Annotated in this window: 48 protein-coding genes and 1 pseudogene (2 of these 49 cut by a window edge); 16 read left to right on the top strand and 33 right to left on the bottom strand. The window is 51.7% G+C overall.

Annotated elements, in window-relative coordinates; genetic code table 11:
* Together WMW72_RS16535 and WMW72_RS16530 are read right to left on the bottom strand one after the other, a co-directional pair.
* Positions 1-1,030 carry the start of an efflux RND transporter permease subunit gene (locus tag WMW72_RS16535; protein ID WP_341416622.1) on the bottom strand. Its footprint begins 2,162 nt before the window's first position, so 1,030 of the gene's 3,192 nt are visible here — the first part of the coding sequence; it begins with the start codon at positions 1,028-1,030; its stop codon lies off the left edge, out of view.
* Positions 1,027-1,623, bottom strand: coding sequence for a TetR/AcrR family transcriptional regulator (locus tag WMW72_RS16530; protein ID WP_423227558.1), 597 nt, complete (start codon positions 1,621-1,623; stop codon positions 1,027-1,029). The genes WMW72_RS16535 and WMW72_RS16530 overlap by 4 nt, the downstream gene beginning before the upstream one ends.
* 328 nt (positions 1,624-1,951) lie before the next feature.
* Between WMW72_RS16530 and WMW72_RS16525 the strand changes: the two genes are divergently transcribed.
* Positions 1,952-2,851 carry an alpha/beta hydrolase gene (locus WMW72_RS16525; protein ID WP_341416620.1) on the top strand — a complete coding sequence of 300 codons (900 nt, stop codon included), beginning with the start codon at positions 1,952-1,954 and terminating at the stop codon, positions 2,849-2,851.
* 150 nt (positions 2,852-3,001) lie between these two features.
* Here WMW72_RS16525 and WMW72_RS16520 read toward each other — a convergent pair whose 3' ends face one another.
* The 5 genes from WMW72_RS16520 to WMW72_RS16500 form a co-directional block, all read right to left on the bottom strand.
* A complete protein-coding gene (locus WMW72_RS16520; protein WP_341416619.1) occupies positions 3,002-4,165 on the bottom strand; it encodes an enolase C-terminal domain-like protein in 1,164 nt (387 codons plus the stop codon).
* A gap of 32 nt (positions 4,166-4,197) precedes the next feature.
* On the bottom strand, positions 4,198-6,417 hold the full coding sequence (locus tag WMW72_RS16515; protein WP_341416618.1) for a helix-turn-helix domain-containing protein: 2,220 nt from the start codon (positions 6,415-6,417) through the stop codon (positions 4,198-4,200).
* A gap of 173 nt (positions 6,418-6,590) precedes the next feature.
* Positions 6,591-8,111, bottom strand: a complete 1,521-nt coding sequence (locus WMW72_RS16510) for an extracellular solute-binding protein (protein WP_341416617.1) — start codon at positions 8,109-8,111, stop codon at positions 6,591-6,593.
* 49 nt (positions 8,112-8,160) lie between these two features.
* Complete coding sequence (locus tag WMW72_RS16505) at positions 8,161-9,039, bottom strand: carbohydrate ABC transporter permease (RefSeq protein WP_341416616.1); 879 nt, start codon at positions 9,037-9,039, stop codon at positions 8,161-8,163.
* 18 nt (positions 9,040-9,057) lie between these two features.
* The gene (locus WMW72_RS16500; RefSeq protein ID WP_341416615.1) at positions 9,058-10,023 is read right to left on the bottom strand and encodes an ABC transporter permease; all 966 of its coding nucleotides are present in this window, start codon (positions 10,021-10,023) and stop codon (positions 9,058-9,060) included.
* 172 nt (positions 10,024-10,195) lie between these two features.
* Here WMW72_RS16500 and WMW72_RS16495 point away from each other — a divergent pair, with 172 nt between their 5' ends.
* The 3 genes from WMW72_RS16495 to WMW72_RS16485 are packed head-to-tail and all read left to right on the top strand — an operon-like array spanning position 10,196 to position 13,609.
* Positions 10,196-11,497 carry a spore germination protein gene (locus WMW72_RS16495; protein WP_341416614.1) on the top strand — a complete coding sequence of 434 codons (1,302 nt, stop codon included), beginning with the start codon at positions 10,196-10,198 and terminating at the stop codon, positions 11,495-11,497.
* On the top strand, positions 11,490-12,554 hold the full coding sequence (locus WMW72_RS16490; RefSeq protein WP_341416613.1) for a GerAB/ArcD/ProY family transporter: 1,065 nt from the start codon (positions 11,490-11,492) through the stop codon (positions 12,552-12,554). Before WMW72_RS16495 ends, WMW72_RS16490 begins: the two co-directional genes overlap by 8 nt.
* Complete coding sequence (locus tag WMW72_RS16485; protein WP_341416612.1) at positions 12,551-13,609, top strand: Ger(x)C family spore germination protein; 1,059 nt, start codon at positions 12,551-12,553, stop codon at positions 13,607-13,609. Before WMW72_RS16490 ends, WMW72_RS16485 begins: the two co-directional genes overlap by 4 nt.
* A gap of 60 nt (positions 13,610-13,669) precedes the next feature.
* Here the strand turns inward: WMW72_RS16485 and WMW72_RS16480 are convergent, their stop codons facing one another.
* The 7 genes from WMW72_RS16480 to WMW72_RS16450 all read right to left on the bottom strand — a co-directional run bounded on the left by WMW72_RS16480 (position 13,670) and on the right by WMW72_RS16450 (position 21,398).
* The gene (locus WMW72_RS16480; RefSeq protein WP_341416611.1) at positions 13,670-14,269 is read right to left on the bottom strand and encodes a TetR/AcrR family transcriptional regulator; all 600 of its coding nucleotides are present in this window, start codon (positions 14,267-14,269) and stop codon (positions 13,670-13,672) included.
* Positions 14,270-14,285: 16 nt separating this feature from the next.
* Entirely contained in the window at positions 14,286-15,647 is a 1,362-nt protein-coding gene (locus WMW72_RS16475) for an MATE family efflux transporter (protein ID WP_341416610.1), read from the bottom strand.
* Positions 15,648-15,914: 267 nt separating this feature from the next.
* Complete coding sequence (gene melA / locus WMW72_RS16470; protein WP_341416609.1) at positions 15,915-17,213, bottom strand: alpha-glucosidase/alpha-galactosidase; 1,299 nt, start codon at positions 17,211-17,213, stop codon at positions 15,915-15,917.
* 25 nt (positions 17,214-17,238) lie between these two features.
* On the bottom strand, positions 17,239-18,228 hold the full coding sequence (locus tag WMW72_RS16465; protein ID WP_341416608.1) for a PdxA family dehydrogenase: 990 nt from the start codon (positions 18,226-18,228) through the stop codon (positions 17,239-17,241).
* 49 nt (positions 18,229-18,277) lie between these two features.
* The gene (locus WMW72_RS16460; protein WP_341416607.1) at positions 18,278-19,093 is read right to left on the bottom strand and encodes a carbohydrate ABC transporter permease; all 816 of its coding nucleotides are present in this window, start codon (positions 19,091-19,093) and stop codon (positions 18,278-18,280) included.
* A complete protein-coding gene (locus tag WMW72_RS16455) occupies positions 19,090-19,956 on the bottom strand; it encodes a carbohydrate ABC transporter permease (protein WP_341416763.1) in 867 nt (288 codons plus the stop codon). Before WMW72_RS16455 ends, WMW72_RS16460 begins: the two co-directional genes overlap by 4 nt.
* A gap of 143 nt (positions 19,957-20,099) precedes the next feature.
* The gene (locus WMW72_RS16450; protein WP_341416606.1) at positions 20,100-21,398 is read right to left on the bottom strand and encodes an ABC transporter substrate-binding protein; all 1,299 of its coding nucleotides are present in this window, start codon (positions 21,396-21,398) and stop codon (positions 20,100-20,102) included.
* A gap of 171 nt (positions 21,399-21,569) precedes the next feature.
* On the opposite strand from WMW72_RS16450, the gene WMW72_RS16445 reads away from it, so the two are divergent.
* Both WMW72_RS16445 and WMW72_RS16440 read left to right on the top strand, forming a co-directional pair.
* Entirely contained in the window at positions 21,570-23,300 is a 1,731-nt protein-coding gene (locus WMW72_RS16445) for a cache domain-containing sensor histidine kinase (RefSeq protein WP_341416605.1), read from the top strand.
* Complete coding sequence (locus WMW72_RS16440) at positions 23,300-24,820, top strand: response regulator transcription factor (RefSeq protein ID WP_341416604.1); 1,521 nt, start codon at positions 23,300-23,302, stop codon at positions 24,818-24,820. The genes WMW72_RS16445 and WMW72_RS16440 overlap by 1 nt, the downstream gene beginning before the upstream one ends.
* A 76-nt stretch (positions 24,821-24,896) precedes the next feature.
* Here the strand turns inward: WMW72_RS16440 and pdxA are convergent, their stop codons facing one another.
* From pdxA to WMW72_RS16425, 3 genes are read right to left on the bottom strand one after another with little or no spacing between them, the layout of a single operon-like run.
* The gene (gene pdxA / locus WMW72_RS16435; RefSeq protein ID WP_341416603.1) at positions 24,897-25,907 is read right to left on the bottom strand and encodes a 4-hydroxythreonine-4-phosphate dehydrogenase PdxA; all 1,011 of its coding nucleotides are present in this window, start codon (positions 25,905-25,907) and stop codon (positions 24,897-24,899) included.
* Positions 25,904-27,202 carry a four-carbon acid sugar kinase family protein gene (locus WMW72_RS16430; protein ID WP_341416602.1) on the bottom strand — a complete coding sequence of 433 codons (1,299 nt, stop codon included), beginning with the start codon at positions 27,200-27,202 and terminating at the stop codon, positions 25,904-25,906. Before WMW72_RS16430 ends, pdxA begins: the two co-directional genes overlap by 4 nt.
* 45 nt (positions 27,203-27,247) lie before the next feature.
* A complete protein-coding gene (locus tag WMW72_RS16425; RefSeq protein ID WP_341416601.1) occupies positions 27,248-28,507 on the bottom strand; it encodes a nickel pincer cofactor-dependent isomerase, group 22 in 1,260 nt (419 codons plus the stop codon).
* A gap of 247 nt (positions 28,508-28,754) precedes the next feature.
* Here WMW72_RS16425 and shc point away from each other — a divergent pair, with 247 nt between their 5' ends.
* Positions 28,755-30,659, top strand: coding sequence for a squalene--hopene cyclase (gene shc, locus WMW72_RS16420; RefSeq protein ID WP_341416600.1), 1,905 nt, complete (start codon positions 28,755-28,757; stop codon positions 30,657-30,659).
* A 229-nt stretch (positions 30,660-30,888) separates the two neighbouring features.
* On the opposite strand, the gene WMW72_RS16415 is transcribed toward shc, so the two are convergent.
* Together WMW72_RS16415 and WMW72_RS16410 are read right to left on the bottom strand one after the other, a co-directional pair.
* The gene (locus WMW72_RS16415) at positions 30,889-31,410 is read right to left on the bottom strand and encodes a hypothetical protein (RefSeq protein WP_341416599.1); all 522 of its coding nucleotides are present in this window, start codon (positions 31,408-31,410) and stop codon (positions 30,889-30,891) included.
* Positions 31,382-31,735, bottom strand: coding sequence for a helix-turn-helix domain-containing protein (locus tag WMW72_RS16410; RefSeq protein ID WP_341416598.1), 354 nt, complete (start codon positions 31,733-31,735; stop codon positions 31,382-31,384). Before WMW72_RS16410 ends, WMW72_RS16415 begins: the two co-directional genes overlap by 29 nt.
* Before the next feature lie 292 nt (positions 31,736-32,027).
* On the opposite strand from WMW72_RS16410, the gene WMW72_RS16405 reads away from it, so the two are divergent.
* The 6 genes and pseudogenes from WMW72_RS16405 to WMW72_RS16385 all read left to right on the top strand — a co-directional run bounded on the left by WMW72_RS16405 (position 32,028) and on the right by WMW72_RS16385 (position 37,055).
* A complete protein-coding gene (locus tag WMW72_RS16405) occupies positions 32,028-33,785 on the top strand; it encodes an S-layer homology domain-containing protein (protein ID WP_341416597.1) in 1,758 nt (585 codons plus the stop codon).
* Between the two features lie 765 nt (positions 33,786-34,550).
* Complete coding sequence (locus WMW72_RS16400; RefSeq protein ID WP_341416596.1) at positions 34,551-35,132, top strand: hypothetical protein; 582 nt, start codon at positions 34,551-34,553, stop codon at positions 35,130-35,132.
* Positions 35,093-35,308 (top strand): BsuBI/PstI family type II restriction endonuclease, encoded by a 216-nt coding sequence (locus WMW72_RS35610; protein WP_423227555.1) that lies wholly within the window; start codon positions 35,093-35,095, stop codon positions 35,306-35,308. Before WMW72_RS16400 ends, WMW72_RS35610 begins: the two co-directional genes overlap by 40 nt.
* A complete protein-coding gene (locus WMW72_RS16395) occupies positions 35,289-35,546 on the top strand; it encodes a BsuBI/PstI family type II restriction endonuclease (RefSeq protein WP_341416762.1) in 258 nt (85 codons plus the stop codon). Before WMW72_RS35610 ends, WMW72_RS16395 begins: the two co-directional genes overlap by 20 nt.
* A 127-nt stretch (positions 35,547-35,673) precedes the next feature.
* Positions 35,674-36,495 (top strand): annotated as a pseudogene (locus WMW72_RS16390) (DUF6731 family protein); the annotation flags it as partial.
* Positions 36,496-36,506: 11 nt separating this feature from the next.
* On the top strand, positions 36,507-37,055 hold the full coding sequence (locus WMW72_RS16385) for a hypothetical protein (protein ID WP_341416595.1): 549 nt from the start codon (positions 36,507-36,509) through the stop codon (positions 37,053-37,055).
* Positions 37,056-37,853: 798 nt separating this feature from the next.
* On the opposite strand, the gene WMW72_RS16380 is transcribed toward WMW72_RS16385, so the two are convergent.
* Both WMW72_RS16380 and WMW72_RS16375 read right to left on the bottom strand, forming a co-directional pair.
* Positions 37,854-39,071: an IS256 family transposase gene (locus tag WMW72_RS16380; protein WP_341416594.1), complete on the bottom strand. Its 1,218-nt coding sequence runs from the start codon at positions 39,069-39,071 to the stop codon at positions 37,854-37,856.
* A gap of 91 nt (positions 39,072-39,162) precedes the next feature.
* Entirely contained in the window at positions 39,163-39,807 is a 645-nt protein-coding gene (locus WMW72_RS16375) for a TetR/AcrR family transcriptional regulator (protein ID WP_341416593.1), read from the bottom strand.
* A gap of 154 nt (positions 39,808-39,961) precedes the next feature.
* On the opposite strand from WMW72_RS16375, the gene WMW72_RS16370 reads away from it, so the two are divergent.
* Complete coding sequence (locus WMW72_RS16370) at positions 39,962-40,486, top strand: MFS transporter (RefSeq protein WP_341416592.1); 525 nt, start codon at positions 39,962-39,964, stop codon at positions 40,484-40,486.
* Positions 40,487-40,588: 102 nt separating this feature from the next.
* On the opposite strand, the gene WMW72_RS16365 is transcribed toward WMW72_RS16370, so the two are convergent.
* Entirely contained in the window at positions 40,589-41,320 is a 732-nt protein-coding gene (locus WMW72_RS16365) for an aminoglycoside 3'-phosphotransferase (RefSeq protein WP_341416591.1), read from the bottom strand.
* A 376-nt stretch (positions 41,321-41,696) separates the two neighbouring features.
* Between WMW72_RS16365 and WMW72_RS16360 the strand changes: the two genes are divergently transcribed.
* Together WMW72_RS16360 and WMW72_RS16355 are read left to right on the top strand one after the other, a co-directional pair.
* A complete protein-coding gene (locus WMW72_RS16360; RefSeq protein ID WP_341416590.1) occupies positions 41,697-42,650 on the top strand; it encodes an aldo/keto reductase in 954 nt (317 codons plus the stop codon).
* Between the two features lie 169 nt (positions 42,651-42,819).
* Positions 42,820-43,662 (top strand): helix-turn-helix transcriptional regulator, encoded by an 843-nt coding sequence (locus WMW72_RS16355; protein WP_341416589.1) that lies wholly within the window; start codon positions 42,820-42,822, stop codon positions 43,660-43,662.
* A 213-nt stretch (positions 43,663-43,875) separates the two neighbouring features.
* Here the strand turns inward: WMW72_RS16355 and WMW72_RS16350 are convergent, their stop codons facing one another.
* The 11 genes from WMW72_RS16350 to WMW72_RS16300 form a co-directional block, all read right to left on the bottom strand.
* Positions 43,876-44,691, bottom strand: a complete 816-nt coding sequence (locus WMW72_RS16350) for a CPBP family intramembrane glutamic endopeptidase (RefSeq protein WP_341416588.1) — start codon at positions 44,689-44,691, stop codon at positions 43,876-43,878.
* Positions 44,692-44,911: 220 nt separating this feature from the next.
* Positions 44,912-46,171, bottom strand: a complete 1,260-nt coding sequence (locus WMW72_RS16345; protein ID WP_341416586.1) for a TraB/GumN family protein — start codon at positions 46,169-46,171, stop codon at positions 44,912-44,914.
* A gap of 146 nt (positions 46,172-46,317) precedes the next feature.
* Entirely contained in the window at positions 46,318-47,103 is a 786-nt protein-coding gene (locus tag WMW72_RS16340; protein WP_341416585.1) for a MerR family transcriptional regulator, read from the bottom strand.
* A gap of 178 nt (positions 47,104-47,281) precedes the next feature.
* Positions 47,282-48,430, bottom strand: a complete 1,149-nt coding sequence (locus WMW72_RS16335; protein WP_341416583.1) for a Gfo/Idh/MocA family protein — start codon at positions 48,428-48,430, stop codon at positions 47,282-47,284.
* 161 nt (positions 48,431-48,591) lie between these two features.
* The gene (locus WMW72_RS16330; protein WP_341416582.1) at positions 48,592-49,788 is read right to left on the bottom strand and encodes an ROK family transcriptional regulator; all 1,197 of its coding nucleotides are present in this window, start codon (positions 49,786-49,788) and stop codon (positions 48,592-48,594) included.
* A 117-nt stretch (positions 49,789-49,905) separates the two neighbouring features.
* Entirely contained in the window at positions 49,906-51,591 is a 1,686-nt protein-coding gene (locus tag WMW72_RS16325) for a response regulator (protein ID WP_341416581.1), read from the bottom strand.
* Positions 51,530-53,392 (bottom strand): sensor histidine kinase, encoded by a 1,863-nt coding sequence (locus WMW72_RS16320; RefSeq protein WP_341416579.1) that lies wholly within the window; start codon positions 53,390-53,392, stop codon positions 51,530-51,532. The genes WMW72_RS16325 and WMW72_RS16320 overlap by 62 nt, the downstream gene beginning before the upstream one ends.
* Positions 53,393-53,461: 69 nt before the next feature.
* Positions 53,462-54,307 carry a carbohydrate ABC transporter permease gene (locus WMW72_RS16315; RefSeq protein ID WP_341416578.1) on the bottom strand — a complete coding sequence of 282 codons (846 nt, stop codon included), beginning with the start codon at positions 54,305-54,307 and terminating at the stop codon, positions 53,462-53,464.
* A 16-nt stretch (positions 54,308-54,323) separates the two neighbouring features.
* The gene (locus WMW72_RS16310; protein ID WP_341416577.1) at positions 54,324-55,208 is read right to left on the bottom strand and encodes a carbohydrate ABC transporter permease; all 885 of its coding nucleotides are present in this window, start codon (positions 55,206-55,208) and stop codon (positions 54,324-54,326) included.
* Positions 55,209-55,289: 81 nt separating this feature from the next.
* A complete protein-coding gene (locus WMW72_RS16305; RefSeq protein ID WP_341416576.1) occupies positions 55,290-56,579 on the bottom strand; it encodes an extracellular solute-binding protein in 1,290 nt (429 codons plus the stop codon).
* Positions 56,580-56,786: 207 nt separating this feature from the next.
* A protein-coding gene (locus WMW72_RS16300) for an S-layer homology domain-containing protein (protein WP_341416575.1) crosses the window boundary here: on the bottom strand, positions 56,787-57,671 show its 3' portion. Its footprint extends 699 nt past the window's final position; 885 of the gene's 1,584 nt are visible here — the last part of the coding sequence; its start codon lies beyond the right edge, outside the window — the gene reads right to left on this strand; the stop codon is at positions 56,787-56,789.

Genomic DNA, 57,671 nt, shown 5'->3' with positions numbered 1-57,671 from the left:
CGATAACGACGAGAATCCCGATCAGCAGCTCCTGTCCCAGCTCCTTGAACAGATGGTCCAGACTTTCCTTTTGAGTAAAGAGCGAGCTCATCTCGACATTCGGGGGAAGCTTGGCGTGCAGCTCCGCTACCTTGTGGTCGATCCGTTTCTGCAGCGAAGGCACGTCCGCACCCTTCTCTGCGTTCAGCACCAGATCCAGAGTCGGCTTCCCGTTATGTAGGACGGAAACCTCCTTCTTCTTCGGCTGGAGCGTCACCTCGCTCACGTCTTTGACCTTGAGCTTAACGCCTCCCGGCAGACCCAAAAGCTCCGTATTCCCGACATCCTCGGCGGACTGCCACTCGCCGCCCATATTGACGAAGAACTTTCTGGCGCCGAGATCGACCGTCCCGAGCGGAACGCGATCATGCTTGTTCTGGAGCGACTGCGCGACGATCCCCCACGGAAGTCTGAGCGCCTCCATTTTCTTGATGTCCAGGGTGACCGCTACTTCCTGCTCCGGCAGTCCGACGATCTCCACGTTGCTGACGCCGGGCACGGTCGAAAGCTGTTTCTTCCAATGCTCCATGGTGGAGCGCAGCGGCTCCAGCTCTTCTTGGCTGTTCACAGTAAAGTGCAGAATTTGCGCAGCAATCTTCCCAAGATCGTCTTCGACCACGGGCTGATGCGCTTCAGCGGGCAGATCACTCGTCGCCGACTGAACCTTCTGCCGCAGTGTATCCCAAGCGCGTCTGATATCGGTATCGGACTTTACCTCAATCTGAATCACGGATATATTGGCCGACGAGGTCGAGTTAAGCACGGAAATCCCGCTGATCTCCTTAATCTTATCCTCCAGCGGGCGGGTAACGAATTGCTCAACCTTCTCGGGAGAGGCTCCAGGATAGATCGTCTTCACAACAGCCATCGTAATCTCGATCTCCGGATTTTCCCGTTGCTTCAGTGTCATCAGATTGAATAGACCGAGCACGACCGCCATGACGAAAAATAACAGCGTGACCTTCCGGAACTTCAGCAGCTTGGCAATCATACGGAGCTACCCCCGATTTCCTTGCAGTCCAGGTTGACCTCCAGGATGACCTCGGTCAGCAGGTCCAGCTTCTCCAAGCCATAACCCTTCTGGATGAACCACTGATACGCGGCCATCTCGACCATACCGATCGTGGCGTAAGCATTGGCTTCGAGCTTTTCCTCCGAGTAACCCGGAAAGTGCTCCTGGGTGAGCTTCATAAGGACAATGCACACATTCTTGTAGAAGGTGGCCGCGATGTCCTCAATCTCAGGCGAGGCGGAACCGTGACGCTTCAGAATATTAAGCACGTGCCGGTGATGATAATAAATCTCCAGCGACTTGCGGATCAGCTGATAGTGTACCTGCGCTTCATCCATTACGCTATCTGCCCAGGATTCCGGTGCCAGCGCCGTGATAATCTCCTCCAGACACTGCTCGATCACAGTCCGGAACACATCCTCCTTGCTCTTGAAGTACAAATAAAACGTACCTTGGGCCATTCCCGCATCCTTGACGATATGGGACACCTTGGTGTTGTGATAGCCCAGCTCTTCGAACAGCTTTAATGCGGAGGCCACAATCGTCTCTCTTTTATCTACGGCCACATCCATTCCCTCCCGGTCGAAATATGCTTCGTTTATTATGACTGACTGATCAGTCATAATTTCTGTTAACAGAATACCATGGATTTCCCGGCTATTCAACTTTACATTTGACGAGGTCCAGCATGTAAGCGAACCGCACGGATTTCGTCATTAAATTGAATACAATAGCAAAAATCGATCATCCTTTAAATTTTAGGACCATTAAACAAAATAACTATAATTAATTATCATATTAACCAATATACATTTATTACACCATGTAAATTATTCAGATTCATTATTATAATAAACTTGTACAAATCAAGTACAATACAATTCAGTTAGGAGTCCTATTATGAAACTCTCATTGCAGAAAGCACATCGGTTATTTAAAGATAATCTGCCCAGTTATTCAGCATCCGTCGATGAGGTTCGTCAACTTACAGCAGATAAGATGTGGGGCACACTTCCGATAGCAAGTGATCTGATTACAGAGGAGGTAGACATTGATGGGATGAAAGGGGAGTGGCAAATTGTTCCGGAATCCCAAGAAGACCGTGTGCTTTTATATTTGCATGGCGGTGGGTTTATGTTTGGAAGTATAGCTACACATCGGGGTGAGTCCAGCGAATTAGGGAGAGCTGCTAAAGCCCGTACATTAGCCATCAATTATCGTCTGGCGCCGGAGCATCCTTTTCCTGCTCCCATTGACGATGCGTTGAAAGCTTACAGTTGGTTGCTAGATCAAGGCTATCCTGCCAAACATATTATGATTGCTGGTGATTCAGCAGGCGGTAATCTGACGGCAGCCGTTTTAATGAGGATTCGTGATACCCTTACACCCTTACCCGCAGGCGGGGTCATGATTTCCCCATGGATTGATTTAGGACTAACTGGGGAGACCTACATCACCAAAGAAGCGGTGGATCCGGTTAACACCAAGGAAGCCATCCAAAAATTAGCGGATAATTATTTAAATGGTGTGTCACCGGCGGTTCCGTATGCCTCACCTATGTACGGTGATTTGAGAGGGCTGCCCCCGATCTACGTCATGGTTGGAGAAGCAGAAATTATGTTAAGCGAGTCATTAACATTTGTGACACGGGCAGCATTGGCCGGCGTCGATATCCGTTTCAGATCTTGGCCCGCTATGATCCATAACTGGCTGTGTTGTCACTCTTTCCTAGAAGAAGCAAGAGAAGGGATAGATAGTGCAGGGGCTTTCATGAACGAATTGTATACAAAACATGAATGAGTTTGGGACCAAATCTAAAAAAAGATTACAAATAAACTAAAAAATGGCATGACGCCCACGCTGGGCGCATGAATGACTAAGGGCGTGAATCATTCACGCCCTTCATTGTTTACCCCGTTATATTGGGATAGCCCTAATCATTACCGGCACCTAAGCCAGCACCAATCCCAGCTTCCCGTAATCTCGGCTGCATGCCCGCAGCCGCTCTTCATCCAGCTCGAGGCCGAAGCCAGGCGCCCCGGTGTCCATGCTCACCCGGCCGTCTGATGTCCGCGACGTTGCCTGAGCGGTGACGCAGGCCTCGAACGCGTCCGACTCGCCCGGCTTCTCCAGCGCCTCGACCCAGTCGGCCGACAGGCCGATCGCGAGCTGCTGCCAGACCGTGCAGGCCGGGCCTACCAGACTATCGTCGCCGATCATCAGGCGGGCACCGAAGCCTTGAATCTTGGCCGCCAGCTCGGCAGCATGGATCAGCGAGCCCGCGCATCCCGGGTGAATGTTGTAGATGCCGCCCATGCCCGGCACAGCCGTGTGCACCGCCTCCACCGCCGGGCGCAGCGGGGCATCCGGCAGCAGCTCGAGCGCTCCGGCCTCGCGCTGCAGCTCGATCCACTGCGGCACCGTCAGGCTCGCCGGGTCCTCACACGCATTGAGGCCCGCCTCATGCAGGACACGCAGCGCGGCCGCAAGGCCTTCGAGGCTCTCCTCGCTCTTCTTCGGGCGATAGCCATCATTCACATCGCCGACGATGAAGGTATCCGGACCCATAACACTGCGGGCCGCTTCGATAACCGTCTTATCCAGCGCAGTATCCCCGAACAGCTTGACCTTTAGATGCGTGCGGTAGCCCTGATCCCTGGATTGCCGCGCCCTCTCCTTGACAGCCTCCGGGTCGTTCTCCAGGATGCAGAACAGACCGGGGACGGGTTCAGTTCCCCCCAGTCCGAGCAGCGCAAGCGCCGGTTGTCCGAGCAGCTTGCCCGCCAGGTCCAGCAGAGCAGTCTCCACCATCTCCGCCCGCTTGGAGCCCAGCTCCTCTAGACGGCTCATCACCACACGGACCGCTTGCCCGATCGTCATCCCGATCAGGTCCTGCAGCGGACTGAGCCACTCGGCGATGTCCAACTCCTCGCGGTTGACGGCGATAATATTTTCTCCCCAGCCCTGCTTATCTCCCGCGGAGATGCGGATAAACCCGTGAATGCGGTTCGTCCATGCCCCGTGGCTGAAGTTCCTCTGCACATTCACATCATACCGGTAAAGCTCAATCGAGCGAATCGGCTCGGTTACCTGATCCAGTCGTTCCATGATCATCTGACAAAACTCCCTTCTTCCCCCTGAAGGGGCTACAATTTGTGGCGGTCCCTGTAATCCTTGGGCGTCATGCCCTCCATTTTCTTGAAAATCCGGTTAAAGTACGTAGGCTGATAGCCGATCTGCACGGCAATCTCCTGCATCTTGAGATCGGAGCGGACGAGCAGCTCCTTGGCCTGATCCAGCCTCGTCTTGGTCAGGTAATCGACAAAGTGCAGACCCGTCACCTGAACGAACAGCTTGCTAAGACCCGACGACGACAGACCCAGCCGGTCCGCACATAAATCCAGCGAGATGTCCGTGTGATACTCGGAGCGGATCATGGCCACCGTCTGCTCAGCCAGATACCGGACCCGGTCGTTCTGATTGTACGTCAGCTCGGCGATAAACGGGTGAACAATCCTCTCGGCGAACCATTCCTGCATCTCGTCGCTGTCCTTGAGCGCCAGCAGCTCCGCATAGAGCTGCCCCCAGTCGAATAGCGCCCCCGCCTGCACCATGCCCGATTGCATCAGAGCACCCTGAACGGCTCCCAGCAGCTTGAGGCTGCCCTGCTGCAGCAGCAGCTCCCGCTCCGCGTGTGCCTTCAGCTCCTGGAAGAACTGCCCCAGCAGCCGGTCGCTCTCCTCGCCCAGCCCGCTGACCAGCGAGTGGACCAGATCCTGCTCCAGCGTAAATGGATACCTCGATTCCGCATGCTCACCCATCGGCTCGTTCAGGTCGATAATCTGGTTCAGCTCATCCAGCTTCCGGTGGCGCAGCGCCTGCTGAACCTCATCCCAGGCTCCGGGAATCCGGCTGATAGCGGATACGGTCTGGCCTAGGCCAATCACCGTATTCATCTTAAGAATCCGGTTCAGGCTGTGGCCGATTTCAGAGGCCATGCTTTTCAGCCTCTCGGATACTTCAGACGGCGATACATGACCGGGAAACATAATAAACAAACCAACGGACAGATCGTGCAGGTTCATGACGGAGACATTATCGTTGCCCGTCAGCTCTTCGATAATGTTAACCGCGGCGAAGGTCACCAAGGGCTGCTCGTCTTCGCGGAACGACCCCTGCAGCCGCTGGAACCCCAGCAGCTGGACGACCATAACGACGAACTGGTGATCTTCCGTCTCCCAGCCGTACTGCTCCATGCGCTGGCGGATTTCATGCTCCCGCAGCAGCTGCAGATGGCCCTGCACCAGCTGCAGCAGGAACCCGGTTCGCAAGGAGGAATGCTGCTGCTCCAGCCGCGACTGCAGCAGATGGCTTTCGCTGCTCAGATTCCTCCATTGCTCCTCGATATACTGGATCTCATCCTTGGGGACGAGCAGCGGCTCCGGGCCGGACGGCGAGATCAGCGTCCTCAGCAGCCGGTGAATCGGCTGGACAAGCCGCACGGAAGCGTACCAGGAGCTGAGCAGCACGAGCAGCAGACTGGCCAGCCCTACCGCCATAATCAAGCGGGATACGATCACGATCGGCTTCAGAAATTCAGACAGCGGCACTGCCGAGACGAGATTCCAGCCGGTGATCGGGATCACCTCTGTGGATACGACATACAGCTCGTTGTTCCAGCTCCAGCGGAACGAAGTAGACTTCTCCTGCATCCCGGAGAGTTCACTGGACAGCGCCGCATTTAGCTCCTCTGTCTCAGGCGGAGCCAGCCCGCGAGATAGCGAGTTGCCCTCCTGATTCAGGATAAAAGCGGTCCCGCCCAGGCCCGGATCGAAACCCGCCAGCTTCAGCAGCTGCTTCTTATTGATCTGGACCATGATCGCTCCGAACGGCTCGCCGATTACCGGCAGCTTATGAACAGCGAACAGCCCCTCCATGCCTGGAGCGGACAGGCTGCGCCAGAACAGACGCGCCCTCATCTCCAGCAGCTCACGGTAAGGCTGCGCGCTTCTATCGTCCAGCTTGCGGATCCCCTGGCTGTCCGAGACAATCCGGGCCGGACGGTCCAGATAGACGTAGACCTGATCGATCAGCCCGCTGCTGTTGTTCATCACAGTCAAGGAGTCGAAGAGCTCCTTGGTCAGCGCATAATTGTCCTTGAATTCAATATCCCGCAGCCGGTCGCTCATCAGTGAATTAAGCGTCCACTGGTTCATGTTGACCTGCAGATGCCCTAGTGCGTCGCTGACCTGCTTGACCGTATAGTCCAGCTGCAGCTTGTGCGTCCGCTCCACCTCGCGCTCAATATAGCTGACCCCGATATAGTAGCTGCTGACCGAGATCAGAAGGGTCGGAATGGTTGTCACGAGCAGAATGAGAAGCAAGCTCCTCCGGAACGCATGTCCCCGATATGATAGCAATCCTGTCCCTTTCCGCCGCTCCATGCCCATCCATCCCATCGTCTAGGTGATTAAGGCAGGAAGGGCTCATGAGAGTGATCTCATCAGCCGCTTCCTGCCAGTTTCCCGTTGTTGTTCTGTTATTTGGCCGAAATTCTCGCTTGATACGAGTCATTGACCTCTTTGATGATTTTCTGGAAGTTCTCATCCTTGGAGAGCTTCTGAACCATGTCATCCCAAGCGCTGATCGGCTCCTTGCCCATCACAACCTTGACTCGCAGGTCATCGACCTTCTTGTCGATTTCGGGACCGAACTTGTTAGCCGTCTCCGAATACAGGCCGTTGCCGATATCGCCGACTAAATACGGCTCGCGGGCATCGACGATCTTCTTGTTGCGCTCGAACACATCGGCCGGCATGCCGGTCCGGTACGCCCATAGGTACTTCTCGTCACGGCTGAAGATCTTGCCCAGTGCGCTCTGAGAAACGATATCCTTCTTGGCCTGCTCGGTCGTCGTCTTGATGCCGTCTTTCTCCGTATAGTGTACATCCTTAAAGCCGTACCATGCCAGCTCGGCACCTTCCTTGGATGAACCGTAATCCATTAGCTTCAGGATTGTCTTCAGCTTATCCTCGGATACCTTCTTCGGAATCAGGAAGATCCCGTTGAAGCCTCTCCATTGGTACGCCATCTTCTTGCCTTCCGGTGTGGTGATATAAGTCATCGGCAGGAAGTCCGCTTGCGGATTCGTTTTCCGCAGCTCCTCCGTTGGACGCCAAGAGGCCTCCACCGTATCGACCCACATGCCGGCTTTGTTGCCTTTGGCCATATCCTCGAATTGACTCAGCTTGAGTACTGCGAAGTCCTCCGGAATAACTTTCTCGTCGTACAGCTTCTTCTGGTACAGAATCGCATCGCGGGTTTGCGGCTCCAGGTAAATATGAGCCAGCTTGCCGTCCTTCAGCTTCCACTTGCCGAGCGTCGAGTTGAACAGCGGCTCGAACAGGAACGCTCCCTGGTTGCCCGCGAGGCCATACGTGTCCTGCTTGCCGTTGCCGTCCGGATCTTTGTACGTAAACGCCTTCATGACTTCGAACAGGTCATCGAACGTTTCCGGCATCTTCAGACCGAGCTTATCCAGCCAGTCCTTACGGATGTTGATGAAGGACCAGCCGCCCATCGGGCGAACCGCTGGAATCCCGTAGTTTTTGCCGTCCTTCAGCTTGGAGTTTTTCCACACTTCCGGCGGATAAGCCGCGAGATTCGGATAAGCTTTCACCAGGTCCGGAGTCAGCTCCCAGAATGCCCCTTCCTGGGCCATCTGCATCACGAGCGGGTCGAACGGATTGGAGACGAACATCAGGTCCGGAATATCTCCGGAGGCTAGTGTCACCTTCGTCTTTTCGTCATAGTTGTTGGGCGAAACCCACTGAATATTCAGCTTCGTATTCGTGCGCTTGCCAATCTCCTGGACGATGACATTATCCGCACCCGGAGGCTCCGGCGTACTGAAGTTCGTCATGATGGAAACCTCGACCGGCTTCTGGGTGGCGCCGCTCCCTGTCTGGCCTCCTCCGCCTCCTCCACAGCCCGCCAGTGCTACGGCGGCGGCGGTAAAAACCGCCGCGCCTTTGACATATACCTGTTTACGTTGTTTCATTTCAAAAGCCCCCTTGTGATGTTTGGATGCTTGTATTGCCTCACTTGGCTTACCCTTTGATCGAGCCGACCATGACACCCTTGGCGAAATGCTTCTGCAGGAATGGATACACGAATAAGATCGGGACGGTAGCGATGACGACAGCAGCCATCTTCAAGGTTTCCGGCGGAATCGCCCGTTCGTTCATCATTTCCTGCGCAGCGCCTCCTCCAGCTGCCGTCGAGGAATCGATCAGCATGTTCTGCAGCAGCACCTGTAGAGGCCACTTGGACGAATCGCTGATATACAGCACGGCCGAGAAGAAAGTGTTCCAGTAGCCGACGGCATAGAACAGGCCGAAGGCAGCCATCGACGGCAGCGATAAAGGCAAAATCACTTTGAACCAGATGCCGATGTCATTGCAGCCGTCGATCTGGGCGGCTTCTTCCAGGCTGTCCGGGATGCTGTCGAAGAAGCCCTTCATCAGGATGACATACCAGCCGCTTGTCAGGACTGGAATGATAAGCGACCAGATGCTGTTGATCAGGTGCAGATCGCGTACCAGCAGGTACGGCGGAATCATCCCGGGATTGAACAATGTGGTGAGTAGGATCATCAGCAGCATGGCCCGCCGTGCCGGCATTCTCCGGCGCGATAGCGCATAAGCAAGCGCTGCGGTAATGACCAGGCTGCAGAACGTCCCGACGATAGCCAGGAATCCGCTTACCATGGTAGCGTTGACAAACGCCTTGGTGGACAGCAAGTACTTATAGGAGGCCAAAGACCATGTGGTGGGGAATAACCGCATTCCCCCCTGCAGGTATTCGGACGGGTCCATAAAAGAAACGACGACAACATAATACAGCGGGAACAACGTCACCAAACCGATGAGCGACAGTACCGTATAGTTGAAAATAGGAAAGAGGCGGTCCTCCATGCTCTTTCTCATGCTTTATCACTCCTGCCTTTAGTACACGCCTTCTTCGCCGAAGCGCTTGGCGAGCTTGTTGGCGATAACCACTAATACAAGGCCCACGACGGACTTGAAGAGACCGACAGCCGTACTGAAGCTGAACTGGCCCTGTTGAATACCAAGACGGTATACATACGTATCGAAGACATCGCCTACCTCCGACACCGCTCCATTGGCCATCAGAAACACCTGTTCAAAGCCAACATCCATAATATTGCCGATCCGCAGGATGAGCAAGATGAGAATCACGTTGCGGATTCCGGGCAGCGTGATGTGCCAGATCTGCCGCAAGCGCTTGGCTCCGTCCATCTTGGCCGCTTCGTACAGCTGCGGGTCCAGCCCCGCCATCGCTGCGAGGAAGATAATCGTTCCCCAGCCGGCTTCCTTCCAGATCGATTGCACCGTCAGCAAGATCCAGAACAGCTTCGGATTCGTCAGGAAGTCGATTTTGGCAAAGCCGAAATACGTGAGCAGGTTATTAATGAGTCCATCGGTGCGCGACAGCAACAGAATCGTAATCCCCACGATAATAACCCAGGACAGAAAGTGAGGCAGGTAAACAATCGACTGCACCCATTTCTTGAAGGTCTTGCCCACCACCTCATTGAGCAGCAAGGCGACTACAATCGGCAGAGGGAAATAGAATACCAGATTCATCAGGTTGATCGCCATTGTATTCCGGAACAGCAGCATAAAATCCGGGTTGGAGAAAAAACGGATAAAATGCTCGAGTCCTACCCAATCGCTATGCAGCACTCCTTTATAAGGGGAGTAGTTCTGGAATGCAATAATAATTCCCCACATCGGCACATACTTGAACAGCACCATGAACAGGAGTCCCGGGAGGGCCAACAGATACAAAAATTTGTCTCGCATCATAATCGCCCAGATCCGGGAACGCCGTTTGGCTGCCGCAGACTTGGAACTCGAGGGCAACCGCCCGCTAAGCTCTTGGTTCATTGTTATCGTACACCTCCTCTCGCTTCTCTTGGTGTTTAGTTGATACCCACAGCCTACGGGAATCCCCTTCTTGCCGCAATTGGACTTTTTTTCGCGGGGAAATTCCGCGTCAATTGAGGTTTCTTACATATTTAATTGGAAAATGAAGCAACTTAAGGAAGAGGTGAGCCTTATGAATGATTCGACGAAGCTGGGCTGGGAACATCAACTGATCGGACAGATGGAAGCCAACATCGATTTTACCGTTACGAAAACAATCTTCTTGGACCAGCCGACAACCTTGTATTATATAAGCTCCCTCGTCAGTCTCTCCCAAACGCTGCTCGTCGAGGATCGACTGCTCAAGGAATGGACACAGCGCGCCGAAGATCCGGACGAGCTGGCCATGTATCTGCTGGAAGGAAAGATCGTCCTGCGCCGGGCGGATACCGCCGAACCGCTCATACTACTGCCCGTGGGGACCGCTATCAATCGTCAGATCATGCCACCTCAGAATGAGCACCCGCTGCAGATTTCGCTCGACTCCTTCACAGAGGATCTTCATACGAACATCGGCCTGATCCGCAAGAAATTAAAAAGAACGGATATGGTCGTCGAATCCTATGTAACCGGCACCACATCCAAGCGAAATTTGACGTTCATCTATGTGCAGGGAGAAGCAAATCCTGGCGTCGTGTCCTTTATAAAAAAAAAGCTCGGACAGCGCTTGTCCAGCGATATCCATAGCGTCGCGGATTTGCTGCGCGTCCTGGACCAGCCCCGGTTCTCGCTGGTGCCTACGTATGTGTCTACCGAAATCCCGGACGAAGCCGCCCAGAAGATGCTGGACGGCAAAGTCATTCTCTTATTGGATCAATTACCCTTCGCTCTGGTATTTCCGGCCATTATCAGAGATCTATGGTCGCTCAGATCGGACATGAATTATCCCGTATTATTCGGCATGTTCTACCGGTTCATCCGAATATGCGGAATCTTGTTCTCGACCGTCGTGCCCAGCTTATATGTCGTGCTGAATGCCGTTAATCCCGAGCTTCTCCGCATTCAACTGGCTATCGCTGTCGCCAAGAGCCGAGTAGGCGTTCCTTATCCGTCTATCGTCGAAGTATGTCTGATGTTTCTGCTGCTGGAGATGGTTATTGAGGCGACGATCCGGCTGCCCAAGAACGTCGGCCCGACGATCACGATGATCGGTGGGATCATACTCGGGCAAGCGATTGTTCAGGCCAAGCTGGTCAGCAACCTGCTGATTATTATATTGGCCGCTTCCATCATCGCGAATTTCACCATCACCGGTTTTTTAAACACCATTGGAATTCGATTATTCAAATACGGAGCCTTATTCCTAAGCGCCATCTTCGGCATATTCGGACTTGAGGTGTCGATCATCGGGTTCTGCATTTATTTGGCAGGCCTCCAATCGATAACGATTCCCTACTTGAGCCTGAGTGTGAAAGGGCCGTCCTCCCATGAGTAAACGAATGATCTTCTTCTTATTCCTGCAGATTCATCTGGCGGCAGCCTTGTCCGGCTATGCCGTCAAAATCATCGAGTCCACCGATAAAGGCCACTGGGAGCCGATCCTCGCAGGCGTGCTGCTTCAGGGCATCCTTGTATGGGTGTATCTGAAGGGACTGTCGTTCTCGAAGGGAAAAGATGTCGTCCAGATCATTAAGGATGGGCTGGGGAAGTGGGCGGGGACGCTCGCTTTCTTGCCTTTTGTTTTGTTTCTTTGCTTTCACTTGATCCTGTTAGCCCGGCAGCAGATTACGGAGATCAGCATCATTCTGCTGCCGGATACGCCGTTATGGTCTACGACACTGATCTTTGTAGCGATTTTCCTATACGCAGCAAGCAAGGGCATCTCTGTGATCGCGCGGGTAAGCGTCGCCATCTTTTTACTCTTTATGCCCTTCGTCCTCTTCACCCTGCTCGTCAGCTACCGGGACTTTGACTTCTATAATGCCTTTCCGCTGTGGGACCCTGCGGCCTCGTTTACGGCGAAGCCTTCCTTCTACGTGAGCATGTATGCGTACACGGGCTTCTTGTTTCTCGGCATGCTTCGCTTGAACAAACCGGTGACTCTGCGCGAGCTCTGGCCTTTACTGGCTATTCTAGCTGTATTTTATGTGACCATCGTCTACGTTCCTCTGCTTACATTCGGCCATGAGACGGCTGTGCTCTTACAGCAGCCGACCCTGATGGCCTCAGATACGATCGATCTGGAGTGGGTGGTGTTCGACTGGCTGCCTACCTTCTTCATCGTCTCGTACAGTGCGCTCAGCATTCTGGAATCAGCGGTCACCCTGTGGATGGCCACCCTGTTGATCCGCAAGCTGTTCCTCCCCCTGCCCGCCTTATGGCTGATGGTGGGGATAGGGGTCGCGGTATACGCGCTCAGTCTGATGATTCCCAATATGCAAGCCTTGAACCGGTTCGGCTCCTACAATGCGTTCTTCTCCATCTATAGTATGATCATGATTCCGGTGCTGACCATTGTATCGGGACTGCGGAAAAGGAGGACTGGATCATGAGCTTCCGCGGGGGAAGAATTCTATGGATCTTGCTCTTGCCTATGCTGCTCGGCGGCTGTTGGGATGTAAAGGATATTAATAAGCGGTATTTGCCCGTTGTGATGGGCATCGATCAGGAGAAAACCGGCAATTACAAAATCATCCTGCAAGTGCCTACAGTTGAGGGAGGTACGCAGATGCTGGAGGGGGAATCCGCCTCCATCAGCAAGGCGGTCGATCTGATCCGCACGAAGGCGGAGAAAAGTGTGGATCTGGTGCACTTGAGGCTGTTTCTGATCAGTGAGAACATGGCCAGGAAGGGAATCAAGGAGGTTATGGATTATGCCGTCCGGGCCAATGATATCTCCATCAAGAGCATGGTAGCCATCGTACACGGCGATTTCGAGAAAACTCTGTATCATCAAATCAAACCAACGCCCGAGGTCTCCGCCTATGACTATTTCAGCGAAGAATCCGGTTGGACGCCCAATGTATCCATCAACCGGGTCTGGGAGGCTTATCGGAGTGCCTATTCTTACACCGAGGACTTCGCTATTCCGCTGGTAGAAGCCGGCAAGAGGACCTTGTTCAACTTCAGTGGCTCGGCCATCATGAGACGGGACAGGATGGTTGGTATGCTTACTCCCGACGAAACACTGATTAATAATGTTTTCCAGGAAAAATATACAGGCGGAACGATCGAAATCACGAATGAGGCCAGTGTCATCATCAAAAAAGTATCCGTCCGCCATCATACCGATTGGCTTGCTACAGGTCCCAGCCTGACCAGCATGGTTTACATGAATGTAGTAATCGCTGAGAATAAACGAAACCGGACCAATCAAGAGGTAGCCAACGATATCGAACGCTTGCTGGAAAAGCGCTCCAAGGCGATCTTTGAAAAGCTCGGCGATCTGAAGGCCGACATACTGGGTGCAGGCCAGCTTTTCCGGCCCCGCATGTCTGCCGGGCAGTTGAAGGATTGGAAGAATGTGTGGTTTCCCAAGATGAAGCACACGGTTACCGTGAAAGTCAATGTGCTCAACAATATCGATCTCAAGGAAAACGTAAAATAAGCTCCGTCTGTCCCTGTATACAGAGCAAGCCCCCGCCCCCGGCCGACACCGGGGCGGGTGTTACCGGACCAGCGCCGTTCCGTGCAGAAATACCTGGATCGCCTTGCGGTAAATGCCCAGCGTGGCGGCCGCGTTCGGCGCACGCTTGGACATCTCGCCGAGCCCCATCATCAATCCCTCGAGAATAAAGCCCAGCGTCCGGGCATCATCCGCGTTCAGCTCGCCCTCATCCATTCCCTGCTGGAGAATTTGCCTGTTGAACTCGATATGCTCTGCGACATACCGGCTCATCTCCTGCTGAATATCGCTGCGCTCCCATCCGCTGGAGATGAATTCATCCATGGCTTTGGTCAGGGGATGATTGAGATCATTGGTCACCATGTGCTCGGCAAATCCCTGGAGCTTTTCCTCGGTCGTCTGGAACAGATGCTCCTTGGCCGCCCACTGCTCCTTCCAATCACGGTCCCACTCATCCAGCAAATACTTGAATAACCCTTCCTTGCTCTGAAAGTGGTAATAAATATTCCCTTTGCTGCTGCCGGTGGCTGCGACGATGTCCTCAATCGACGTAGCGGTATAGCCTTTGTGGGCAAATAGCGATCGGGCCGCCTCCGCCACCTTCTTCTTCGTTTGCTCGCTCTGGAGCTGTTTCTTGTTCATACGCTCCCTCCCCTTCTCAGGCGCCAGCGTTATAAGATGAAAGCCTGGCCGCCCCTGCTTGCTTCTTATAATAAATAACAATGGAGAGGAATACCATAGCTTCTGCCAAAGGAACCGCCATCCAGATCCCCGTGATTCCGATCATCCGAGGAAGAATCGCGATGAAAGCCAGCATCAGAATCATCTCACGGGCGAGCGTAATCCAGGTCGCCATCCGAACATGACCGATCGACTGGTAATACGTCATCATGACAAAGTTAATGCCCATAAATACATAAGCCATGACGAAAATCCGCAGTCCGCCTACCGCATAGCTTGTGACACTTTCAGAGAAATTCCCGAAGATACCGACGACCGGCCGGGTCACAGCCTGCGCTAGCAGCAGCAGGACGACCCCGGCGCCCAGCGCAGTCCAGACCGCGATGCGGATCGTCTGCCGCTTCCGCTGCTCCTGCCCGGCTCCATGATAATAACTGATCAGCGGCTGTACCGCGGCACCCATACCGAGAAAGCTCAGCAGGACGATGCTGTGAATATAATTCATCACGGAAAAGGCAGCCACGCCGTCCGTCCCGGCCATCCACTCCAGGGAAATATTATGGGACACGGTGAATACAGAGATTCCGACCTCCGACAAGAAGCTGGGAAATCCGATGAGCAGGATCGTCAGCAGCAAGGAGCCCTTCCACGGAAAGCGGCGCAGCTTCAAGCCGTTCGTTTTTTTGAAAAAATGAGTGGTGAGCACAAGCAGTCCCAGCGAGGCGGCTATGATCGTACCGAAGGCAACCGCACCCACACCCTGCTCCAGCACATACAGGATCACGTAATTGATCACGATATTGGATAAGGCAAAGGTAATCTGGGCCATCATCGAAAGCCGGGGATTGCCGTCATTGCGGACAAAGATGCTGATCGCATTCTCCAGCGTAAAAACAAAGCCGCACATCAGCATCACATTCATATAAGCAGATGCATAAGGAAGCGTGTCGCCATTGGCTCCGAGCGCCAGGACAAGCCAGTCCCGAAACAGCATGGCCGTGAGCCCGATGACCAGTGTCGCCGCCGCGATGATCGTCACCGAATACGTGAATACCGTCTGAGCGCGATGCGGCTCCCTCGCACCCATAGCCTGCGAATATAGCGTGGCGCCTCCGATGCCGATCCAGAGAGACATCGCGACAAACAGCGTATATACCGGGCTTGCGATCCCGATGCCGGCCAGAGCAGACGCGCCCAGCTTGTTGCCGACCATGACGCCGTCTACCACGATATTAACGGCAACCAGCAGCATTCCCAGCATAGAAGGGATCAGATAACGAAGAAAGGCCTTCCCTACCGATTGTGTATCCAGCTCATGTGTCACTTGTTGTGTGTTCATCTTTTATCCTCCGAGCCATCCATCAAATATTTATACTGAACGTTCGGTTTGTATTTTAGCAAAAAAAAGCTGAATTTGCAAATGAGGCCCTTGATTGCCCAACATGTAAAATCCCCTTTCAAGACAGTCGCATATTGACCTGCCTCGCCTGCATGGCAGGAAACACAAATGGCGCCCACTCGAAGGAGTGAACGCCACCGACAGAGCAAACCTAAGTGTTAAGACAATGATGGAAATTCGGTTATATACGGGATACCGCGCTAAAGCTTACACAAACGCAGGAAGCCATCCTCCATGGGCTTCAATTAAATCGTCGCACATCGCCACGATCTCATCGATGGACAGCTCGGCTGCCGTATGCGGGTCCAGCATGGCAGCGTGATAGATATGCTCTTTTTTCCCGGTCACCGCCGCTTCCAGAGTGAGCAGCTGCGTATTGATGTTGGTGCGGTTCAGTGCAGCCAGCTGCGGGGGCAGATCTCCGACATACGTCGGCGTCACGCCGCTGCCGTCGACGAGGCAGGGAACCTCGACAACCGCTTCCCTGGGAAGGTTCGTAATCAGGCCGGTATTCATCACATTGCCGCCGATCTTGAACGGCTGGTTCGTTTCCATCGCATCGAACATATAGGAGGCATATTCATGCGACCGGGTATGTCCCAGATTCCGGTTGTTGACTAATTCATCCCGCATGGTTGCCCACCGTTCGATCTGCCGAACGCTGCGGCGCAGATATTCATCAAACGGGATGTTGAAGCGCTCGATCAGCTCGGGATAATTTTTCTTGATGAAGTACGGGTGATACTCGGCGTTATGCTCCGAGGATTCCGTCACATAATAGCCGAAGCGGAACATCAATTCGAAGCGGACCATATCGTCGTGCTGCTCTTGCTGCTTCTCGCGGGCACGCCGCTTGATCTCCGGATACAGGTCCACTCCGTCTCTGGTAACCTCCAGCAGCCAGGCCATATGATTGATGCCGGCGATTTTCGTCTGGACGCCTTCCGTCTCGATATCCAGTGCCTCGAACAGATCCGGTATGCAGCGTTGAACACTATGGCATAAGCCGACCGTTTTGACCCCGCCGATGTTCGTCAGCGCGTTGGTCAGCACCGCCATCGGGTTGGTGTAGTTCAGGAACCAGGCATCTGGACACACCTCCTGGATATCCCGGGCGAAGCCCATCAGCACCGGAATCGTACGAAGATTGCGGAAGATGCCTCCGATCCCCAGCGTATCGCCGATCGTCTGGCGCAAGCCGTACTTCCGGGGCACTTCAAAATCTGTGATCGTGCAAGGATCATAGCCGCCGACCTGGATCGCATTGACGACATACTTGGCCCCGCGCAGCGCATCTCTGCGGTTGGTGTAAGCCCGAACCGTGCAGGTGCTTCCCAGCGTGTGCTTGAGATTGTTCAGCATGTTCTCCGAATCCTTGAGTCTTTCTTCATTAATATCATATAAGGCCAGCTCGAAGCCTTGTAGCGATGGCGTCATCATGCAGTCACCTAGCACGTTTTTGGCGAATACCGAGCTGCCGGCACCGAGAAAAGTAATTTTCGACATAAAGCATCTCCCCTTAAGATTGAAATTAGAACCCGGCTAGCCTAACGGCCAGCTTCATCGCCTGCTCGGTGGCGCCAGGATCGGCGGTACCTTGACCCGCAATGTCAAAAGCCGTTCCGTGCGCCGGCGTAGCAAGGACGACCGGCAGTCCGCCACTGACGGTAACCCCCCGATTGAAGCCCAGCAGCTTCATCGGAGTCTGAGCCTGGTCGTGATACATGCTGACCAGGCAGTCGAACGGCTTGGCTTGCCGCCGCAGAAAAATCGTATCGGCCGGATACGGGCCATCGACCTCGATCCCCTGCTCTCGGGCTTCCTGAACGGCCGGCCGGATTTCCTCGATCTCCTCCATCCCGAGCAGACCTCCGTCCCCGGCATGCGGATTCAAGGCAGCAACGGCAATCCTCGGCTGATCGAAACCTACGCGGGTCAGCGTGTCATGAGCAAAACGGATGATCCGGCCTACGCGTTCCTGGGTTATCAGTTCGCCGACTTGTCGGATCGGGACATGAGAGGTGATCCGCGTCACCCACAGATCGTTCATGACGTTGATTTCACTGAAGCCCTCCGTGCAATCCAGCAGCGAAGCAAAGAAATGCAGCTCGTCTTGAAAATGGAAGCCGCCACGGTGCAGCGCTTCTTTGTTAATCGGCGCGTACACGACGCCGTCCAGCTTGTTCTGCTGCGCTAGCTTGACCGCAAACGTCAGCGTCTCACCGGTCGCCCGTCCGGAGTCGACGGACAATTGCCCCAGCGTATAAGACTCAGGAGGCAAGTTGTTCAGGTCGATGAAGTAGATCTGATGCTCATCGTTTACCTGCCCGATATCCGTAATCCGTTGATACGAAACGGTTGCTCCTGCGATCGCTTGCCCTTGCCGGAACACGCGCTCGTCTCCAATCACGACCCACGTCGCTAATTGAAGGATGTCCTCCGATTGCAAGGCTCGTAAGGCCAGCTCCGGCCCGATGCCGGCGGCATCTCCCAAGGTTAAGCCCATTAACGGTTTCCTCATGTTTGATTCCCTTCCCTTTCTCCGTCTGCCAGCATGCTGTGCAGATCTTTTATCCCTTAACTGCGCCGGAAGTCATCCCCGCGATGAAATATCTTTGCAAAAACAGATACAGTGCAATGCTCGGCACAGCGGCCAGCAAGGAGCCGGCGGCTACCCAGCCGATGTTGGCGTTGTTCTCGCCGAAGAATGTCGACAGCGCAACGGTAATGGTGCGGGTTTCTATTTTCTGCAGGAAGAATACCGAGAACTGATAGTCATTCCAGATCGATACGCCGTTCATGATGATGACCGTCGCGGTAATCGGCATCAGCACCGGCAGAATAATGCGGAAGAACAAGCCGATCCGGGATGCCCCGTCGATCATCGCAGCTTCGTCCAGCTCTTTGGGAATCGTACTGATGAAGCCTGTGAACAAGAAGATCGCCATCGAGAGATGGAAGGTTACATGCAGCACAATGATCCCCGCATAGGTGTTCATAGCCCCGATATCCACAAACATGCGGTACAAAGGAACGAGAATCGTAAGCGGCGGCACGATCAGAGCGCTGACGAAAAATCCGTACATCCACCGGTTGAGCCTGCTCCGGTGACGGGCCAGCGGGAACGCCGCCATTGAGCCGAGCATCAGGATCAGCGCGAGCGAGCATACCGTTACGACCGTCGTGCTGACAAAGGCCTTATCCAGCCCGGCCAGCTGCCAGGCATGCGTAAAGTTGTCCCAGGATACATAGCCTGGCATGACCCATTTGGAGCTCGTATCCATGGCATCCTTGAACGAAGTCGTAAGCAGCACATAAAAAGGAATAATATGCAGAATAGCTATCCCCACACCCGCCAGGGTATACAGCGTCGCGGATTTCTTCATACGGAAATCTCCTTTTTACGCAAATAGTACAAGGCTGTCAGTCCGATCAGCGAAATCATCAGAAACATGAAATTTCCAAGCGCTGCCGCATAGCCTGCATCCTGATGAGCAAAATACAGCTGGTAGATCATCGTGGACAAGGAAGCCGAGGCATAGCCCGGTCCTCCATTGGTCAGAGACGTGATGACGTCGAACAGTTTCAAGCCGCCGATCAGGTTCAGGACGATATTGATCGTAATAGCTGGTGCGAGCAGCGGCAGCGTGATGTTCCTGAATCTCGAGAAGCCGGAGGCGCCGTCCATCTCCGCAGCCTCATAGTATTCCTTGGAAATCGACTGCAGACCGGCCAGGAAGATGATCATGGCTACCCCGAGAAACTGGTAGGTGTTCACCAGCGTAATGATCCAGACATTCAGGTTCGTATCCGCCAGCAGATTGATCGGCTTATCGCGGAACAGCAAGATAATGTCGTTGAGAGCGCCTCCATTGTATTGGAAGAAAAAATACCAGATATAGCCCATGACAAGAGGACTGACGATGACCGGAAGATACACGATCGTACGGATGACCGTCTTGCCCCGCAGGCTGGTGTTTAGAAATACGGCGTAGGCCAGACCGATGACATTCTGGAGAATGGTACTTCCGATGCCGTAGATCAATGTATTGAGAATAACCGTGCCGATCCGGTGATCGGTGAGCATGCGCCGGTAATTATCCAGCCCGATAAACCGCGACGTCTGGGAGTAGCCGTCCCAATTCGTCAGGGAAATGGAGATTCCCTTGGTGAACGGATAGTAGATAAACAGGACAAAGAGCAGGAATGCGGGCACATACATCAGATTTATCGAGGATGGCGAGGTCATCCAGCGGCGAATGCGGCCTCTCACGGCTTTCCGTTCGGTAACTTTAGCATGTACAGTTTCCATGATTCACCTCTCCTTACATGAAGACACGAGACAACGGGCTGGAGTACCCTGCACGGACACGTCCCGTCCGTTTGCTGACACTAGTTTTTGCGTAGACGCTCCGTTTCCTGCTTCATCGTATTTGTGTAATCCTTGGGTGTAATGCGTCCGGCCAGCAGCTCGGTGCCCGATTTGGACATGACGCTCCACATGCCGTTAGGCAGATACACGCGGTCGAAGTAAGGGAATACACGAATATCGGCATATTTCTTGTAATACTCGGTCAGATCATGCTGCGACTCGATGCCCTTCAAGCCAGGCTGCAGCTTCGTCACATTGGCAATCTTGGTCATGTTGTCCGCCTTCGCGAAGAACGTGAGCAGCTTCTTGGCCTCGGGAATTTGCTTGGAGTCTTTCCAAATCCCCATCGTGGCCCGCTCGCCTCCGGAAAAATTCGGCTGATCGTCCGCTGCGATCGAGGGAATCGGCATCAGTCCGATCTTCATGTCCGGCTTCAACTTGTGTACCGCGTCCACAAAGGATGGAGCCAGCAGGACAAAGGCTACCTTCTCCGCCGTGAAGGCTCCAGGAATATCGCTCCGCTTGGCCGTCAGGAAATCTTCGTTAATCAAGCCGCGGTTTTTGATATCCAGCAGCTTCTCGGGGAGCGTCGTCCACTTGCTCCAGTCGAAGGAATGATTGAGCAGCGCCTCTGCGGAATTGTTGGCCGGACTGATCAACAAAGAGTTCGCAAAGTAATCGAAGAAGGTGCCGATCGTGCTCTCGTCTATTCCCGAGAAGAAAAATGGAACGGTCTTTCCGCCGCTCTCCTTCTTGATCTTCTCGCCCGCCGCAATCAGCTCATCCAGCGTCTTGGGCGGCTCCAGCTTGTACTTGTTCAGCATGTCGACATTGTACATGATACCGTCCTTGGCTTCGCTCAGCGGCAGCACGTAGACCTTACCTGTTTTGTCGGTGATGACGGGCTGAATCGTATCGGTCAATTGCTGGGTCCATGGCTCGTCCCGCAGGTCGGCGAGGTATTCCCCATAGCGGATCTGAGCCCATCCATGCGTATCGAAGACGTCGGGAAGATCGTTAGCCGCCATCTTGACCTTCATGTTGTTCTCGTAAGCGGACCCTGGGAACTGAATGTTGACCGCGATATCCGGATTTTCCTTGGTGAAATCATTGAGGATCTGACGATATACATCCTGGACAGGCTGGTCCGCGACATTACTCATCATCGTTAAGGTTTTTTTGGAAATACTAGTTCCCGTGCCGCCCTCTTTCCCGCTTGATGCTCCGGGAGAGGCTGATTCTGGACGCTGGGAACAGCCGCTTATCGCCAAAGCTGATACCAGGGTTACTGCCAACGACACTTTCCATTTCTTGCTCATGTACCCACCTCTTATCATGTATGATGTGCATCACACGAAAATCTTATCATGGATGTAAGGGTTTACATATGCGCTGAATCTACGATTTGAAGCGCTCATAATTAATCTTGCTACCCTGTAACATTTACAGTATAATCGACCACAAACTGAATACCGCAGGGGGAGCCGCCGTTGAATAAGCCCTTTCTCTCCATCCGGGTGAAGCTGGTTCTGCTCTATTCGTTAACGATCCTGCTTCCTGTAGTTATCATCGCTTTCGTCATGCCGTCCTATTATATTAAAATCATAACGGCCGAAACCGAGAAGCTGACCAACGAAACACTGGTCGGCCTCACCGGCAATATCCAAACGTATCTGGATGACCTCGAACGGGTCACCATCTCTCCTTATACGAACAATGAAGTCATGAACTCGCTGAAGCTAAAGGCCCGAAGCTTACGGAGCCCTGTGGATGATTATTCCAAATACAAGGCAGACTATACGCTGTACCATACGCTCCCGAACCTGCTCGTGAATTTGCGCAAGGATATACTAGGGACCTTGCTCGTCACGATCGACGGCTCCGTCTACTACAATGACAGCAGCTCCCAGCTGACCGAGGTCCGCACGGATTATCCGTATACCGAGTCGTCCTGGTATCAGGAAGCGGTGAAGGCGAACGGAAGAGTGGCCTTCGTGACGGTTCATCCGCAGGATTATCTGAAGCTGTCTGCCGTTCCCGACGTATTTTCCGTCGCCCGGCTGATCAAGGATCCGGATTCCAGGCAGCCGCTGGCCGTCATTATGGCGGATGCCGATACGGTGATTCTGGATAAAATCGTCAGGCAGTTCTCCTTCAATGTGAACTCGATTGTCACCATTACCGATAAGGATCACAAGCTGATCTACTCCAACACGTCCCTGTCCGGGCAAAACCCGGAGAATCTGCAAGACCGGCAGCATTCCTATGTATCCGTTACCAGAGAAATACCGACCAGCTCCTGGGAGATTACCGTCTGGCTATCCAAGGCTGAGCTGGCCTCCAAGGTTCACTGGATGAAGGTAACGGGGGCAGCCTTCGCCGTCGGCGGAGTATTGCTAACCTTCTTTTTGTTCTTTGCCTATTCCCGGACCTTGCTGACCCCGTTCAAGGAAATGATCGGTGTCATGCGTCAGGTTCAGCATGGCAATATGAACAAACGTGTTCGTGTGCAGGGCCAAGATGAGGTCGCTCAGCTCGGCAGCGTACTGAACCGGATGATCGATCAGCTCGATGAATTGATTATTAATGAATTCCGTACCAAGCTGAATCTGAGGGATGCCGAGTTCCGGGCGCTTCAATCGCAGATTCACCCTCACTTTCTGTACAATTCGTTGAATGCGCTGGTCAGCCTGAACCGGAAGGGAGAGCGTGCGCTGTTAGAGAGATCCATCGTATCGCTAAGCGGGATGCTGCGTTATATCTTGACCTCCCAGGATTCCTGTACGCTGGAGGAAGAGTTCTCCATTATCCGCAAGTACGGAGAGCTGATGAGTCTCAGGTTCAGCGACCGCTTAACCATGTCGATCGACCTGGCTCCAGGACTGGCCCATGTGCGCATGCCTAAGCTCTTGCTGCAGCCTTTAGTGGAAAACGCTATCATTCATGGGGTAGAGCCCTGCGAGCATCCTTGCCGGGTAGCCGTGAGTGCCGAAGCGGTCCCTGACGGCACGGGCGGCGAGAAGATTGTCATCCGGATCGTGGACGACGGCATGGGCTTTAACCCCTCGCAGTTGAAGGATCAGCGGGTAGGGCTGAATAATGTTAAGGAACGACTGGCGCTCGCCTTCCCGGATCAGCATGAATTTCACCTGGAGAGCCGAGCTGGACAAGGCACTTCCATCACCATCACGATCTCCGCAAATGGAAAGGAGCTTCCCTGATGAACATTGTGATCGCCGATGACGAGCAGTTGGCCCGAGAAGCGATGAGCGACATTTTATTGGAAATATATCCGGACCTGCAGATTTACGAGGCCCGCAACGGCCAGGAACTGATCGAGGTGGTGGAGCGGATCAAGCCGGACGCTGCCTTTGTCGACATCCGGATGCCTGGCAAGTCCGGCCTGGAGGCTATCCACGAAGCAGCCCCTCTGTCTCCTTATACGCAGTGGATCATCCTAACGGGCTTCGCCGACTTCGCTTATGCCAAGGAAGCGATCCGCGTAGGGGCGGTCGACTATTTTCTCAAGCCGGTCGCAGCCGAAGAAATTCATGCGCTTATTACTCGCCTGAGGCAAACTTCGCTCCAGCAGATCATGGAGAAAAATAAGCTGTTCGAATCGGATATGCTGTCCTTGTTTCACGGGCTGATTCTGAATTGGGACGAACGGGATAATGCGCCTCAGCCATCCTGCCGGATTCGCTGCGAGATTATCTATATGGACAGCTGCTATGGGGAAGCGGAGAAGTCAGCATCAGGCAAACCGTTCTTTCACACGATCAGCTCCACGATGCCGAAGTACTATCACAAGGACTTGGAGGTAGCCACTTTGCTGCTGCCTAACGGGGAGTGGGCGGTCCTAGGGAGATACACGTCTCTCGAGGGTGCGGAGCAGCTACAGCGATGCTTCGCCTCGCATGCCGAGCTGGTAAGGCAGATGGAAGAGCCGGGTCTTGTGATGACCTTGATCGTCTCGGATGAACGCGACTCCTATGCCTCGCTGCTGGAAGAAGTCACCACGCTGCACAAGTATGCGTATCTCCGCTGCTCGTTGGGGCTTGCCCGCAGCTTGACGCATGCCGATCTTTACGATGCGGCTGCGCAGCCGCTGATCCCCGGGCTATGTGGCACAGCGGTCAAGTCGGCGGAAGAGTATCACCGGAGAAATTATGTCGGCTATATGCATACTATCGAGCAATTCACGACCCAGTATGAATCGCTGCGCAATCAGATGTCATCCAGTACGTCCAGGGCTATATCGCAGTTTCTCCACGTTACTCTCCAAGCTCCCCTGTGGACCTCTGGCCAGGGAGCCGACTGGCTGCAGTCGCTCAAGACTCTGGGAGAAAAGCTGCTGGACAAAAAAATCAGGCAGGCGGGAACTACGCCGGACCTGGTTGCCAAGACCATCGCTTATATCGAAGAACACTATACGGGAGACCTCTCGCTGGGCCATATCGCAGAGGAGCTATGTGTGACGCCCAATCACTTGAGCAGTCTGTTCCACAAGCGGACAGGCACGACATTCATGCAGTACGTGACCAAGCTCCGGATGCTTAAAGCGCAGGAATTGCTGGCCGATCCATCCGTCCAGGTTCAGCAAGCCGCCGAGCAGGTCGGATATTTCAGCGCCAGGCACTTCACCAAGCTGTTCAAAGAGTTCGCCGGCTGCTACCCGTCCGAATACAAGAAGCAGTTGCAGGCGAGCATTACGCAAATAAAGGCAACGGAGTCATGCTGACGCATTCCGTTGCCTCTTCGTTCACTTGCTATACTTGATCCCGTACCGGGTGCTTAGGCTTCAGCCTCGCAGCGTATTAGAGCGCCGGGCGCTTGGGAGCCAGATCTACGGCAGCGCGGATCGCTTCGACCATACTGCGTTCGTCGGCGATGTTTTTGCCCGCGATGTCGAAGGCCGTCCCGTGATCGACAGACGTGCGGATAATCCCGCCCTTCAAACCTACCGTTATATTAACGCCAGCCTCGATGCCCAGCACCTTCACCGGCGCATGCCCCTGATCATGATAGCAGGCCACCACCATCTGGAAATCCCCGCGGGCGGCGCGGAAGAACAGCGTATCGGCAGGGTATGGCCCCGTTACGTTGATCCCCTCAGCTCTCGCCCGCTCGATGCCCGGCACGAGCTTCTCCTCCTCCTCGCCCTCGCCGAATAAGCCGTTCTCTCCGGCATGCGGATTGATCCCGCAGACAGCGATGCTCGGATTCGTATAGCCCGCCTGGACCAGCACCTCATGGGCGAGCTTAACCACCTTATACGTCCGTTCCGGATCGATCATACGGATCGCCTGAATCAGCCCGACATGGGTCGTGAGATGGATCACCTTGAGGTTGGGCGTAGTCAGCATCATGGAGTAATCTTCCGTATCGGTAAGATGGGCCAGTATCTCGGTATGTCCCGGGAACAGATGCCCGCCTTTATGCAGCGCTTCTTTGTTCAGCGGCGCGGTACAGATCGCATCGATCCGCCCCTGCTGCGCCAGCCTGACGGCCTCTGCGATATATTGATAGGCTGCGTCTCCCGCTGCCGCAGAGATTTGTCCGTAAGGAAGATCGGCAGGCAGCAGATGCAGATCGATGCAAGGCACGATACCCGGCTCAAAGACTGCTTCCATGATCTCAGCCGGAGCGATCCGCTGAACCTTCACGGCAGCCGAGGTGACCCCAGCCGCCCGCTCCAGCATCGCGGCGTCACCGATGACAAGCGGACGACAGATGTCGTGAACATCAGCCCGCTGAAGCGCCTTGACGATGATCTCCGGGCCGATGCCGGCCGCATCACCCATCGTAATTCCGATAATTGGCTTCATGAATAAGACTCCCCCTTTAGCATATCAACAGACTTGAGCAATACCTTATCCGTACCGAAGCTGCCAGCCTTCGTCACGACAAAAAGCTCCTTGGCTCCCATTCCCATGAGCCTTCCCACAGGGACACCCGGCTCCACCTCGCCGATGAGATCCAGCCGCTCGGCACCGAGCTGCCTGCACACCTGTACCGCTGTATCCCCGCCAGTCAGCACAAGGCCGCTCGACTCAAACTGCTCCAGCAAGCGAACGACCGTCTCGCCGAGCGCGGCCGAGATCAAGTCGCTAATCGCCGTCGCATCCAGGCCCAGGGCGGCTCCTGCCTGCTTCGTAAGCAGCCTGTCCTCCTCGGAAGCTGTCGAATACAGCGCCAGATGCTTATGGACGCCTAATAGCTGAGCGGCCCGTTGGTATACCCGGTCCATCTCCTCACGGCGGGCTTCGCCATCTGCGACGATCCGGTCGGAGCGCAGCCCCACCCCCTCGACATCCGCACGGCTCAGCAGTTCCTCAAGCTGTCCGCGCGACCGGCCGCTGACGCTGCCGACCACCACAATCACGGAGCTTCCCTTCTCCGCGGACAACAGATCCTCCTTATGCTCCAGGACGTCATGGGAAGCCAGAGACTGCACCAGCCCCGCGGAGCCGACCCAGACAACCCGGTACTTCGTTCGCCTCACGGCTTCGACCATCAGCTCGATATCCGCTTCCCTATCGGCATCGAACACAATATAAGGAACGCCCGCTTGGCGGAAGCCTTCCAGCCTGGCCTCTATGACCCCCGCACCCCTTCTCAGCTCGTCGCAGGTGACCAGCTCTACGGAACGCTGCGTCTGTGTCTGCAGGAGCTTGGGCACGAACGACTCGGTCACCGGCGTCTTGGGATCGGAGGCGACCTCGGTCTCGTGCAGCGGCTGACCATGCAGATAGTGATAACCGTTCACGATCCTCCGGCCGTTACTCGGATACGCCGGAGCGACAATAACAAAATCAGGCTGGAAGGTGTCGAACATCGCATCGATCTCATACCCGATATTTCCTCTCAGGGTTGAGTCGATTTTCTTGTAGATCACCTCCGGCTCTACCGTCCGGACAAACTCCGAAGCGCTCTTCGCTCGGGCATACGCCTCGTCAGGCGAACAGGACCGGCTGTCCGTATTCCATACAACCGCATCGCAGCTATGCAGCGCCCCGGCATTCATTTGGAACAACACGGAGGTATGCAAGCCGTACTGGGCCAATTGAACCCCGCTGTCATTGGCGCCGGTCAAGTCATCCGCAATGATCGCAAATTTCATATCGTATCTCCTTCGGCACGCTGTGTTCAACGGATTCTCGAATCTTCACTCAAAAGGCGGCAGATTGCCCTGTGCATCGAAGCGCAGCTCTTCCCACCCGCCCTCTGCCGATATATGCGGCATGGAGCGGATGTCCTCGTATACGGCCTCGGAGACATAAATATGCTCCAGATGCAAGGTGCTGAAGATACGGATGATTCTGGCCTTGTCTGCGCTTACATTCCATGTCGCGCGAAGGGCGGCCGTCAGCGCCTCCCGGTCATTGTCCAGCACGATCGGGACAGAGGCACGCTGTAAGAAGGTACTGGTGATTACATTTTCATTCATGGCCTTTCTGTCGATCTTGTCCGCCAGCCGCACGGTCGTGAGATCCGCCAGGCCGATGCCGAGCGCATTGCCATGGGAGGCCTCGCTTAGATCTCCGGCAATGATGTATTTGATAGCCGGCTTCTCCGGCTCGGGAAGTCCCTGAATCCGCATCCGGCCTATAATATTCGTATCCATGCCGGTACCGCTGTAGTTTTTGCCGATCTGATCGACGATCAGGATATCCAGCTCATCGACGGGGAGCTTCGGGTACATGGCTGCCGACTCTAGCAGCAGCTCCTGCTCGCGGACATAGATCCGCTCCGGCTCGATCGCCTCCAGGATCGCCGTCTGTTCGGAAGCGTTCTCAACAATGCCGACTCCGAACAGGATACGGCCCGATCCGAGGACAACCTTGCCCACCTCAGGCATGATGTCGCGGATGCCGTGGACACCGTAGGTATGAAGCAGCAGCGCCTGCCTGTGTTTTCCGAGACCGATCGCCGCCATCTTGAGCAAGCCGCTCTCAATGCCGACTGGCGATTTGAAGTCGGTATGCAGCTTGATCCTGCCGACCAGCACGACACCGTCCGCTTCATGTGCATGCTTGTCCATATAGACAGGAATTCCCCCCGGTGTGCTGCCGATCTGGACCGTATCCATGGAGCTGAGGATCGGCGCTCCGCAGGCTTCTTCTGTGACGCCGAGACTGTGGAGAACTTCTACCTGTCCGTCGGCGGTAGCCCCACCATGGCTGCCCATCGCCGGCACAATAAACGGATCGGCGCCCAACAGCTTCAGCTCAGTCACCACAGCTGTAATTATTCTTGAAATATTCGCGATTCCCCGGCTTCCGGCAGTCACGGCAATGCGCATGCCCGGCTTGATCCGTTCCCGGATGGCGGGCCTAGCCATCTCGGCGGCGACAGCAGCTTCGATCTGCTCCATAACAGGAGCGTGAAAGTGTTGGCGAATTCTGATGAATTTCGGCAAAGTCATAGAGGCTGCTCCTTTTATTCATAGTGACTCGCTTGATCGCACGTACAGCAACCTAATCTTATCATAACCCTTATGTTTGCCATAGGTGTGTCTTCTACGATAGGCGCGCTCTTTTTTCACCTGTTCGGGTATGCTGCCGGATAGCTTCCTGCGACTGCCCACTCCGCAATAGTTCATGGAATCCCGAACCCGATCATATCCTGTAGGGATATGCGCTTATGCGCCGGGGAAGGCAGGTGAACGTTCAGTGAGTACATGGAATGAGGCGGCAGAGGCTCTCCGCCTTCTAACCGACCAGCTCACAGGTTGGCAGCATGAGGACGGGTCCTGGCGGTTCTGCTTTGAGAACGGCACCTCCACGGATGCCTATATGATCCTGGTACTGCGCACCTTGGAGCTTCCCTATGAAGCCTTGATCCGCAGCCTGCACGACCGGCTGGCTGCGCTGCAGCAGGACAATGGCGCTTGGAAGGTATATCCGGACGAGGACGAGGGCAACCTCGCGGCAACCGTGGATGCCTATTATGCGATGCTGTACTCGGGGCACAGCCGTCGGGAGGATGAAGCGATGCGCAAGGCTGAGGCCTTCATCGCCTCCAAGGGAGGGATCAAGCAAGCCGAGTCGGTGCTGACCAAAGTCTTCCTCGCCTCTACAGGCTCCTACCCCTGGCCGGTCACGCTGATCATACCACTGGAAACGCTGCTGCTCCCCCTCTCCTCGCCTGTAAACATGTTCGACTTCTCCGGCTATGCCCGCGTCCATATGATCCCGATCCTAGTGATGGCGAACCGGCGATTTGTGATCCGAACGAAGGATACCCCCGACTTGTCTCATCTGACAGGTACCGGCAAAACGGTGAAGCGCATGGACCGCCCCCAGCCGGGCCCTGCGTCCGCCCGGGGGCTCCAGCAGCTGCTCGATGAGGTCCACGGAGGCATCCGGCAGCTCGCCGGACTCCCGGGGCTGCTCCGCCAGAAAGCCACCGCAAGGGCCGAGCAGTTCATGCTGGAGCGCATCGAGCCGGACGGCACCTTGTACAGCTACGCCACCAGTACGCTGCTGATGATCATGGCCTTACTGGCGCTAGGCTATGACAAGCACCATCCGGTCCTGATGTCCGCCATCGACGGGCTCGTGTCGATGCTCTGGAAGGTCGACGGCCATCTGCATCAGCAGAACTCGCCGTCCATGATCTGGGATACGGCGCTGCTGTCTGCAGGTCTACAGCAGGCCGGCATCTCCCCGGACAGCGGGGTCATCCGCAGGGCGAACGATTATCTGCGAGGGATGCAGCATCCTACTGAGGGGGATTGGGCGCTTCACATGAAGAACCCCATTCCTGGCGGCTGGGGCTTCTCCGAGTCCAACACCCGGAACCCGGATGTGGACGATACGACGGCCGCACTCCGTGCTTTACGCCCGGCGGCTGGGCTGAAGTCCTCCGACCGCGATGCGTGGAACCGCGGGCTGAACTGGGTACTGTCGATGCAGAACAAGGACGGCGGCTGGCCTGCCTTCGAGCGCGGCGTGACTAATGAGCTGCTCGCCCTGCTGCCGATCGACGGGGCCGCTTCAGCCGCCATCGATCCATCGACCGCCGACCTGACGGGGCGGACGCTGGAATTTCTCGGAGCGACCGCAGGTCTCGGAACCAAGCATCCTTTTGTCCGCAGGGGTGTGGAATGGCTTGAGCAGCATCAGGAACCTGACGGCTCCTGGTACGGACGCTGGGGAATCTGCTGTATCTATGGAACCTGGGCCGCCCTAACCGGTATGATGGCCGTCGGCGTCGTCCCCGAACACCCGCACGTAGACAAAGCCGTCCGCTGGCTGCTCGATATCCAGAACAAGGACGGCGGCTGGGGCGAGTCCTGCGCCAGCGACCATAAGAAGCGATATATACCGCTCGGTGCCAGCACCCCCTCACAGACCGCCTGGGCGTTGGATGCGCTGATCGCCGTACATCCTGCGCCGATCCCCGCTATCGAGCAGGGCATGCGCAAGCTCATCGCCCAGCTGCAGGAGGACGACGAGACCACCCGCTATCCGACAGGCTCGGGTCTGCCCGGATTCTTCTACTCCCACTACCACAGCTACCGGTACATCTGGCCTCTGTTCGCGCTGAGTCATTATCACCGCAAGTACCGATAACGTTTCACTGGAATAGGAGGGCTGCCTTCGCCCTTAGGAACGGACGCTCCCTTTCTCCAGTCATGTGGAGTGCTTAATATTGATGGCTCGTAAACAATAGATGAGAGTGACAGTATTGCTCAAATTAATTGAATTTAATAGTTGTGTACACTTAGGCACTATTAAGGGCAGTTAAGATCAATGGAGGGGAACCGTATCATCGCTAAAGGTAAAATAAAAAGGGACTACATCAAGTCCCCGAGGCTTTCAGTATGAGGTTCGTTGAGACTGGCGAGCACTTCAGGGGCTCAAGCGATGCGACGTAATCCAGAGCCCGCGTTTCCGCTAGGCGACTCAGGAGGACGGCGGAATCCCTTTGCATTGCATTGATGGTAAAATCAAAGTGCAATTTGATTTGGGTAATCTGCCGTCCGACCCGCCTTGGAGATTCTTTGGTGATGTGGATGCTTTCGACCATTAGCCGCAATAACGCCTTTTGTTCATCCGCATTGATCTTCATGAGTGCGTCCTGAATCAGCGTCAACAGTTTTTGCAACGAATCGAAATCAACAGGCTTGTTGCATTGTTCGTCCAGTTCAGCTTCGATGGTTTCAAGCCTTTTTTGAAGTTGTTCCTGTCGGGAGTGCGTTTCCTTCAGATCGTCCTTGAATATTGCAGCCAACTCAGGATCGCTCAGGATGTTGTCATTGATTTTCTGGAGCTTCCTGCTGTTGGTATTCAACTCAGCAACAAGTGCTTTCTTTTCTTCCATGATCGGGGCGTCTGCATACGAACCGCGCTTCATCCGGTCGCCGCTCGACCAATAACGAACGCAAAATCTCAATCATCATCCTCTTATCGTCAGCGGCATTAACACTTTCAATGTCCTTGAAATTGAATACTTCGCTTGGCATTACATCCAAAGCCGTCATTATCTTATCCAACGATTCGAGTGTTACATTTCTGCTTCCACGCTCTATGTCTGAAATATATGAGAAGCTCAATCCGCAATTTTCTGCTAATTCTTCCTGCGTCAATCCTCTTGCTCTGCGAACCAACCGTAATTGCTCACCTACAAGCCGCAATAAACTATTCATGCAATCAACCTCCTCTTCCAAGCGTAGAGAGGAGTAAAAAATAGATACATCATTGAATAGTATAAAAGTTGTAGAAATTCCGCTGTTGGTTATAGTAAAATAGTCACTATGGAATCATCTGCCATATAGTGCTACCTGCTCAATAGGTGGTGACGGTATTCATCAGGACATCAATGCTTCAGTTTAAAGTAAGGAGATGATTGCTGAACCGAAAACAACAAGATGTTCGCCGCGGATATAATCACATTTCAACTTCTTGATTTCACAATTTACACGACTTGGGGGAAGCCATATGAATAAGAAGAAACTAGCATCAGCACTCATGACCGGTGTACTAACAATAGCGTTAGCCGGACAAGCGTTAGCTGCTCCGGTTAATTATGGTGAGGAATTAAAGAATTCTCCGCAAACAACGCCTTCAATATCGTTTACAGATGTCACAGGCAATCATTGGGCTTACCCTTACATAGCTGAAATGGTCAACAAGAAAGTCATTGAAGGCTATCCCGATAATAAGTTCAGGCCTGAAAATACAATCTCGCGGGCAGAATTTGCGACGATCATTGTGAAGGCCGCTGGTCTGCAAGCCAAGAAGGTCAATTATTCGAACTTCTCCGATGTGAAGATAACAGACTGGTACTCGCCTTACATCGAGACCGTGAAGGACTACATGACCGGTTTTAGAACGGCAGACGGTCAGTACATCTTCAACCCTACCGCACCCGCATTACGTGAAGACATCACCGTCGCCATGGTCAAACTCAAAGGATATGATGTCGCTCGATTGGCGAACCGTTCAATCATCGAAGCAATGTTTAAGGACTATGATGGAATTTCCGAAAGTGCGAAAGATTATGTATCCATCGCAGTAGCAAACGGACTTGTATCGGGGTACGAAGATGAGACATTCCGTGCCCAGAACTCCATAACACGGGCTGAAGCCGCGACAATGCTTTGGCGGGCATTTATGTATGGTAATGACAACAAAGGCGTAGGAGGGCAAGGAGGCACGTCTACAACGCCCACACCGCCTGTAACACAACCTTCGACGAATCCGCAGCCAACTACGCCAACCCAGCCACAACAACCGTCGCAGGCAGCAAAGTTTAGCGTCGATACCCTTGTTGGTGGAACGGGACAGGGTGATGTAGACGGGTCGGTGAGCATATCAAAAATCAATGCTGTTAATAGCATGGTTGTTGATAAAAACAACAATATTTACTTTTTGGACACAGATAAGAAAAAAGTGCGTAAATTCAACAATTCTAACGGTACAGTAGAGACTTTTAAGACTATAGACAGCACCTTTAACTGGGGAAACTCTTCCGATGGAAAGACTACTACGAACTATCTGTTTAACTATATGACCCCAATGAAACTCGCCTATAATGTGGCGAATGACAGTGTTTACTTGGGGATTAAATATGCATCAAGTCCAAATTACGCTTCGCTTATCTATCAGCTTACACCAAACGTTCAAATGTCCGTATACGCCCTAGAAAAACGAGTTGCTACAAAAATCATCGACTTCATTAGCTTTAGTAATCAAGGAGTAATTATTAGCGGCTCCAACCGGAACTACAACGAACATTACGATGCCGTAGTTTATAATGGACAATTGGCGACTCAGGCAGATGAAATGGCATCAACAACCGATGGAACATGGATTCGCTATATAGGTGGCAGGTATAAATATTCACCTGTGGTTGATGCTATCGCTCTAGATAATCAAGTTTATGTGTTTGATGCTAACGAGGGCAAGCTCTCTAAAGTCCAGTTGTTTCCGAGAAAGCTTGAGACTATCGTCACTCAAAGTAATATTTCCTTTGACTCCGTTACGACCAACAACGGAAAGTTTTATGCCTCCAGTGGATTAACGGTCTACGAAATCAGTCTTGATGGTTCAATGACGACCTTCATTGATGGCAAAGACTTGACCTACAACGACGGTAATCCAATCCAGATTATTGACCAGATGAATTTCGACAGTAAAGGCAACATCATCATTTACGACAATCAGAACAAAGCCATTCGTCGTATAAATCTGTAACGCTTATCATCATGCAGGAGGGAGCCGCAGGCTCCTTCTTCTGCTTTTTATAATATATGCATGCATTGGAAGGTGAGACGGAGATGGATAAGCTTTTAGAGTTGCTTCTTGGAGAGGCGTTTAAGCTCGGTGTAAAGAAACTGTTCGGCTACAAACCGGAACGGAGTTCAGATGTCGCCGGAAGTATCGGTTGTTTGATCTTTTTGTTAATGGTAATTCTGTATCCCATCGGTATTTACTGGTTGAAGCCGAGACTAACAACAGGATCATTTTGGTACGATCACATTTATACTTGGCCGTTGTATATCGTTGGGTTGTGGCTTTCGTTCTACATTCTTCGGTTTGTTTTCTATTGTTTGAGGGTGGCTCCGTTCTCTACTTTACTGTTTGCCGGAATTATATGGTTCGGATGGTACGCCCACAAAAGGGGATGGATGTAGATTTTTTCAATCGTTAGTTACAAATTCGGAAAAATGACGATAAATAGAATGGGCATTAAGCAAAATACTGTTGTAACTTCCAAGATGAACACTGAATGTTACAGAATGTTCGTCTTTTTTGCTGTTCCGAGGGGGTGCAGAGAATCCGAAAATGGATTGGCTATTGTACTTGGAATTTGGCATGATGGCGATCAAATCCGGTTGATTTCCAAAGGTGGCGACTTCAATACCACCGTCATCAACAAAGAGGGAAGTTAACGCTGCTATGAAAATTTGTATAGTTACTTGAAGGAGTTGCTTGTTAAGCACGGTAAATGGAAAGAGAATGTCGAATAAAGGAGTAACGATCAGATGGGATTGTACAAGCTGGTGTGGTGTTGAAATCTACGCAGTTACCTTCCGGTGTCCTGGAGAAGGTCAGCAGGCCCAAGTAAAAGAGGAGCGGGCAAGGTACTCATGGCTTGAAAATAACCTGAACAGGAAAAACAAAGAAAAGGATATTCCGGGTAGATGGTATAAAGAAAATACTCGTGAATCAATCCGCGATGAGACGATTCGGGCGCTTGTACATCTTGGAGCTATTGTTGAAAAAAGCGGGCTAGCTACTACGTCTCCATCACCAAGATATACCTTACAGACTGATTTTGCGGAGCTATTTAATCCTCTGCTAGTTGAAGAAGAACTTAATCAGGCGATTGTTAACTGGCAGGAGTCGAATCTTTCTGCAATTGCAAGAGCGAGAATCGCTATCTCAAAAAATATGGCAACATCGATTGACGATGGTGTATTAGTCCAACTGCCGAATGGAGAAGTAAGGAAGCTATCTCCGGGCCCGAGTTCGATATTGCAAAAGCTGTCGTGGAGAAAATGTCAATGCGTTTCCTCAAAGGGCCTGCTGTTCTATTAATCAGTGAATCAGCTAGAAAGATTGTTGTAAATGATGACAGGATTTGTTCGGCTATTGGTTTTCATATTGATGTAACCAAAGTTCTGCCGGATATTATCATGGTTGATCTAGGCAGAAGAGAGCCGTTAATCGTCTTTGTCGAATGTGTTGCTACTGATGGGCCAATATCGGATTAGAAGGAAGTTAGAGCTCATCTCTATAGCAGAGGAAGCAGGCTATAGAGGAAAGGACTATACTTTTGTCACAACATTTAAAGATAGAACAGATCAAGTAAGCCGAAAACTAACGCCATCGATTGCTTGGGATACGCTTATCTGGTATGCAACCGAGCCGAACTCCATCATTCATATGTTTGAAGGAAACGAGCAAATGATTACCTCACTTGGCGATATGTTTGATAAGAACAACAGATAAGACTGTTTTATAAATATGCTGAGAGTTGGAGGGTGTTAACTTTGGATTATGTAAAAAGAAAAATAAAGTTTGAATATTTTAGAGTGGTCTATAGAAAAAAGATGACCCTGTCACGTTTGGAGATCGATTATTCGATTTGAGGTACTGGATTCAAAAATCAAATACAAAGTCTCTTGAAGCAAGGACATTTGATTACAGACAAGAACGAGCAAGACTCGAACAAGCTGAGTATGATGAGGATGTAAGTGCTTGGTATTTACATTTTGCAAGGTTAAGGGATTCTCTGCTGCCTTCAAAAGCCAAAACAAATGCCATTGTAGAGCCATTTACACTAGATGATGATGAATATTTGGGTGAAGAAGTAACGGCATTATATGATGAAAATTCGCATATCTTCATGGTACAAAGAAACAAATTTAGTCTAGGTCATAGCGGGCTCGAAGAATACTTGAACTTAATATGGGATAACGAGGAAGAACAGATATTTCTTCGACCAATCTATGCTACGGATACGGTCAAGCGTGCGAGAGAGAGAGATACATACAGAAGAATCTCTGTGAGGTTTGCTGACCTCGATACTAAAGACTTCAAGGAAGAGAGCAAATCACCAATAAAACGGTTTGTAGATGAGCTGAAGAATTATGGTGCAGTTAACGGAGAGATTACCCTAACCATTGGATACAGCAGGGAAAAAGAACTCGATGCTCAAACAGTCGTTGACTCGATTGATGATTTGATTGATAACAGAGGTTTGGTGTCGAAGGTTGAAATATCTGCAAAAAATGAAGATACAGATATAGAAATAATTGATTTGTTTGATGAAGTTGCTCATAGTTATGGATACTTTGATATTCCAAAGAGAAGTACACTTGTACACGATGAACTATTTTATCAAATGGGAGAAATATACAAAGACTCTCGAATTAGAATTATCGGATACTTGAATTAGGAGGCGTAGAAATGGCCTCAGGTAAAAAAAGAAGCTTTGAATCTTTTTTTGATAATTATTATCCAGTAATTTTCTCCACGGCAATCATGGTTGGATTATGGTATGTTGGATTTGACGTGAGTGCTAATAATGTTGAGAAAGTATTAGATGCCTCCATAAACTTTTCGTCGATATTAATCGGTTTTATAGGCGTGATGTTGGGTTTATTAATTAGTATCAAAGATGCAGCCATCGTAACTCTAATCTTTAGTTCAGTTCAAAAAGATACAATATTCAAACATTTGAAGTATTCAATTTACACCGGTTTCCTTACTGTATTATCTGTCGCTGCATTGTATGTGCATATAAAGAATATTACGCTAACTTCGCACATACTATTTGAACTGTGGTTGTTCTTCGCATTAAATCTTATTATCTCATCGTACAGAATAATTGACCTTCTAATGTACATTTTGTCTAATAAAAAAATAAAGATTGAAAGACCGGTTGGTGAGGTTATGCCAAGTAACGATGTGGAAGAATTGAAGAAGCACACTGGTCGTAAGAGAAATAAATCTTGAGTATGCGGAGAGGGGTAATACCCTCTCCTTTATTGTTTCAACTTACATTGATCACTACTAAAATGTTTAGTTTACCCTATCAATAGATACGGTGAGCCGTATCACAAGTAAAGGTGAAAATTTGTTGGTGTGGAATGTTAATGGAGCAGGTGGAATAGTAATTAATACTCCTGAATTATTCAGGGCTTTATTTGTTATGTGATTAAACTCCATCACTGTTTTTCATAAGCTTAATAGTAGTAATTACTTTGTTTGAAGAGTGCTGCTGAAGTTTTAGGGGATAGAATGACTTAAACCCGTATCAACTGATACGGGTTTCTTCTGTTGAGCAGAATCAGTAAGAAAAATAAGAGGAAAAGTAGCAGGTGAAAAAAATTAGTGGGAAAGTTTAGGAGACGTTAAGTGGATTAAAGGCTCCCAGGTTAGGAAATATTAAATTGCCATACTTTCGCCCTGTTCCTAATCAGATAGTACTACGATAATGTGTATATGAAGTATTGTTTCACTTAGCTCGAGAAATTCATGATATCGCGCTTGCCTCTGTAGGGCTTAGGCGAAAACACAGGAGCGTTATTCGAAGAAGCGAAAATAACATCTATGCAACGAGTAGTCGCTCTCAGTTTGAGACTGTCAATTAAAAAGTGTAACCTTTGAAAGCAGAATCTAGCAAGCAGCGAGCCGCAGCTTGACCCGGAGCCTCTGGCGGGCCCGATGCACCCGCGATGGGCGAAGGGGCCTGTGGGCCTTTTTCGCTCCGGCGATCAGCCTATCAGGCCCGCCCCCTCCGCATCAAGCCGCTTAGCGCACCTGGACGCGCTCCGGATAAAATACCGTGAGCTGTAGCAGAATTTGACCCCAGTTCTGCACCCGTCCTGTCCATTTTCGTAGTACATCCATGGTCGCCAGGTACAATATCTTCAGCAGCGATTCGTCGGTCGGAAAGATGCTTTTGCCCTTGGTGACCTTTCGCAGCTGCCGATGGTAACCCTCGATCATGTTGGTCGTGTAGATGAGCTTGCGCAGCTCCGGCGGATAGGCAAAGAAGGTCGAGAGTTCCTCCCAATTCTGTCGCCACGACTTCACGAGCAACGGGTACTTCGTTCCCCATTCTTCCTCAAATCGATCCAGTTCCGCCCTCGCAGCTTCCTCCGTCGGTGCTTTGTAGATCGGCTTGAGATCAGCCGTGACTCGTTTCAGATCTTTGTAGAACACATAGCGCGTGGAACTGCGAATTTGGTGTATGATGCACTTTTGGATATCCGTTTTCGGAAAGCTGGCGCTAATCGCCTGGCTGAAGCCGGTCAGGTTGTCCACGCAGACGAGCAGGATGTCTTGGACGCCTCGGTTTTTGAGCTCATTCAAGACGCTTAGCCAGAACTTGGCCGATTCGTTCTCGCCAATCCAGATGCCCAGCACATCTTTGTTGCCATCCAGATCAACCCCAATGACCATGTAGGCCGCCTTGTTCACAATGGCCCCGTCCTGCTTGACTTTGAAGTGAATCGCATCGAGAAAGACGACCGCATAAACCGGCTGCAGTTGGCGGCTTTGCCATTCTTTGATCAGCGGTACGATTTTATTGGTTATATTGGATATGAGAGTTGGGGATACTTCAATCCCATAGAGGTTTTGTAGGTGATCCTGGATGTCACGGGTGCTGACACCTTTAGCGTACAGGGCGACGACCTGGTCTTCAATGCCGGTCACGTTGGTTTGGTTTTTCTTGATCACCACGGGATTAAACTCGCCCAGCCGGTCCCGCGGCACTTGAATCTCCATGTCACCATACTCGGTATGCACGGTCTTTTTCCCGTAGCCGTTACGGCTGTTCTTTGTGGCTTTATTCTGATCGTAGCGCGCATAGTCGAGCTGAGTATCGAGCTCAGCTTTCAGCGCTTCCTCCAGCACATCTTTGAACATGTCTTTCAGCGTCGATTGAATGTGTTCCACGGATTGGAACTTGTGTTCATCGACAAAAGCACGGATATCTCTTTTGGTCCAAAACTTTTCGGTCATCTTGGTTTCCTCCGAATCGAGTTTTCTATGATGTCAGTATGCCCAACTTTTCTCGATTTCAAAGGTTCCACGTTCTATTTTACAGACCAGTTCATCCTTGTTTGTTAAGTTTTTGTACGAGAGGCAGGAAAATTATGTCCACGATCTCGACAACGGCCTCATCGGTCAGCAGGGTGTGAGTCGTGAGCACTTCGAATCTTATCAGGTCAACAGGAAGGGTGATGACGCGATCCGGCAGTTCCTCAAGCTTCACCTCGCCTCGCCGCTCCGCGTTGAGCAGGATATTTTTCATGGCTATAGCGAGTATATCCTCTGATCTCGGAGGCAATGTCATCTTGGAATGAAGCTCGTCCCCGTGATATTCGACCATCAGTCCATGAATGGTCTCAGCCCCGATCATCTGCATAGGCTTAATAATTCTCTTCAGCAAGGTAAGCACATCTTCTCTCAGATTCCCTGTATCTGGAGCTTCAAGGGAAGGTGTGGGTGTATGTTTCTTAAGAGCTGCCACAATCAGCTCTGCCTTGCTTGGCCACCTTCTATAGACGGCATTCTTATTTGTCTTCGCCCGCGAGGCGACAGCTTCCATCGTCAATCGCGAATAGCCGGTCTCCCTCAATTCCTCCCAAGCGGCTGAAAGAAGGGCATTCTCCAGAACGTCCCCGCGCCGCCGCGACTTTGTCGTTTGTTGTTCTCCCTCATTATTCCCCTTGCGATCTTTCGATTGTTCCGCCATAACATATTCCTTCTTCCAAGCTGAATTTCGGTTCGGTCATCTGGGCTCCTGTAAATAGTATATTGCATTTTCACGCGAATGATAATATGATTATAATTAATTAAGGTACGGTACGTACTGTATCTTAATTAAAGACGAACGAAAGGTGGTAACAATGGCTAATACTCAAGTAAAGGCAATAAATCCTCAAAAAGAAAAAATAGACCCCGGAGTTTTGAAAATTGCACTTATTCTGGTGTTTGGTGCTATCGCATCTCAGTTGGATTCAACGATGGTCAATGTGGCGATTAATACGCTGGCAGTGACGCTTGTGGCCAGCATTCCATTTGCTTTCGCGTGGGTGGATACAAACCATTTCCTGCTGGGTGCGGCGCAGCTTGTGCGAGGTGCGGCGTTAAATGGTATTCTGATTCCGATTTTGGTTTCCTCGTATAAAGGATTACGGAAGGAGCAAATTCCACATGCAAGTATCTCGACACGCATCTTTCAGACGATCGGAGGCGCATTCGGCTCAGCCATCTTGGCGACCGTTATCGGTCAACAATTGAAGGAAGGAGCGGGAGCGAGCCTTTCTTCGCTAGCCCATGCCTATCAAACAGCTTTTTGGTGGTCGGTGGGTTTTGCGGCTATATCCTTTCTTCCCGCCATGTTCTTGTCTGGTCGAGAAAATAAGGTATGAACCGGGACCAGGCAATGAATAGTCGGGATGTATGGGAAGAAATAGTAAAGAGGGGCGCGAGCCCCTCTTTTGTGTTGAATGAATACTGCTAAATCGATGATTTTAATCCGTCAACTTAATGAGTTTTGTAAAGTAATTCAGTCCGTCCTCGTCAATATCACTTCTTCCATATGCATCTAAAAATAACTGCCTGTATCTATCAGCCTTCAAGTTATAATGTAGTGTCCATATTCCCCAATAAATATCGTAGTGTCTGTCGCCTACCCCACCATATCCCAAATCAATAAAACCTTTGAATGAAAAATTATCCATGATGATATTAGGTAAGCAGTAATCACCATGAATGACCACATTGTCTATAGCTGAATAGTTGTACTTCTTCATCATACTAAGGTCTATCCCCTTAGTTTGTGTTTCATGTAACAATTCATGAGTTCTATTGTCATATGGACAGCCCTCGGTAGGAAGTGAATGCAACATTCTTAGATATTCGCCGAATACACTTGCCAATTTACTAGGATTCTCAATGTGAAGGCCTGCTGTTCCGTCTTCACCACTTACCGCTTCTGTAAATAAATAATCATAATCTAATTCTGATTCATAGGCTATGGCTTTCGGTGCGAAGTTATGTTTATGTAAAAATTTTGTCATGTTGTATTCACGCTCAAGTGAACCTCGTTTGCTTATCTTTAGAAAAGCACGTTCTGCACCCGAAACAAAAAGTGTCTTTGCATGTTCGGAACAACTGCTATCATAAATGGTTGCCCCATTTACATACTGCCTGATGGCTAGTGGTAACGTCTCTATATCAAAGAAAACCTCCGTACGTTTCATGTTCTTACCCTCCCGTTCAATTTCCCTTAGTAAATTTTAACATAAAGTTCGGAGTGGTTTTTGTAAAAAATGATTTTAATCAAACATCCCTGCGATGTCCCGAATCCATGCTCGGCGGATATTTACATCGAAACAGTATTTAAGCGCAGCGGCTATTTCTTCCCTGTTCTTCCGCCCCAAGAGTTCTCCAATCCCGTTTTCCGTTAAGCTTTGCACAAATTATGTTCTGCTGTACCGTAGTAGTATTAATACCCGCATAAACAAGTATCTGTCTGCATCGAGCTGTACTCTGTATGATGTGTTAAGGATCTTTTTTTTCAAAAAAAAACGTAAATCTGCTATATGACATTCCCGAATAAGAAAGGTGGAGACTGACTTGAAAAAAAGAACGCTTGGAAACAGTAAACTGGAGGTGTCTGCCTTAGGGCTCGGATGTATGGGCATGTCTGACCTCTATGCAGGGCGGGATGAGGCGGAGTCGATCCGTACTCTTCACCGAGCATTGGAGCTTGGTATCACTCTGCTTGATACGGCTGATATCTATGGCTTGGGAGAAAACGAAGAGCTTCTCGGGCGTGCTCTGAAAGGCCGCAGAGACGGTGTCGTCTTAGCGACAAAGTTCGGCGGTGTCATTGGGGAAGACGGATCCTTCAGCGTAAGTGGTCGTCCTGAATATGTGAAGGCAGCATGTGAAGCCAGTCTAAAACGTCTCGATGTCGATCATATTGATCTCTACTATCAGCATCGAGTCGATCCCGATACTCCAATTGAAGAAACTGTAGGAGCAATGGCAGAGCTTGTTAAGGAAGGAAAGGTCCGATACATTGGGCTGTCAGAAGCATCCGCAGACCTTATTCGCCGTGGACATGCAGTTTATCCTATAACAGCACTACAGACTGAATATTCTTTATGGGATCGTGATGTCGAGGATTCTATTCTGCCGACATGTCGTGAGCTAGGCATCGGCTTCGTGCCGTATAGTCCACTCGGCCGTGGATTTCTAACAGGGCAGATTCAGCGCTACGAGGATCTCGAGCCAGATGACTACCGTCGTACTTCTCCAAGATTCCAAGGAGATAACTTCCAAAAAAATCTTGATCTTGTTGCCAAAATTAAAGAGCTTGCGGCAGAGAAAGACTGTAAGCCATCCCAGCTAGCCTTAGCATGGCTGCTCGCTCAAAGCGATAATATCGTGCCAATCCCAGGAACAAAACGTACTATTTACCTTGAAGAAAATCTTGGCGCATTGGACGTTGAACTGACAAAACAAGACCTAGCACAAATCGATGCTATTGCCCCGCAAGGCGTTGTCTTCGGTTCTCGCTACTAAGTAAAACATATATAAAGGAGCAATCTCATTTCATTTCTTAATGCGATGAGGCTGCTCCTTTTGCTTTTTGAAAAAACATTCGTTTATACTACTAGCATCCTTCGATAAGATGCAGAAATGCATTCTATTACGAAAATGATTACGTACTGAAGGGCTGGTGGCTTTTAAAATGAATCATGAGAAGCAACGTTATAAAGAGCTTGGGGATTTTCTTAAAACACGTCGAGCTAAAATATCCCCAACACTGGCCGGGTTGCCCGCAGGACTACGCCGCCGAACACCAGGTCTGCGACGAGAAGAGGTTGCTGCTCTGGCGGGCATAGGCGTAACCTGGTACACCTGGCTTGAGCAAGGACGTCCGATTCAGGTTTCTACACAAATTCTAGAGAGCCTTTCTCGAGTGTTTAGACTCAATCGCGTAGAGATTGTGCATATGTATACCCTCGCCCAGCATGTCCCTCCTTCATATCTCCCTAGCTATAATGAAGTCAACCCGATGCATCAGCATGTGCTGGACGAACTGGTGGAATCGCCGTCCCTGATTGTGGACAATCGCTGGAATGTCATCGCCTGGAATCGGGCAGCTGAGCTTGTGTTCTATGATTTCAACCGATTAGATTGCAGCAACCGCAACATGATGCGAATCATGTTCACAGATCCGAACTTTGCACGTCTCTTCCCTGATTGGGAAACTAGCGCACAGTCGATGATCGGGAAGTTCAGGGCAGATTGCAGTCCATACATTGAAGAACCTTGGCTTACGGAATTTGTGCAGGAGCTTCGAGCATCCAGCAAGGAATTCGATCAATGGTGGCCTATGCATCAGCTCAATAAAGACCGAGACACTTACAGATTACTCAATCATCCCGTGCTTGGACCGCTGAGCTTTGAGTTAACCAGCTTTCTAGTATCCGAAGACAACAACCTGAAGATGTATATCAACACACCGGCGAACGGTACGGATACTCGCCATAAGCTGCGATTGTTGCTAGAAGCAGAGCCTAAACAGTAAGCCTGCTTTTGTGTATCAATCCTAATATGGCAATGGCATCTATCAACACAAACAGCTGACGATGCAGAATGTAATAATACCATACAAATAAGGCCGGTAGCCGATTGGAAGATCGGGAACTACCAGCCTGCTGACCGAGTGCACCTAGTCAGGACTTCTGGCCGACGTGTTGGCTGCGAGAAGAGGAGAGCGCTCGTCGACCGAACGGATGAATCAGCCGATTGGTTGTGACACGCTTTCGGCGCTATCGCGTCGCTTTTCACGGCGGAGGATGATCGGAACCGTGATTGCTGCAGCGATCGCCAACAACGGAGCTAGTACACCAGCGATGGGAAACGATGACGAGCCATTTGTAGTGAAGATGCTAAAGTCCCAGAGTCCGTGCAGGAGCATAGCGAACACGAGCGATCCGGTAGACCGCCGGACAAGGTAGAAGATCGAACCGAGGCCGAAAGTGCTCATTAACTGGAGCAGGGCAGCACTCGCCCCGACGCCCAGGAAGAAGTTCGGCAGGTGGAAGGCTGAGAACATCGCTGTTGAGAGCAGCCAAACCCCGGTTTCGCCGAATCGGCTGCGCAGAGCGACTATCAACTGACCTCGGTGGACCGTTTCCTCATTGAGGCCGACCAGGATGCAGCTGATGATAAGATACAGCCACATGAGAGGTGTGATATGGGTGAAATCGGCGATCAGCATGTTCACGATCGCAATGACCATCATGATGATCGGGAGAATCATCGTCCATCGAGAAAGACGCCGCTTTTCAACCAGGCTGGGGCGCCACCATCCATAGATCGTGACCATTGTGATGGTCAGCACGGCACCGCCGGATATCGGTGCTACGGCCCAGAGAAGAAGGGTCTGCTCATTCTCTGCTATTCGCATGTAGTCGACGCCGTTGAGCACGAAGATCGCGTAGAAGACTGCGATGTAGTGGAAATATGTGAGAACACCCCACCGTACGCGGGGACGAACTCGAAGACCGGGATCCAAAGATTCTTGTAGCACGTCCCTATTGATTGACATCATAAACACTCCCACTATAATATTTTACCAAATACTAACCTGGAGCAATGTACATCGCATCGCCGCCACGAGAGATTTCGTGCGCAATAACTGCGCCTATACCGCCATGGTCATTCCATCCAGTTTTTTAATCGCTTCTTTCTGGGTTGCCGCAGATAGCCAGTTAAAAAACAGGGCTAACCTCACGCTTAGCCCTGCAGTGTTAGGAATGATGATCTAAAACCTACTGTTTGTCTACCTTGAAGCCTGCCTTCTCCAGCAAGGTAACAAGACCGAAGTCACCCGCATAATGAGAAGCTCCAACTGCAATCATATACGTTTCTTTGTTATTACTGTTCAGAAAGCCTTTAATCTTCTCAGCCATTGCTGCATTGCGGTCAATCTGCATACCTTTGAAATAGTCATCATCCCATTGAAGCGTTTTGACCATATCAAGCAAGGCTTTATCATCGCCATCTTTCCATATTCTCAGAATTTCATCCATCGACATTTCCGCAGCAGAAGGGGGCAAAGTACTTGGATCCAACGTTTGAAGTAGCAGTTTTTCCTGTAAAGAGTCGGCAAAGTTGTTGAAAACCTCGAACTGGGACTCAAACGTTTCCAGTCCAACAATTGGCTTTTTCGCTTGGATGGCTTTCCCCATCAAATACATGTCAATCCCCATACCCTCGTTTAATTCTTGTTTTGCCGCTAGAATGTTCCCCATCTGTTGCTGAGCATACCACGCCTTGATGTTATCGAAGCTATTCTCCGGTAGCCCATTTTCTTTCAGGAATGCTGTAACTTTGTTATAGGTTGGTGCAGAGATATGATCCTTCAATGTGGTTCCGTCTTTATAGGTGCTCACATCGGTTATCAATTTAGTTAATTCGTCGGGAACGACCTTTGCAAAGTCGATCTCTACGCCCAAGTAGTCAGCAGCATTGAACGCATCCTCAATCTCATGACGCAGCGGGTATATAGTCTTGTCGACTGTGTGGATTGTACCAAGCAAATACACGGTGTTGCCTTTATTCTCTACCTTCCACAGAAAGCCTTTGCTTCCCTCGGATTGCTGTCCAGAATTAAGGGTAACCTGGCGCATCGTTGGATTCCAGTCCACTTGATAGCCTACCGTTTCAGCGACAAAGCGGACCGGCACATACGTGACATTCTGGATGAGCTTTGGCTCTACTTCCAGCGTGACTGCCTTGCCGTTTGCAGTTGCACTCGTACTACCCATCTTCAGAGACAAGGAGAGTCCTTCTTTCGAACCGCTGACGGTACCGGTCGGTTCATCCCATTCCACTTGGACACCCAGCTTCTCCAGAAGGGGACGCATCGGGACAAGCGTCACCCCGTTTTCGATGAACGGTACGGAATTGCTGAACTCGATTTGCTCTCCATTTAGCCCTACAGATATGGATGTTTCCGATGCGTGAACGGAAGAGAATGCAGAAGTAAGCAAGAATAGGGAAAGTAATACAGCGCTAATTTTTTTCATGAATAAATAACTCCTTCTAGTTGGAATAATAAAAAGCGGATTTGAGTCATTAGAATTTTTTAACTAACCTTTTTATACCTAGATTTATCTCTGTAGACGACCTCGAGCATACCTTGACGGACAACTTCGTTATGGGGGGACTTTACCTATTCATCCCCCTTCTCCTCCCACATAAGACGGAACAGATGCCATATCGCTTCAGAGAAGTAATTCATAAGTCCCGGCTCGAAGCTCGGGAAGAGCTGCGGGTCCATCTCCCTTAGCACTGTTCCCGTGTCGCTAGTCCCCAGTTCCTGCAGCGATTGTCCAAGCAGCTGCTCGTAAAGCAGCTTTAGAGCAAGCGCAAGCTCCTGTACATGTGGATGTTCCGGAGGCAGCTCTTGCTTGTACATGGCGAGCAGATCATTGAACGCTATCATGAACTCACGTTCTACCTGAATTCGTTCATCCGAGCTTGATTCACTCATTAATATGGATTGTACGACTGGATCCGGCAAACGCTCGGAGAGCCACTGCTTCTGCTCCTCCTCATGCTGAATGGAACGAATCATCTGCATAATAATTTCTGGTTCAATCGTATCGTTATCATCAATGATCGCGATTGCCCGTTCAACCGTATCCACTATGCGCTGGGTATGCTGCTGCTTCTTCAGTAGCAACTCATATTGCAGCTTCAGAGAAGCATTAAAATCTTTGCCGTCCTGCTCCAAATACTCGCTGATTTCATCCAGGGAGTATTCTAGATATTTTAAGGTCAATATTTGATGGAGTCGGAACAGATCATCATCGGAATAGCTACGGTATCCCTTTTCATTGTAGCTGTTTGGTTTGAGCAATCCCTTGCTATCATAATAGTGTAGCGTACGCTTAGTCGTTGAGGTCAGTTTAGCGAATGAACCAGCGGTATAATACCTCTTCTTTATCTTTCTCAACTCCTTCCTAGGGCTAGTATAGGGTATAACGCAACGTTACACTCAAGCATTTTTTGGGTCTAATCAAAAAAAGGCCAACCAGAAGTAAGTTTCTGGCTGACCTCAATAATAAGCATTCGACCACGTTGCATGCTTCTTTCAGGTGACCGTACGCTCCCTGTCCATAACATTGGCAGGGCTAGCCGATGCTGATCTTCTCCCAGGTGCCCGACTTCACGCTACGGAGAATAGCATCATTAATCGTCATCACCTGGTAGCCTTCCCGGAAGGTCGCGACGGAATCGGATAGCGGCTCCCCATTCACGATGGCCTGGTAGTAGTGATGCATCATATTTTTCAAGCTGTCCGTCCAGCCTTCCTCATGCCCGCCGGGGTAATGCATGAATGGTAGCGCTTCCTTCTTGAGCTGCTTCGGATCTCTCAGTACGGTCTCGCCGGGTTTGTCCCGGTACCCCATCAGCAGCTTGAATGGCTCCTCCTGCTTCCACGAACCGGAGGCCTGGCTGCCGTCGAGATTCAGCTCCAGCGCATTTTTCTTGCCGGCCGATACTTGGGACACTGTCAGCACGCCTCTCGCTCCGTTCTCGAACTTGACGAGCACCGAGCAGTAATCCTCCGTCGTCATGTTGACGAGCTCCATGTCCCCGTCCGTCCCGGACTGGAACGATTCTCTGGAGCCAACGGCCTTGTAACGCTGTGGAATAACAATCGAGATATCCGCGAATACTTCCGCGATGCGTAAGCCCGTCACATATTGAACGAGGTCGAACAGATGGGAGCCGATATCGCTGATGGCTCTCGTCTCCCCGCCATATTCGGGCTCCATTCTCCAGTTATAATCGGTATTGTAAAGCAGCCAATCCTGCAGATAGCTGCCCCGGATCGTATGCAGCTCGCCCAGGTCCTGATCCTTCACCATGGACTTCAGATGCTGAACCATCGGGAACTGCCGGTAGTTAAAGTTAATGCCTGTCACCAGTGACCGCCCGGCCGCCAGCTCGTACAGCTCCTTGGCCTCTGAGGCGCGCAGGGTGAGCGGCTTCTCCGACAGCAGATGCTTGCCGTGCAGCAGCGCTTGCTTATTGATTTCAAAGTGAAGATGATTGGGCGTACAGTTATGAATGACTTCAATCTCAGGATCCTTCAACAAATCCTCAACATTCCCGTAAGCCTTGGGGATTTTCAGCACACGGGCGTATTCATCCGCTTTGTCCTGACCATTCTGCCCGACCGCTACAATATCCACATAGCCTAATCTACGGATGGCCTCGATATGAGCCTTGCCGATAAAACCGGCTCCGATAATGGCTGCCTTGATCTTCCGCATACGCATCTCCCCTTTATTTCCACTATAACAAACATACTTTTAACTTTCAATGATAAAAGTATGTTTGTTATAGTGATTAGTTGCAAGGATGAAATCTAACAAAAAAAGCAGCTGACCGGCACCCTGTGCGCGTTCAGCCACTTCTTGTGATGAATATGCGGTTAGTTGAGATAACTGTCGATATCTTCGTTGGTCGCTTCCAGGATCAATTGATCGATGGTCATATAAGCGCCGCCGACCAGTCCGGCCTGCTTCCCAAGAATCGATTTATTGATCATGAGATTGCGCGTGGCCAGCGGCATCGACCGCTGATACACGCCTTGCCGGATGGCAGCCAGGAACATATCACCGAATTCCGACAGCTTCCCGCCGATACTTATCAGCGACGGGTTGGCGAAGTTGACGATCGAAGCGATGACCCTACCGATCGTAGCCCCGCTCTGCCGGATGAGTTCCACCGTCACCGGGTCCAGCTTGAGCAGCCCTTCCTCCAGATCGTGGATAGTCAGCTGTCCATTTCTCTCCAGCACGCTGGATAAATACTCGCTTTTCCCCGCCAGTGCCTGCTGCCGGGCATGATCGACGACGGCGCGGCCTCCGGCATTCGCTTCCAGGCAGCCTTGATTCCCACACCAGCAGACGACGTCATTGCCGACGTCGAAGTGTCCAATATCTCCCGCGCTGCCGGTGGAGCCCCGGTACAGCTTGCCGTCATAGATGACCCCGGAGCCGATACCTGTGCCGATCTTGATATAGATCAGATTGTCCACCCCGACATTCAACCCTTTGGCATGCTCGCCGAGCGCCATATTATTGACATCATTATCCACATAGCAAGGGCATTCATAGTGTCTCGCCCAAAACTCCCGGATCGGATACTGGTCCCAGCCCGGCATAATCGGAGGCGCTATCGGCGTTCCCAGCTGAAAATCGACCGGTCCCGGGATGCCGATCCCGATCCCCTTCACCTGCTTCGGATCGATGCTGTTGTCTCGAAGCAATTCCTCCACGAATTGGCTAACATGGGGAAGCACTGCATCCGGGCCCTCATTAATATCATTAAAGGATGATTGTGAGATGAGAATATTGCAGGCAAAGTCCGTTATCGCCACCTGCGTAAAGGAAGTCCCCAGCTCGATGGATACTATCCAGCCATAATCCTTGTTGATCGTATATTGCTTGGGCTTCCTCCCTCCGCTGGAGTTGCCCACATGGGAGACGACCACGAGCTGCTGCTGCATCAGCCGGTCGATATGCACAGAGACCGCGGATAGTGAAACCCCCAGCTCGCTGGCGATCTCCGCCTTGGACGGCGGAAGCTTGGCCTTCCTTATTAATTGAAGAACACGCGCTGTCATCGAAAGCACGGTTATTTCACCACTTTCATTATTCATGCACTAAATAGCCGGTACAAATAATGAAAATCATATACGCTATCCGCGTAAAAATCAAGCCGTACGCGCGTTCATGCCGCTTTATTGCAGCAGCTTGCTAGGCACGACGCCAAACTTCTTCTTGAAGCAGCGACTGAAGTAATAGGGATCTGCATAGCCGACCTTCTGCGACACATCGACGACCTTGAACGATACGGAGCCGTCCGGCGTGAGGTCTCTGAGCATCTCCCAAGCCTTATCCAGCCGGACATCCGTCAAATATTCGATGAAGGTTTTGCCAGTTTCCTTCTTGAAGATATGGCTGAGATAGCTCGGGTTCACGGATAACTCCCGTGCGGTCTGCTGTAAGGTGATCCATTCCTGCGCATATTCCCGCTCGATATAGGCCGTCGCCTTGCCAACAATGTCCGAGCCCCGGCGCTTGGGCGATGGATCGTTCATCTCCTGAAACACCACTTCGTTGAAAAACAGATGCAGCCACTGCTGCATGCTGGATATCGTCTCCAGGCTGTAGATCTGGCCGAATAGCTTGTGCCGGTCCGTCATCCATCCGACGGGCAGCGTGCCGCCCTGCTCCAGAATCGCCGTGCTTCCGAGCGACACGCATTCCATCAGCACGAACAAGGCGATTTCCTTGCCTGCCCGGTTGTGGACGAGCTTCGCGCAGATGTCATCCACCTTGGCGAGGACGGCCTCTGCATTCCGCTGGCGGATAACCGCCAGCCACTCCACCCGGTTCAGCGGCGTGGAGAATACCGCATCCTCGGCGTCGATATGCTCCTGTACAAAGGCGATGACGCGATTGTCGCCATTGCTGAATTTCTGCTTGAGCGCATACAGGCTTTCCGAGTACGACAGATGTACCTGATCCAGGCTTTCGTAGATTTGGCCGAAGGTCAAGGTCGTGCGGAGCTTCATCCGATGATCGATGAATGTCCGGGCATGCTCGCAAAGCCCATACAGCGCGGAGTCCGTCATCTCCGGAAATCCCGCTAGCACGACGACCAGTTGATCCTCACCGTCGATCACCTCGCAGTGAGCGCCCGCTCCCTCCAGCGTCTCCTGCAGCACATTCTTCACGGCGAACCGCCACAGCTGCCGCTCTTCTTCCTTGTGGAACCGCTCGCTGAGCCGGTCGATCTCGGCCACGACGACGACATACGCCGCGTTGAGCGGCAGATTGTAGTACTCGGCCTGGCCGTCCAGCACGTCCTGCTTGACCGATTGCTCATGCATAAGCAGCTGGCGCACGAATTGCTGCTTGATCAGCGGCTTGGCTCGCTCCGCCTGCTCCTTCAGCTGCTCGAAGTAATCGGTGTTTTCCGCTTCCCGGTCCAGCTCCAGACGGATTTCCTGCAGCGCCTTGATCAGCTCATCCTCGTCCACCGGCTTCAATAAATAATAGGAAGCGCCCAGACTGATCGCCGTCCGCGCATACTCGAAGATATCGTAGCTGGTGATAAAAATAATCTTGGCCTGAATATGGGACGACCTTAATTCCTCCACGAAGTCGAGGCCCGTCATCCCCGGCATATTGATATCGACGATAATCAAGTCATATTGCCCGCTGCGGGCGAGCTCCAAAGCCGTGGCCCCGTCCTCCGCTTCCTGATCAATCACAAAGCCGTACTGCGGCCAATCGATAAAGTTGGTCAGCAGCTTACGAAAATAATATTCGTCATCCACAATCATGACACGATAGCTCTCAGAGGTCATGGACCTTCCCCTTCCTTTCCGCAGCAGCAACAGCAGTTGCTTGTCTGTCATACACGAGCGGTATGCGGAGGCGCACTTCCACACCCTGATTCACCACCGAAGTAAGCGTCAGACCATAATCCGGTCCGTAACGCAGCTGGATGCGCTCCTGAATATTGCGGATGCCGAAGCTCGACAGATCCGGGTGGTGGCTCTCCTCCCGCTGCCAGATCCCCTGGAGCTGCTCCTCATTCATCCCCTTGCCGTTATCCTTCACGATAAAGCACAGCACATCCCGATCCGGACTTCGCTCGATAAAGCCGGATATCTCACACAAAGCGTCCTCACGCTTTTCCCGCAAGCCATGATTGATTGAATTCTCCACCAGCGGCTGCAGCAGCATATTCGGAATCCGGCAATCACCGATCTCCTCGTCAAACTTAATGCGGTAATCGATATGCCCGTAACGGATTTTCTGGATATACAGATAGCTCTCCAGATGCTTCTTCTCCTGGCCCGCGGGAATCAGCTCCTGTCCCCGGTTGAGCGACGTCCGGTAGAAATCGCCCAGCGATTTCACCACCTTGCTGATATCATGCGCCTTGCTCATCAGCGCCATGGACCGGATTGTCTCCAGCGTATTGTATAGAAAATGCGGCTTGATCTGCGAATACATCAGCCTCAGCTCCAGGATGCGCTTCTGCTTCTCCTCGAGATTGACCGTATCCACCAGCCGCTGGATTTCGCTAACCATGTCATTGAACTTGTAAGCGAGCTGGCCCACCTCATCCTGCGAGGAGATCGGCGACCGCGTATCCAGCTTGCCGTCGCCGACGGCCATCATCGCCCGGCTCAGCCGGATAATCGGCCTCGTAATCCAATTGGAGAAGACGATCGAGAGCACCAGCGCCAGCAACAGACCCAGAATGCCGTAGCCGATGATGAACAGATTGATCTGCCACTGATCCTTCATCAACTCCTTGCTCGGCACCTCATAGACGACCCGCCAGCCATTCCTGTCGAGTGCTTTGGAGGAGATAATCGTTTCCTTGCCGTCGTTCAACAGATGCGAGGTCAGCCCGTCGTCCGCAAGAATCGCATTCAGCTTCTGCTGCTCTAGCGATGACTTCAGCAGATGAGGCTCATTGGAGGACAGAATTTTTCCACTGGCATTCGTGATCATCAGCTTGCTGTGGATCCCTTCCTCGTCATGGCCGTACAGCTTGGCCAACCGGTTTTCATTGATATTGATATAGATGTAGCCAAGCGGCATCCCGTTGCTGATGTTGATGATGCGACGGCCGACGGAGAGCAGGCTGCTGTGCTGCCCGTTGACCAAGAAGGGGCTCTCGAAGGTTTCGATCCATACCGCCGACCCCTTCGCCTCGGTCAGTTGGTCCTTCGGATAGACGGACAGATTTTTTTCCGACAGGTTGGTGATATTGTTTGTGTAATACGTCTTATTCCCCTGGACGGACTGAATCACGACGGAATCGATATACGGACTGGATTCGAGCAGCGAGGTAAGCCCCACATACATCAGCTGCGTATCCTCGAGATCCTGGCCTTCCCGTTCCCCTTCATTCAGCACCGACTGATACGACTTGTTGATCATCGCAAGCTTGGAGAAATTCTCGATATTATTGAATAACGTGTTGATGCTGTTCGCGATCAGCTCGATCTTGTGGTCCGAGCTGCGGAGCGTCCGCTCCATGACCTGCTTGTAGGTCATGTTGTACAGCGTAATGGTCAGCAGCAGAATGCTGGGTAAAATAATCAGCAGATTGATAATCTGGAGCTTCTTGCGAATCGTCAGATTGTGAACGGATCTGAGCTTGTTGATAAGTTCCCCTCCCTCTGCCGATGTGTGCATAAATCAAAGAGGAGCCGGGCATGCCGCTCCTCTTGGTATCTCGTTCCCGTTATGGTCACGCTGGATGAACTACTTCAGAATCGAACCCGCTGTGAAGCTCTTCTCCATCTGCTCACTGAAGTAAATGTAGATCAGGATCAGAGGAATCGTGGAGATCAGCATCGCCGCACATAACGGTCCCCACTCCACACTATACTCCCCGCTGAAATTCATGAGTCCGAGCGGAAGCGTACGAAGGGAGGATTTCTGGATAAAGGTGGCTGCCATCAGCAGCTCGTTCCACACATGGAGGAACGTAAAGATGCCGACTGAAGCAAGCGCAGGTCTCAGCAGCGGTACGATGACCTGGAAGAAGGAGCGGATAATGCCGTAGCCGTCGATAAACGCGGCCTCCTCCAGCTCCTTAGGCAAGCCCCGCAGAAAGCTCGACAGAATAAATATCCCAATCGGGATGCTTGTCGTGATGTACGGCAGGATGATCGCCAATTGTGTCTTCAGCAGCCCGAGATTTTTCAGTAGTAAGAAAAGCGGTACCAGCGTGGCATGAATCGGAACCATAACCCCAGCCAGTAAGATCAGCAGCAATACATTGTTATACTTGAATCTGAGCCGAGTCAGGCCGTAGGCCATCATCGAGCTGAGCAAGAGGACAAAAAATACAGTGACGACGCCTACGATCACACTGTTGACGAAGTTATCGCCGACCTGGCCTTGAACCCAGGCGGACGCATAGTTGGAGAACAGCCATTCCTTGGGCAGGCTGAAGATGCTGCCTACCTGAATTTCGGAGTTATTTTTAAATGAAATCAACACTAGCCAAGCGAGTGGAACCAGTTGTATGACTGCGATCACAAGCATGATGCCATATACGATATACGAAGTCAGCTTGGTTGCGCTTCTGTTTTTACTCATCATATTGTATCACTTCCTCCTACAATCGCGCGACACTTCTGGCAAATAGTTTATTGATGATCCAGGCAATACCCATACATTGGATGACCAGGAATACCGCTAACGCGCTTCCGTAACCAAAGTTCATTTTCAGGAAGGCTTCCTGGAACATACGCAGTGCGATGACCGTCGTGCTGTTGTCCGGTCCGCCGCCCGTCATCACGTAGACCTGCTCGAATACCTTGAGCGAGCCGACTACCGCGAGCACGACATCGACCTTCAATACGTCCGCCAGCAAGGGGATCGTCACGTGCCAGATGACCCGCAGGCCGGAAGCCCCGTCGAGCTTGGCTGCCTCATAGATCTGCTCGGGAATGCTCTGGATGCCTGCATACATGATCAGCATATGGTAGCCGATATGATGCCAGACGAGGACGAATGCGACGGCGAAGAGCGCGGTCTTGCTGTCTCCCAGCCATAGCTGCGCCCAGGATTCCAGGCCGATCGAACGCAGGATACTGTTGATCAGACCGATGGTCGGATCGAACATCTTGCCCCACATCAGACTCACCATCGTGGTAGACATGATGACCGGGAAGAAATAAATGTTGCGGAACCACTTGCTGCCCTTGACCTTTCTCGAGACGAGCAAGGCTAGGATGAACGCAGCCGGCAGCTGGAAGAGCAAGGCGAAGAACACGAACACCAAGCCATTGACGAAGGCCGTCTTAAAGTTCGGATCGTCGGTAAACATCTTCACATAATTGTCCAGCCCAATGAATCTCATGGAGGTGACTCCATCCCAGTTATGCAGGCTGTAGTACACCGTTTGGGCTACTGGATAAATAAAAAATACGGTGAATAACAGCATCCCGGGCAGCAAAAACAAACTCAGCACCCAGCGGTTCGATAAAGCTTTCTCCATGTAATCTCCTCCCTAACCCTCTGACCCAAAGGAAAGAGGCACTTACACACGAGGTATATGTGCCTCTCTCGCTTCATTTATTTATTTTTTTCTCATGATCTGTTCCATCTTCTGGGTAAAGTCGGCCGCGGAGAGCGTGCCGGTGTACAGCTTCTGGTTCAGGTCGCGGTATTCATCGCCTACGGCCGCAGCTACCGTATCGTACCAATACGTCTGGATGAACTTGTAGCCTTTGAAGTCCTCGAGGTATTGGGCATAGGCTTCATTCACCTTCTGGGTCGGCTTCACGTCCGTGTTGGCGAACGAAGGCTGGCCGGATTTGACGAGCTCGTCGTTGATCATCAAGGAATAGCGGATCGCGAACTCTTTGGCTTTCTGCTGCTGCTTGGATTGAACATTGACGAAAATCCCGTATGGAGCGTTGTTTCGGTCACCGGTGTTAGACAGGAACGGATCCTTGGCCGCTCCGGTTTGCGGGAACTTCACATAGCCGAGGTTATCTCCGAGCGCTGGAATCGCCTTGGCGAATACCCACGAGCCGTTCATCACCATCAGCGCTTTACCGCTGTAGAACATCTCACGCGCCTCGAGGTCGCTATTGCCGAGGAAGCCCGGCTGGAACGCCTTCTCCTTGGCCAGCTGGATCACTTTCTCCGCCGCATCGACGAATGGCTTATCCGTGAACTTACCTTCGCCCTTCTGTGCTTTGGCGTAAGCTTCCTGATCTTCACGCAGCACGAGCGTGTTGTAGAGCAAGTCCCCCGGCCAGCGGTCCTTGCCGCCCAGCGCGATCGGAATGACGTTCTTGGCGTTCGCCGCTTTGATGACATTCAGCAGCTCATCCCAGGTCTTGGGAGGCTGGAGCCCCAGGTCGGCCATCAGCTTCTTATTATAGACCAGCACTTCGGACTGCTCCGGACGGTAAGGCAACGAATAAATATTGCCGTCGGCTTCCTTGATCAACCGGCCGTCCAGGAACTTGGATTCCAGTCCCGTCGATTTCAGCGCATCGTTCAGAGGGGCGGCCATCTTGGAGTTCAGGATCAGGTCGCGCTCGGAGCGGCCGTTGTATTGTCCGAAGATATCCGGCAGCTCGTTGGCTGCCACCGCTACCTTGATCTTCGTTTTGTACGTTTCCGGGTTGATGAACTCGTAGTTGAGCTTGACGTTCATTTCCTTGGCGACGGCTTCCGCCGCCGGCTTGATATAATCGGTCGTATCGAACATCCAGAGTGTCAGCGCGCCGCCCTCTTGGGTCTGCTTCTGTCCGCCCTCTGCCGCCGGATTGGCACCGTTGCTGCCACAAGCCGAGAATACGAGTGCACTGCTGCTGATCAATAACGGCAGCACGATTTTCTTTTTATGTTTCATATGGAGATCCCCCTACTTGAGTTGATGTCAGGTTTGTTTGGCTACAGTTCAAATTATAAGGACCGCTTTCCTTAAAATGAATGGAATATTTTTGGGCCGACTCGTAAATATTTTGTTCCTGCCCGTTCCATCTATGCGAAAAAACCAAGAGCAGGCCGCCGGGGCGGTCTACTCTTGGTTCTCGGGTTATGCTGGAGGCGTCCTGTTTTACTTGCTCATCCAGACACGGTCTCCGGAGTCTGTCGTTATGATAAGGCTGCGGTTATCCGTCATGGGGAAGGAGTTATAAGACCAAAACCGGTTCTCGCTGCCTTGAACGAAAAAGCTCCGGTGTGAATCAGGAATAGTAGTGAACCCTTTCTTAGCCGCAATATCTAGTGGGATACGGTTCAGGAATAATAGTCCGTTGCCTCTCGCACGGCCGGGAGCGTTGTAAAACTCCATCAGATCCATCGTTTTGTCCAGTACCTTCATCGTTGTTTCCTTGAAGATCAGATAGATTCCTTCCGTATGTCCATTCATCCAGGGCTCGCCTCCATCCATAAAGAAGGAAGCGTACACGCCCTTCGGACTTTCCCCTGCTGGCACTTCTACGAAGATCATTCGGTGCAGGGTCAGGACCGCCAAGTCTCCCGCCGTGATCGGGCGATCGGTGATGTTGGCAAAGCTGGTATAGGGCACCAGCTCGTCATCCACTTTAAGATGGATATACCGGTGCTGGAAGTACAGCTTCACGTCTTCGATGGACATGTCCTTGGGATGGCCCGGCCCGAGATACATCGATTCCCGCTGCTGTTCCCCCTCCAGCACAGCCTCCTTGATCGTTGTCTTCAAGTCTTTCAGCGGGACAAAGCGGGGCTGCTCCGGATGATCATCCGAATAAAAATAAATACCCGTATCCGGATTGTCCAAATAAGGCTTCAATGAATCGAAGTCGCTTTTCCTCGTCAGGCCGATGCCCATCATCTTGATGTATTCCGGTAGGTACACGCCTTGCTCGTCAGTGGTTGATTTCTTCAGATATCGGTACGGCGTCAAGCTAATTGCATTCGTCCCGGTCAGACCGACCTCACGCAGCTCGTTCAGCGCCTG

Origin of the sequence: Paenibacillus filicis (assembly GCF_038070315.1) — a bacterium.
GTDB classification, from domain to species: domain Bacteria; phylum Bacillota; class Bacilli; order Paenibacillales; family NBRC-103111; genus Paenibacillus_G; species Paenibacillus_G filicis.
The sequence above is the reverse complement of the archived record's forward strand: the minus strand, read 5'-3'. Positions and strand labels throughout refer to the sequence as shown.

Bases quoted from the DNA above. Each gene is read 5' to 3' on its own strand.
- WMW72_RS16530 (WP_423227558.1), bottom strand. From the start codon at position 1,623: ATGGATGTGGCCGTAGATAAAAGAGAGACGATTGTGGCCTCCGCATTA.
- WMW72_RS16525 (WP_341416620.1), top strand. From the start codon at position 1,952: ATGAAACTCTCATTGCAGAAAGCACATCGGTTATTTAAAGATAATCTG.
- WMW72_RS16520 (WP_341416619.1), bottom strand. From the start codon at position 4,165: ATGATCATGGAACGACTGGATCAGGTAACCGAGCCGATTCGCTCGATT.
- WMW72_RS16510 (WP_341416617.1), bottom strand. From the start codon at position 8,111: ATGAAACAACGTAAACAGGTATATGTCAAAGGCGCGGCGGTTTTTACC.
- WMW72_RS16505 (WP_341416616.1), bottom strand. From the start codon at position 9,039: ATGAGAAAGAGCATGGAGGACCGCCTCTTTCCTATTTTCAACTATACG.
- WMW72_RS16500 (WP_341416615.1), bottom strand. From the start codon at position 10,023: ATGAACCAAGAGCTTAGCGGGCGGTTGCCCTCGAGTTCCAAGTCTGCG.
- WMW72_RS16495 (WP_341416614.1), top strand. From the start codon at position 10,196: ATGAATGATTCGACGAAGCTGGGCTGGGAACATCAACTGATCGGACAG.
- WMW72_RS16490 (WP_341416613.1), top strand. From the start codon at position 11,490: ATGAGTAAACGAATGATCTTCTTCTTATTCCTGCAGATTCATCTGGCG.
- WMW72_RS16485 (WP_341416612.1), top strand. From the start codon at position 12,551: ATGAGCTTCCGCGGGGGAAGAATTCTATGGATCTTGCTCTTGCCTATG.
- WMW72_RS16480 (WP_341416611.1), bottom strand. From the start codon at position 14,269: ATGAACAAGAAACAGCTCCAGAGCGAGCAAACGAAGAAGAAGGTGGCG.
- WMW72_RS16475 (WP_341416610.1), bottom strand. From the start codon at position 15,647: ATGAACACACAACAAGTGACACATGAGCTGGATACACAATCGGTAGGG.
- melA (WP_341416609.1), bottom strand. From the start codon at position 17,213: ATGTCGAAAATTACTTTTCTCGGTGCCGGCAGCTCGGTATTCGCCAAA.
- WMW72_RS16465 (WP_341416608.1), bottom strand. From the start codon at position 18,228: ATGAGGAAACCGTTAATGGGCTTAACCTTGGGAGATGCCGCCGGCATC.
- WMW72_RS16460 (WP_341416607.1), bottom strand. From the start codon at position 19,093: ATGAAGAAATCCGCGACGCTGTATACCCTGGCGGGTGTGGGGATAGCT.
- WMW72_RS16455 (WP_341416763.1), bottom strand. From the start codon at position 19,956: ATGACCTCGCCATCCTCGATAAATCTGATGTATGTGCCCGCATTCCTG.
- WMW72_RS16450 (WP_341416606.1), bottom strand. From the start codon at position 21,398: ATGAGCAAGAAATGGAAAGTGTCGTTGGCAGTAACCCTGGTATCAGCT.
- WMW72_RS16440 (WP_341416604.1), top strand. From the start codon at position 23,300: ATGAACATTGTGATCGCCGATGACGAGCAGTTGGCCCGAGAAGCGATG.
- pdxA (WP_341416603.1), bottom strand. From the start codon at position 25,907: ATGAAGCCAATTATCGGAATTACGATGGGTGATGCGGCCGGCATCGGC.
- WMW72_RS16430 (WP_341416602.1), bottom strand. From the start codon at position 27,202: ATGAAATTTGCGATCATTGCGGATGACTTGACCGGCGCCAATGACAGC.
- WMW72_RS16425 (WP_341416601.1), bottom strand. From the start codon at position 28,507: ATGACTTTGCCGAAATTCATCAGAATTCGCCAACACTTTCACGCTCCT.
- WMW72_RS16415 (WP_341416599.1), bottom strand. From the start codon at position 31,410: ATGGAAGAAAAGAAAGCACTTGTTGCTGAGTTGAATACCAACAGCAGG.
- WMW72_RS16410 (WP_341416598.1), bottom strand. From the start codon at position 31,735: ATGAATAGTTTATTGCGGCTTGTAGGTGAGCAATTACGGTTGGTTCGC.
- WMW72_RS16405 (WP_341416597.1), top strand. From the start codon at position 32,028: ATGAATAAGAAGAAACTAGCATCAGCACTCATGACCGGTGTACTAACA.
- WMW72_RS16400 (WP_341416596.1), top strand. From the start codon at position 34,551: ATGTCGAATAAAGGAGTAACGATCAGATGGGATTGTACAAGCTGGTGT.
- WMW72_RS35610 (WP_423227555.1), top strand. From the start codon at position 35,093: ATGTCAATGCGTTTCCTCAAAGGGCCTGCTGTTCTATTAATCAGTGAA.
- WMW72_RS16395 (WP_341416762.1), top strand. From the start codon at position 35,289: ATGGGCCAATATCGGATTAGAAGGAAGTTAGAGCTCATCTCTATAGCA.
- WMW72_RS16385 (WP_341416595.1), top strand. From the start codon at position 36,507: ATGGCCTCAGGTAAAAAAAGAAGCTTTGAATCTTTTTTTGATAATTAT.
- WMW72_RS16380 (WP_341416594.1), bottom strand. From the start codon at position 39,071: ATGACCGAAAAGTTTTGGACCAAAAGAGATATCCGTGCTTTTGTCGAT.
- WMW72_RS16375 (WP_341416593.1), bottom strand. From the start codon at position 39,807: ATGGCGGAACAATCGAAAGATCGCAAGGGGAATAATGAGGGAGAACAA.
- WMW72_RS16370 (WP_341416592.1), top strand. From the start codon at position 39,962: ATGGCTAATACTCAAGTAAAGGCAATAAATCCTCAAAAAGAAAAAATA.
- WMW72_RS16365 (WP_341416591.1), bottom strand. From the start codon at position 41,320: ATGAAACGTACGGAGGTTTTCTTTGATATAGAGACGTTACCACTAGCC.
- WMW72_RS16355 (WP_341416589.1), top strand. From the start codon at position 42,820: ATGAATCATGAGAAGCAACGTTATAAAGAGCTTGGGGATTTTCTTAAA.
- WMW72_RS16350 (WP_341416588.1), bottom strand. From the start codon at position 44,691: ATGATGTCAATCAATAGGGACGTGCTACAAGAATCTTTGGATCCCGGT.
- WMW72_RS16345 (WP_341416586.1), bottom strand. From the start codon at position 46,171: ATGAAAAAAATTAGCGCTGTATTACTTTCCCTATTCTTGCTTACTTCT.
- WMW72_RS16335 (WP_341416583.1), bottom strand. From the start codon at position 48,430: ATGCGGAAGATCAAGGCAGCCATTATCGGAGCCGGTTTTATCGGCAAG.
- WMW72_RS16330 (WP_341416582.1), bottom strand. From the start codon at position 49,788: ATGACAGCGCGTGTTCTTCAATTAATAAGGAAGGCCAAGCTTCCGCCG.
- WMW72_RS16325 (WP_341416581.1), bottom strand. From the start codon at position 51,591: ATGACAGACAAGCAACTGCTGTTGCTGCTGCGGAAAGGAAGGGGAAGG.
- WMW72_RS16320 (WP_341416579.1), bottom strand. From the start codon at position 53,392: ATGCACACATCGGCAGAGGGAGGGGAACTTATCAACAAGCTCAGATCC.
- WMW72_RS16315 (WP_341416578.1), bottom strand. From the start codon at position 54,307: ATGATGAGTAAAAACAGAAGCGCAACCAAGCTGACTTCGTATATCGTA.
- WMW72_RS16310 (WP_341416577.1), bottom strand. From the start codon at position 55,208: ATGGAGAAAGCTTTATCGAACCGCTGGGTGCTGAGTTTGTTTTTGCTG.
- WMW72_RS16305 (WP_341416576.1), bottom strand. From the start codon at position 56,579: ATGAAACATAAAAAGAAAATCGTGCTGCCGTTATTGATCAGCAGCAGT.